Origin of the sequence: Pseudoalteromonas sp. T1lg122 (assembly GCF_002964825.1) — a bacterium.
Classification (GTDB): Bacteria; Pseudomonadota; Gammaproteobacteria; order Enterobacterales; family Alteromonadaceae; genus Pseudoalteromonas; species Pseudoalteromonas gelatinilytica.
This window is the reverse complement of record NZ_PQCG01000032.1, coordinates 674,477-732,147: the sequence shown is the minus strand read 5'-3', so window position 1 is coordinate 732,147 and position 57,671 is coordinate 674,477. Positions and strand designations below refer to the sequence as shown.

At 41.8% G+C, this 57,671-nt stretch carries 51 protein-coding genes, 3 pseudogenes and 1 riboswitch (1 of these 55 cut by a window edge); of the genes and pseudogenes, 39 read left to right on the top strand and 15 right to left on the bottom strand.

Translation table 11 applies throughout. The annotated features are described in order from the left end of the window. Window positions 1–389 carry the 5' portion of a glycerol-3-phosphate 1-O-acyltransferase PlsY gene (gene plsY / locus C2M33_RS15735; RefSeq protein WP_063703103.1) on the bottom strand. The gene continues 214 nt to the left of window position 1, outside the view, so 389 of the gene's 603 nt are visible here — the first part of the coding sequence; the start codon lies at window positions 387–389; its stop codon lies beyond the left edge, outside the window. Window positions 390–617: 228 nt separating this feature from the next. Between plsY and folB the strand changes: the two genes are divergently transcribed. The 8 genes from folB to trmB all read left to right on the top strand — a co-directional run bounded on the left by folB (window position 618) and on the right by trmB (window position 6,773). After that, on the top strand, window positions 618–974 hold the full coding sequence (gene folB / locus C2M33_RS15730; protein ID WP_063703105.1) for a dihydroneopterin aldolase: 357 nt from the start codon (window positions 618–620) through the stop codon (window positions 972–974). A 1-nt stretch (window position 975) separates the two neighbouring features. Beyond that, a complete protein-coding gene (gene folK / locus C2M33_RS15725; protein ID WP_063703107.1) occupies window positions 976–1,464 on the top strand; it encodes a 2-amino-4-hydroxy-6-hydroxymethyldihydropteridine diphosphokinase in 489 nt (162 codons plus the stop codon). Continuing rightward, entirely contained in the window at window positions 1,461–2,264 is an 804-nt protein-coding gene (locus tag C2M33_RS15720) for an undecaprenyl-diphosphate phosphatase (protein WP_063703109.1), read from the top strand. Before folK ends, C2M33_RS15720 begins: the two co-directional genes overlap by 4 nt. A gap of 161 nt (window positions 2,265–2,425) precedes the next feature. Then, window positions 2,426–3,769 carry a UDP-N-acetylmuramate:L-alanyl-gamma-D-glutamyl-meso-diaminopimelate ligase gene (gene mpl, locus C2M33_RS15715; protein ID WP_063703111.1) on the top strand — a complete coding sequence of 448 codons (1,344 nt, stop codon included), beginning with the start codon at window positions 2,426–2,428 and terminating at the stop codon, window positions 3,767–3,769. A gap of 22 nt (window positions 3,770–3,791) precedes the next feature. Next, window positions 3,792–4,415 carry a flavin prenyltransferase UbiX gene (locus C2M33_RS15710; RefSeq protein ID WP_062568736.1) on the top strand — a complete coding sequence of 208 codons (624 nt, stop codon included), beginning with the start codon at window positions 3,792–3,794 and terminating at the stop codon, window positions 4,413–4,415. Between the two features lie 8 nt (window positions 4,416–4,423). Further along, a complete protein-coding gene (locus C2M33_RS15705; protein ID WP_442793150.1) occupies window positions 4,424–5,341 on the top strand; it encodes an ABC transporter ATP-binding protein in 918 nt (305 codons plus the stop codon). Continuing rightward, window positions 5,341–6,108 carry an ABC transporter permease gene (locus C2M33_RS15700; RefSeq protein WP_063703120.1) on the top strand — a complete coding sequence of 256 codons (768 nt, stop codon included), beginning with the start codon at window positions 5,341–5,343 and terminating at the stop codon, window positions 6,106–6,108. The genes C2M33_RS15705 and C2M33_RS15700 overlap by 1 nt, the downstream gene beginning before the upstream one ends. Next, window positions 6,108–6,773, top strand: coding sequence for a tRNA (guanine(46)-N(7))-methyltransferase TrmB (gene trmB / locus C2M33_RS15695; RefSeq protein ID WP_063703125.1), 666 nt, complete (start codon window positions 6,108–6,110; stop codon window positions 6,771–6,773). The genes C2M33_RS15700 and trmB overlap by 1 nt, the downstream gene beginning before the upstream one ends. Here trmB and C2M33_RS15690 read toward each other — a convergent pair. After that, window positions 6,770–8,620 (bottom strand): bifunctional diguanylate cyclase/phosphodiesterase, encoded by a 1,851-nt coding sequence (locus C2M33_RS15690; protein ID WP_105174868.1) that lies wholly within the window; start codon window positions 8,618–8,620, stop codon window positions 6,770–6,772. The two genes, trmB and C2M33_RS15690, sit on opposite strands and share 4 nt — an antisense overlap. A 248-nt stretch (window positions 8,621–8,868) precedes the next feature. Here C2M33_RS15690 and panP point away from each other — a divergent pair, with 248 nt between their 5' ends. Next, window positions 8,869–10,497, top strand: a complete 1,629-nt coding sequence (gene panP, locus C2M33_RS15685) for a pyridoxal-dependent aspartate 1-decarboxylase PanP (protein ID WP_105174867.1) — start codon at window positions 8,869–8,871, stop codon at window positions 10,495–10,497. A gap of 19 nt (window positions 10,498–10,516) precedes the next feature. Here the strand turns inward: panP and argE are convergent. Further along, window positions 10,517–11,667, bottom strand: a pseudogene (argE, locus tag C2M33_RS15680) (acetylornithine deacetylase). 220 nt (window positions 11,668–11,887) lie between these two features. On the opposite strand from argE, the gene argC reads away from it, so the two are divergent. From argC to C2M33_RS15630, 9 genes and pseudogenes are all read left to right on the top strand, one after another. After that, window positions 11,888–12,898, top strand: a complete 1,011-nt coding sequence (gene argC / locus C2M33_RS15675) for an N-acetyl-gamma-glutamyl-phosphate reductase (RefSeq protein ID WP_105174866.1) — start codon at window positions 11,888–11,890, stop codon at window positions 12,896–12,898. Next, window positions 12,898–13,656: an acetylglutamate kinase gene (gene argB, locus C2M33_RS15670; protein ID WP_105174865.1), complete on the top strand. Its 759-nt coding sequence runs from the start codon at window positions 12,898–12,900 to the stop codon at window positions 13,654–13,656. Before argC ends, argB begins: the two co-directional genes overlap by 1 nt. A gap of 7 nt (window positions 13,657–13,663) precedes the next feature. Next, window positions 13,664–14,584, top strand: a complete 921-nt coding sequence (locus C2M33_RS15665; protein WP_063703145.1) for an ornithine carbamoyltransferase — start codon at window positions 13,664–13,666, stop codon at window positions 14,582–14,584. Window positions 14,585–14,593: 9 nt separating this feature from the next. Then, window positions 14,594–15,796 (top strand): argininosuccinate synthase, encoded by a 1,203-nt coding sequence (locus C2M33_RS15660; protein ID WP_063703147.1) that lies wholly within the window; start codon window positions 14,594–14,596, stop codon window positions 15,794–15,796. 53 nt (window positions 15,797–15,849) lie between these two features. Beyond that, a pseudogene (gene argH / locus C2M33_RS15655) lies at window positions 15,850–17,714 on the top strand (argininosuccinate lyase). Window positions 17,715–17,966: 252 nt separating this feature from the next. Further along, a complete protein-coding gene (locus C2M33_RS15645; RefSeq protein ID WP_105174862.1) occupies window positions 17,967–18,173 on the top strand; it encodes a hypothetical protein in 207 nt (68 codons plus the stop codon). A 13-nt stretch (window positions 18,174–18,186) separates the two neighbouring features. Then, a complete protein-coding gene (locus C2M33_RS15640; protein ID WP_105174861.1) occupies window positions 18,187–18,717 on the top strand; it encodes a hypothetical protein in 531 nt (176 codons plus the stop codon). 3 nt (window positions 18,718–18,720) lie between these two features. After that, window positions 18,721–19,227, top strand: coding sequence for a hypothetical protein (locus C2M33_RS15635; protein ID WP_105174860.1), 507 nt, complete (start codon window positions 18,721–18,723; stop codon window positions 19,225–19,227). Further along, a complete protein-coding gene (locus C2M33_RS15630; protein ID WP_105174859.1) occupies window positions 19,220–19,753 on the top strand; it encodes a hypothetical protein in 534 nt (177 codons plus the stop codon). The genes C2M33_RS15635 and C2M33_RS15630 overlap by 8 nt, the downstream gene beginning before the upstream one ends. 10 nt (window positions 19,754–19,763) lie before the next feature. Here the strand turns inward: C2M33_RS15630 and C2M33_RS15625 are convergent, their stop codons facing one another. Together C2M33_RS15625 and coaD are read right to left on the bottom strand one after the other, a co-directional pair. Next, window positions 19,764–21,140, bottom strand: coding sequence for a capsule assembly Wzi family protein (locus C2M33_RS15625; protein WP_105174858.1), 1,377 nt, complete (start codon window positions 21,138–21,140; stop codon window positions 19,764–19,766). Next, window positions 21,137–21,619, bottom strand: coding sequence for a pantetheine-phosphate adenylyltransferase (coaD, locus tag C2M33_RS15620; RefSeq protein WP_063703162.1), 483 nt, complete (start codon window positions 21,617–21,619; stop codon window positions 21,137–21,139). The genes C2M33_RS15625 and coaD overlap by 4 nt, the downstream gene beginning before the upstream one ends. Before the next feature lie 217 nt (window positions 21,620–21,836). Here coaD and C2M33_RS15615 point away from each other — a divergent pair, with 217 nt between their 5' ends. Together C2M33_RS15615 and thiI are read left to right on the top strand one after the other, a co-directional pair. After that, window positions 21,837–22,490 carry a TetR/AcrR family transcriptional regulator gene (locus tag C2M33_RS15615; protein WP_105174857.1) on the top strand — a complete coding sequence of 218 codons (654 nt, stop codon included), beginning with the start codon at window positions 21,837–21,839 and terminating at the stop codon, window positions 22,488–22,490. A gap of 108 nt (window positions 22,491–22,598) precedes the next feature. Beyond that, window positions 22,599–24,056, top strand: a complete 1,458-nt coding sequence (gene thiI / locus C2M33_RS15610; RefSeq protein ID WP_105174856.1) for a tRNA uracil 4-sulfurtransferase ThiI — start codon at window positions 22,599–22,601, stop codon at window positions 24,054–24,056. 158 nt (window positions 24,057–24,214) lie between these two features. Here thiI and C2M33_RS15605 read toward each other — a convergent pair whose 3' ends face one another. Further along, window positions 24,215–25,108 (bottom strand): ketopantoate reductase family protein, encoded by an 894-nt coding sequence (locus C2M33_RS15605; protein ID WP_063703172.1) that lies wholly within the window; start codon window positions 25,106–25,108, stop codon window positions 24,215–24,217. After that, window positions 25,101–25,451: a VanZ family protein gene (locus tag C2M33_RS15600; protein ID WP_063703175.1), complete on the bottom strand. Its 351-nt coding sequence runs from the start codon at window positions 25,449–25,451 to the stop codon at window positions 25,101–25,103. The genes C2M33_RS15605 and C2M33_RS15600 overlap by 8 nt, the downstream gene beginning before the upstream one ends. Window positions 25,452–25,608: 157 nt before the next feature. On the opposite strand from C2M33_RS15600, the gene C2M33_RS15595 reads away from it, so the two are divergent. The 3 genes from C2M33_RS15595 (at window position 25,609) to C2M33_RS15585 (ending at window position 28,677) form a co-directional block, all read left to right on the top strand. Next, complete coding sequence (locus tag C2M33_RS15595; protein ID WP_063703177.1) at window positions 25,609–26,091, top strand: YajQ family cyclic di-GMP-binding protein; 483 nt, start codon at window positions 25,609–25,611, stop codon at window positions 26,089–26,091. Window positions 26,092–26,220: 129 nt separating this feature from the next. Continuing rightward, complete coding sequence (locus C2M33_RS15590; RefSeq protein WP_063703179.1) at window positions 26,221–26,460, top strand: hypothetical protein; 240 nt, start codon at window positions 26,221–26,223, stop codon at window positions 26,458–26,460. Window positions 26,461–26,633: 173 nt separating this feature from the next. After that, window positions 26,634–26,789: riboswitch (cobalamin riboswitch) on the top strand. Between the two features lie 34 nt (window positions 26,790–26,823). Continuing rightward, a complete protein-coding gene (locus C2M33_RS15585) occupies window positions 26,824–28,677 on the top strand; it encodes a TonB-dependent receptor domain-containing protein (RefSeq protein WP_105174855.1) in 1,854 nt (617 codons plus the stop codon). Between the two features lie 149 nt (window positions 28,678–28,826). Here C2M33_RS15585 and msrA read toward each other — a convergent pair whose 3' ends face one another. The 3 genes from msrA to C2M33_RS15570 form a co-directional block, all read right to left on the bottom strand. Continuing rightward, window positions 28,827–29,360, bottom strand: coding sequence for a peptide-methionine (S)-S-oxide reductase MsrA (gene msrA / locus C2M33_RS15580; RefSeq protein ID WP_054560929.1), 534 nt, complete (start codon window positions 29,358–29,360; stop codon window positions 28,827–28,829). An 84-nt stretch (window positions 29,361–29,444) separates the two neighbouring features. Continuing rightward, window positions 29,445–32,543 (bottom strand): efflux RND transporter permease subunit, encoded by a 3,099-nt coding sequence (locus C2M33_RS15575; RefSeq protein ID WP_063703184.1) that lies wholly within the window; start codon window positions 32,541–32,543, stop codon window positions 29,445–29,447. Window positions 32,544–32,546: 3 nt separating this feature from the next. Then, window positions 32,547–33,599 (bottom strand): efflux RND transporter periplasmic adaptor subunit, encoded by a 1,053-nt coding sequence (locus C2M33_RS15570; RefSeq protein WP_063703532.1) that lies wholly within the window; start codon window positions 33,597–33,599, stop codon window positions 32,547–32,549. Window positions 33,600–33,840: 241 nt separating this feature from the next. Between C2M33_RS15570 and C2M33_RS15565 the strand changes: the two genes are divergently transcribed. From C2M33_RS15565 to C2M33_RS15550, 4 genes are all read left to right on the top strand, one after another. After that, window positions 33,841–34,548: a DUF2982 domain-containing protein gene (locus C2M33_RS15565; RefSeq protein ID WP_105174854.1), complete on the top strand. Its 708-nt coding sequence runs from the start codon at window positions 33,841–33,843 to the stop codon at window positions 34,546–34,548. 33 nt (window positions 34,549–34,581) lie between these two features. Then, window positions 34,582–34,914 carry a hypothetical protein gene (locus tag C2M33_RS15560; RefSeq protein WP_063703190.1) on the top strand — a complete coding sequence of 111 codons (333 nt, stop codon included), beginning with the start codon at window positions 34,582–34,584 and terminating at the stop codon, window positions 34,912–34,914. Between the two features lie 83 nt (window positions 34,915–34,997). Then, window positions 34,998–36,677 carry an Lcl C-terminal domain-containing protein gene (locus C2M33_RS15555; protein ID WP_063703192.1) on the top strand — a complete coding sequence of 560 codons (1,680 nt, stop codon included), beginning with the start codon at window positions 34,998–35,000 and terminating at the stop codon, window positions 36,675–36,677. Window position 36,678: 1 nt separating this feature from the next. Further along, window positions 36,679–37,200 (top strand): Lcl C-terminal domain-containing protein, encoded by a 522-nt coding sequence (locus C2M33_RS15550; protein WP_063703194.1) that lies wholly within the window; start codon window positions 36,679–36,681, stop codon window positions 37,198–37,200. Here the strand turns inward: C2M33_RS15550 and C2M33_RS15545 are convergent. Further along, complete coding sequence (locus C2M33_RS15545; RefSeq protein WP_105174853.1) at window positions 37,188–38,297, bottom strand: tRNA nucleotidyltransferase; 1,110 nt, start codon at window positions 38,295–38,297, stop codon at window positions 37,188–37,190. The two genes, C2M33_RS15550 and C2M33_RS15545, sit on opposite strands and share 13 nt — an antisense overlap. Before the next feature lie 125 nt (window positions 38,298–38,422). Here C2M33_RS15545 and C2M33_RS15540 point away from each other — a divergent pair, with 125 nt between their 5' ends. Together C2M33_RS15540 and C2M33_RS15535 are read left to right on the top strand one after the other, a co-directional pair. Continuing rightward, window positions 38,423–39,343: an ExeA family protein gene (locus C2M33_RS15540; RefSeq protein WP_063703198.1), complete on the top strand. Its 921-nt coding sequence runs from the start codon at window positions 38,423–38,425 to the stop codon at window positions 39,341–39,343. Window positions 39,344–39,356: 13 nt separating this feature from the next. Then, on the top strand, window positions 39,357–40,424 hold the full coding sequence (locus tag C2M33_RS15535; protein WP_105174852.1) for a general secretion pathway protein GspB: 1,068 nt from the start codon (window positions 39,357–39,359) through the stop codon (window positions 40,422–40,424). A 20-nt stretch (window positions 40,425–40,444) separates the two neighbouring features. Here C2M33_RS15535 and C2M33_RS15530 read toward each other — a convergent pair whose 3' ends face one another. After that, window positions 40,445–41,653: an HD-GYP domain-containing protein gene (locus C2M33_RS15530; protein ID WP_063703201.1), complete on the bottom strand. Its 1,209-nt coding sequence runs from the start codon at window positions 41,651–41,653 to the stop codon at window positions 40,445–40,447. Window positions 41,654–41,814: 161 nt separating this feature from the next. Beyond that, window positions 41,815–45,617, bottom strand: a pseudogene (gene putA, locus C2M33_RS15525) (bifunctional proline dehydrogenase/L-glutamate gamma-semialdehyde dehydrogenase PutA). A 166-nt stretch (window positions 45,618–45,783) separates the two neighbouring features. Between putA and C2M33_RS15520 the strand changes: the two are divergent. Next, window positions 45,784–46,266, top strand: coding sequence for a winged helix-turn-helix transcriptional regulator (locus tag C2M33_RS15520; RefSeq protein WP_054551119.1), 483 nt, complete (start codon window positions 45,784–45,786; stop codon window positions 46,264–46,266). A 49-nt stretch (window positions 46,267–46,315) separates the two neighbouring features. Here the strand turns inward: C2M33_RS15520 and C2M33_RS15515 are convergent, their stop codons facing one another. Then, the gene (locus tag C2M33_RS15515) at window positions 46,316–46,915 is read right to left on the bottom strand and encodes a TIGR04211 family SH3 domain-containing protein (RefSeq protein WP_063703206.1); all 600 of its coding nucleotides are present in this window, start codon (window positions 46,913–46,915) and stop codon (window positions 46,316–46,318) included. Between the two features lie 213 nt (window positions 46,916–47,128). On the opposite strand from C2M33_RS15515, the gene C2M33_RS15510 reads away from it, so the two are divergent. The 3 genes from C2M33_RS15510 (at window position 47,129) to C2M33_RS15500 (ending at window position 49,781) form a co-directional block, all read left to right on the top strand. Continuing rightward, entirely contained in the window at window positions 47,129–48,649 is a 1,521-nt protein-coding gene (locus C2M33_RS15510; RefSeq protein ID WP_063703208.1) for a CYTH and CHAD domain-containing protein, read from the top strand. Window positions 48,650–48,686: 37 nt separating this feature from the next. Next, window positions 48,687–49,307, top strand: a complete 621-nt coding sequence (locus tag C2M33_RS15505) for an START domain-containing protein (protein WP_158679722.1) — start codon at window positions 48,687–48,689, stop codon at window positions 49,305–49,307. 69 nt (window positions 49,308–49,376) lie between these two features. Then, window positions 49,377–49,781, top strand: a complete 405-nt coding sequence (locus C2M33_RS15500) for a diacylglycerol kinase (protein ID WP_063703212.1) — start codon at window positions 49,377–49,379, stop codon at window positions 49,779–49,781. 52 nt (window positions 49,782–49,833) lie between these two features. Here C2M33_RS15500 and metK read toward each other — a convergent pair whose 3' ends face one another. Beyond that, window positions 49,834–50,985, bottom strand: a complete 1,152-nt coding sequence (metK, locus tag C2M33_RS15495) for a methionine adenosyltransferase (RefSeq protein WP_063703215.1) — start codon at window positions 50,983–50,985, stop codon at window positions 49,834–49,836. Window positions 50,986–51,251: 266 nt separating this feature from the next. Here metK and tkt point away from each other — a divergent pair, with 266 nt between their 5' ends. From tkt to C2M33_RS15465, 6 genes are all read left to right on the top strand, one after another. After that, entirely contained in the window at window positions 51,252–53,243 is a 1,992-nt protein-coding gene (gene tkt, locus C2M33_RS15490) for a transketolase (RefSeq protein WP_105174851.1), read from the top strand. A 292-nt stretch (window positions 53,244–53,535) separates the two neighbouring features. Beyond that, window positions 53,536–53,958: a GCN5 family acetyltransferase gene (locus C2M33_RS15485; RefSeq protein WP_105174850.1), complete on the top strand. Its 423-nt coding sequence runs from the start codon at window positions 53,536–53,538 to the stop codon at window positions 53,956–53,958. Between the two features lie 362 nt (window positions 53,959–54,320). Then, the gene (locus C2M33_RS15480) at window positions 54,321–54,746 is read left to right on the top strand and encodes a hypothetical protein (RefSeq protein ID WP_105174849.1); all 426 of its coding nucleotides are present in this window, start codon (window positions 54,321–54,323) and stop codon (window positions 54,744–54,746) included. Window positions 54,747–55,019: 273 nt separating this feature from the next. After that, window positions 55,020–55,331 (top strand): pyrimidine/purine nucleoside phosphorylase, encoded by a 312-nt coding sequence (gene ppnP / locus C2M33_RS15475; RefSeq protein ID WP_105174848.1) that lies wholly within the window; start codon window positions 55,020–55,022, stop codon window positions 55,329–55,331. Window positions 55,332–55,513: 182 nt separating this feature from the next. Then, the gene (gene hpf / locus C2M33_RS15470; protein ID WP_063703227.1) at window positions 55,514–55,870 is read left to right on the top strand and encodes a ribosome hibernation-promoting factor, HPF/YfiA family; all 357 of its coding nucleotides are present in this window, start codon (window positions 55,514–55,516) and stop codon (window positions 55,868–55,870) included. 450 nt (window positions 55,871–56,320) lie between these two features. Further along, a complete protein-coding gene (locus C2M33_RS15465) occupies window positions 56,321–57,553 on the top strand; it encodes an NRAMP family divalent metal transporter (RefSeq protein ID WP_063703229.1) in 1,233 nt (410 codons plus the stop codon). The last annotated feature ends 118 nt before the right edge of the window (window positions 57,554–57,671 follow it).

Below are 57,671 nucleotides of genomic sequence, written 5' to 3'. Positions count from 1 at the left end.
AAGATCCACGTTGCAATCAACATCCCACCTAGCGATAAACCAATCGGTAATAACGTGCCAAAAGCGGTCGCGACGGCTTTACCACCTTTAAAACTAAAAAACAGTGGATACATATGGCCTAAACAGGCAGCCACACCAATTAAACCTAACATTAGAGGGTCTATTTTTAAAAAGTAGGCACCCCAAACAGGAATGGTTCCTTTTAAAATATCAAAGACAAGAACTAAAACAGCGGGGACTTTACCACCAAGGCGATAAACATTTGTAGCACCCGGGTTATTCGATCCATGACTGCGTGGGTCTGGTAGTTTAAACAGCCGTGATACAAGGATAGCGGAAGAGACCGATCCCAGTATGTAAGCTAAAACTAACATTAAAACTTCTAACACGCGCTTCCTTATTTTTTAATCTGCACTTTTGGGCTATCATTGGCGGCAAAACCATCTGCCGCTCTCATCGAGTAGTATGTAAGCACCATATTGCAATGCATCTATCCGTTATTGTAGGGGTAATTTTTATATATTAAAACACTATGACAGCTTATACAGCGCATTATTGAAATCAATAAGCGTTTAGGATGAGTATTGTTTTTAATATTTATGTCACTTGGAGTATCAATGGACAAGGTATATATATCACAACTGCACGTAGACACCATCATTGGCGTGTATGATTTTGAAAAAGAAAGTAAACAAAGCCTGTATTTTGATATTGAAATGTTATGTGATATTTCAGCCGCAGCGGCAACGGATGATATTAATTTAGCCCTTGATTATGCCAAGGTGAGTGAGCGAGTGATTGAGCACACAACAGCAAAACCTGTTGAGCTGCTTGAGACTTTAGTTGAGCAATTAGCTGCATTGATCCTGGCTGAGTTTACGACCAACCAAGTGACTATTCGTGTTAGTAAACCAGCCGCAGTGCCACAAGCGCAAACTGTGGGAGTTGAGATCACCCGTCGTAAGGCAAACTAACATGGCGCAAATATTTATTAGCCTAGGCTCTAATGTCAACAAAGAGCATTATCTTCGACAAGCGCTTATTGCCTTAAAGCCTTATTTTCCTGACTTTATACACTCGTCTGTTTATGAAAGTGAAGCGGTGGGGTTTGCAGGTAACAATTTTTATAATTCAGTGGTTGCAGCAAAAACCGATATGCCATTAGCTGAACTCTGTAAACTACTGAAAAAAATTGAACTTGAGAATGGCCGTACCCGCGAGGATAAAAAGTTTAGCCCGCGCACATTAGACCTTGATTTATTGTTTTATGATGACATTATCTGTGATTCGCCTGCGCAGTTACCGCGGGATGAAATAACCAAAAATGCGTTTGTATTACAGCCTCTTGCTGAAATAGCTCCCGACTTTTTTCACCCTGTAGCTAAGCTAACTTTGGCTGAGTTATGGAATAATTATAACAACCCACAACAAAAACTATGGAAGGTGGAGTTTTCTAACCCATGAGTATTATAGAGATAATTGTTTTAGCCTTAATTCAAGGATTGACTGAGTTTTTACCTATTTCGAGCTCAGCTCATTTAATTTTACCCTCACAAGTTTTAGGTTGGCATGACCAAGGCTTAGCATTTGATGTTGCGGTACACGTAGGTACGTTAGGTGCGGTGGTACTGTATTTTCGTAAAGAAGTGGTGGATATTCTCGGCGCTTGGTTTAAATCATTTGGCTCACAAGGAGCAACCGATGATAGTCGTTTAGGCTGGTGGATTATTGTAGCGACTATACCTGCATTATTAATTGGTTACCTATTCAAAGATTTTGTTGAAAGCTACTCGCGTAATGCATGGGTTATAGCCACCTCAACCATCGTATTTGGTTTGTTACTTTGGTATGCCGACGTAAAAGCAAAGCAAGTTAAGAATATTTACCAAATAAACTTTTTTAGCGCGTTATTGTTAGGGTTTTCGCAAGTTCTCGCTATGGTTTTCCCTGGAACATCGCGTTCAGGTATTACCATTACTGTGGGTTTAATGCTGGGCTTAAACAAGCAAAGCGCTGCACGTTTTTCATTTTTAATGTCAATCCCTGTGATTGCCGCAGCAGGTTCATATTATGTGTATCAGCTTGCAACAGCGGGCGAGGCAATTGATTGGCATGCTATTTTACTAGGCGCAGGTTTATCATTTGTGTCGGCTTATGCATGTATTTTCTTTTTCTTAAAAGTGATTGAGCGCATGGGCATGATGCCATTTGTTATCTACCGCTTACTATTAGGTGTAGGTTTGTTTGCGTTCTTAATGCTGTAAAATAAGTATTCACCTTAATTCGAAAAACACCTCAGATTGAGGTGTTTTTTTATGTTGGCTATTTGGCAAAAGTCTATTGCCGTGTAGTAATGGTAAGTAAAGCTTATATTTGGCATTATAACGCCTTACTTATCTCTTATTCATTTTGCTCAGGACAGTAGATGCATATTCATATTCTTGGAATTTGTGGCACCTTTATGGGGGGAATTGCCGCAATCGCTAAATCGTTAGGTCACACCGTGACAGGCTCTGATCAAAATGTGTACCCGCCGATGAGCACGCAATTAGAAGAGCTAGGTATTACACTCACCCAAGGTTATGACGTTGCCCAACTAGAACCCGCGCCAGATATGGTCGTCATTGGTAATGCTATGAGTCGAGGCAACCCTTGCGTTGAATACGTACTAGATAAAGGCTTGCCTTATACTTCAGGCCCAGAATGGTTAAAGCATAATTTATTGCAAAACTCGTGGGTTTTAGCTGTTGCAGGTACCCATGGTAAAACGACTACAGCCAGTATGCTGGCATGGTTACTAGAATACGCAGGAATGAAACCGGGCTTTTTGATTGGCGGTATCGTACAAAACTTTGGGGTGTCAGCCCGTGTTGGCGAAACGCCATTTTTTGTTATTGAAGCGGACGAATACGACACGGCGTTTTTCGATAAACGCAGTAAATTTGTTCATTATTTACCGCGCACCTTAATTCTAAATAATCTTGAATTTGATCATGCTGATATTTTTGAAGATTTAAACGCAATAAAGAAACAATTTCACCACTTGATGCGTACATTACCCTGTAGTGGCAAAGTGATCTGGCCAAGCCAAGACGAAGCACTACAAGATGTGATTGAACGTGGCCTTTGGAGCGAGAGCGAAACACTCTCGGGTGATTGGGATTACCGTTTACTTAAAGCTGATGGTAGCGAGTTTGAAGTGCTATTAAATTCACAAGTGCAAGGTGTTGTCAGCTGGCAAGCCATGGGTGAGCACAATGTCAAAAATGCCATTATGGCCATTGCAGCAGCCAGACACGTCGGTATCGCGGTATCTGTCAGTATTGCAGGCTTAGCTGAGTTTATCTCTCCTAAGCGCCGTATGGAGCTTAAGGCCGACATTAACTCGATAAAAGTGTATGACGACTTTGCCCATCATCCAACGGCAATTAAAACAACCTTAGCAGGGCTACGTGCAAAAGTAGGCACTGATAAGATCATTGCTATTTTAGAGCCTCGTTCAAACACTATGAAAATGGGTGTGCATCAACAAACCCTAATTGATTCACTCGATGCAGCAGATGATGTGTATTTATTTGAGCCAGAAAATTTAAACTGGTCGCTTAAAGAATATGCAGACAAAGCCGGTATGCATTGCATGAAAAGCACTGAGGAAATCATTACTCAGGTTGTTGGCAACAGTGCGCCGTCACAACATATTTTAATTATGAGTAATGGTGGTTTTGAAGGTATTCATCAGCGTTTAATCTCTGCTCTTGAACAAAACTAACCAGTATACGGAGCTTAACTGTATGCAATTTAAAGATAAAATAACGTTAGCTTTTAGCGGTGCTTCAGGTGCTCCCTATGGCTTACGGTTACTAGAGGTATTACTTGAACAGCAGTTTCAGGTGTATGTACTGATCTCAAGTGCGGCAAGAGTGGTGCTTGATACTGAATCGAATATTAAACTTTCAGGCAACGAAGACAAAGCGACAGAGCAGCTTAGTACACTTTTTAACGCTGCCCCTGAGCAACTCAAAGTATTTGGTAAAGACAACTGGTTTAGTCCTGTTGCATCAGGCTCAGCTGCGCCGAAAAAAATGGTGGTTTGTCCGTGTAGTGCAGGTTCAGTGTCTGCAATTGCGGTCGGTGCGTCAGATAACTTACTTGAACGCGCTGCTGACGTGGTGATTAAAGAACGTGGGCAATTAATTTTAGTCCCGCGTGAAACGCCATTTAGCGAAATTCACCTTGAGAACATGCTGAAGCTAGCAAAGCTAGGCGTAACCATTATGCCTGCAGCTCCGGGGTTTTATCATCAACCAGAGCAGATTTCAGATCTGGTTGATTTTATGGTGGCGCGAATTTTAGATCATTTAAACATTGAACATACTTTGACGAAACGTTGGGGTTATGGAGAGGGCAAACAGTGAGCGAAAAAATGATCGCATTAAATATTGAAGGCCTAAAAAAGGTTTATAAAAATGGTGTTGAAGCCGTAAAAGGCATTGATTTACAAGTTCAGCAAGGCGATTTTTTTGCTTTACTTGGACCAAACGGTGCAGGTAAATCAACCACCATTGGTGTTATCTCATCGTTAGTGAACAAAAGTGCTGGTCGGGTTCAGGTGTTTGGTCACGACATTGATACAGACCTTGAAGCTGCTAAGTCTGAACTAGGCTTAGTGCCGCAAGAATTTAATTTTAGTCAATTTGAAACACTGAACCAAATTTTGGTTAACCAAGCGGGCTATTATGGTGTACCAAGAAAGCTGGCGCATGAGCGTGCTGAAAAGTATCTAAAGCAACTAGGTTTATTTGAGAAAAAAGATAAGCAAGCGCGTACGCTGTCAGGTGGTATGAAGCGCCGTTTAATGATTGCTCGTGCACTGATGCATGAACCTAAATTACTTATTTTAGATGAGCCAACAGCCGGTGTTGATATTGAGCTACGCCGCTCTATGTGGGATTTTCTTCGCGAGATTAATAAGCAAGGTGTGACCATCATCTTGACTACCCATTATCTAGAAGAAGCTGAGCTGTTATGTAAAAACATCGCTATTATCGACAGTGGTGTGATTGTTGAAAACACTACCATTAAAGCGCTACTTGCCAAGCTTGATAAAGAAACCTTTGTACTGGATTTAAAGCAACCTGTGCAGCCAATTAGCATCGACGGTTACAAATACACACTCACTGATGATCACACTTTAGAAGTTGAAGTGGCGAAGTCTCAGGGCTTAAACCAAGTATTTAGTGCGCTGACTGAACAAGGTAATACTGTGCTGAGTATGCGAAATAAAGCAAACCGATTAGAAGAGCTGTTTGTAGGCTTATTAGAACAAGGGCGAGGCGAATAATGTTTAGATATGGAGTAGCGCTAAAAAGTATTTGGATCAAAGAGTGTATTCGCTTTTTACGTATTTGGGTGCAAACCTTAGTTCCACCTGCAATCACGATGAGCCTGTATTTTGTGATTTTTGGTAATCTGATTGGTTCTCGTATCGGTGATATGGGTGGCTTTACTTATATGGAGTTTATTGTCCCGGGTCTGATTATGATGTCGGTGATCACCAACTCTTACTCGAATGTTGCTTCTAGTTTCTATTCGACTAAATTTCAAAAAAGCATTGAAGAGCTATTAGTTGCGCCAGTGCCCAATTACATCATTGTACTTGGCTACATGGGCGGTGGCATGACACGAGGCATGCTGGTTGGCTTAATTGTTACCTGTGTTTCTTTGTTATTTGTTGATATTCAAATTCATAATATTTTTGTGATTATGGCAACGGTTATTTTAACGTCGGCTGTGTTTGCGTTAGGCGGTCTTATCAATGCAATTTATGCTAATAGCTTTGATGATATTAGTATTATCCCGACCTTTATTTTAACGCCGCTGACTTATCTCGGTGGGGTGTTTTACTCTATCACCTTGTTGCCAGAATTTTGGCAAGGCGTATCGCAAGTAAATCCAATTATTTATATGGTGAATGCATTTAGATATGGTTTCTTAGGTGTGTCTGATGTCGATTTATCGGTAGCATTTGGTGTACTTGGTTTATTTATTGTAGGTTTATTTACGTTAGCATTAACCCTTATTAAACGTGGTGTGGGGCTTAGACATTAATGACGGATGCAAATTCGAGAAGTATTGTATCGAATCAACCTGGCTTACATGAAAAGCTAGACGAAATTGTTTTAAAGCACTTAAGTGCTGAATTTAAAAAGCCGATTGCAGAGCATACGCAAGCGGCTTTTGATCAGGTTAACGAGAAGGTGCAGGCGTTTAAGGGGCCGCTCATTCTTGATTCGTGTTGTGGTGTGGGTGAAAGCACCGCTAACTTAGCAAAACGTCACCCCGATGCACTGGTGATTGGCATTGATAAATCATCACATCGTTTAGACAAGCATGATATCGAGTACAAGCAAACGGATGCAGGGCAGTACATTTTAGTACAAGCTGATTTAAACGACTTTTGGCGTTTAGCCGTGGCTGCAAACTGGCAACCTAGTCATCATTATTTGTTGTATCCAAATCCTTGGCCAAAAGCAAAGCACTTGCAAAGACGCTGGCACGGCGCTGCAATTTTTCCGTATATCGTTAAATTAGGCGGTCGCTTAGAGCTTAGAAGTAACTGGGATATATACGTTAAGGAATTTGCCCGCTCATTAGAGCTTGCAGGGCATAAGTGCGATGTTGAACTATACGAAAGCGATACTGCAATTACCCCATTCGAACGTAAATATTGGGCCAGTGGTCAACAAAGTCACCGCCTGGTGATCAACCTTTAATGAATATAGGGAGTCGGTGGTGCAAAGTGACTCCCTTGCATTAAAGTCACACCCGCGCGAGCTAGTGCGTCTGCGATTTGCTCGTTATCAACTTGCTCAGCAATCACTTCAAGTTTAAGTTGCTGAGCATATTTCACCAAGTTCTCAATAAACAGATAGTTATCGGCATTGATATGAATTTGGCTGACCAATCCTTTATCAAGCTTAAGACCATCAATTTCGAGCTTTCTGATATGGGGCAAGTTTGAAAAACCCGCGCCAAATTCATTAATAATAACCTGAGCGCCTTTATTTTTTAGGGTATTAATAAACGTTTTTACTTCACTAAAGTAAGCGATAGCATCACGCTCATAAAACTGAAAAATAATATTATGGGGCTGCGGGTAGCGCCTTAGTTGTAACTCTAAAAACTCGCTTAAACTAGGATCGAGAATATCTTGCGCAGTAATATTAATGCTCCAGCGCACATTGGTTTTTCTAAATTGCTCGATGCAACGGGTAAACATGGTACGTCTTAAAAGGCCATCCATCCGTGAGCGCTTTAGTACCATCATAAAGTAATCTGGTGCATGGATACGGCCCGTGGCACTGGCCATTCTGGCAAGGCATTGATAATGGTCAATCTGTTTGCTCTGGTTGTCATAGACAGCTTGAAAATAAGGAACAATGCGATTGTTATCGAAAGCTTCTTTTACTTCTTTGGCAAGGGTTACGTTACTTCTAAATCGCTCTTCAACTTGTTTAAAGACATTTTCATAACGCACAATACGCTGGTTATTTAGCTTTGCTTGTTGCAGCGCAACATGGGCATTTTCAATCAGCATTTGCTTATTACCGGTGGCAATACCTGCATACAAGCTCACGTAAATATAAGGCTCTTTTAGTGCTGGAATTGCATGGTTAAAGGCCGTTATTACATCATCGATATTGCGCTCATCACTATGCGTTCTTAATAGCGCAATTTTATTGGTTGCTAAACGATAAACAAACCCTTCGCCTGGCATTCGTGATTGAAAATAGCTAAGTAGGTTTGCCATTACTTTATCGCTCACTTGCGTGCCATAAAAACTGCTAATGTCTTCTAACTCATTAATGGCAATAACGGCCAGTTCCATGCGGTGTTTAGTGGTTTTTTTTATGTAGTATTCCAGCGCAACATGGTTCGCAAAGCCGGTACGGGCATCCGTAGAGAGCGAGCGTTTCAGTTGTAAAAAATACAGCCCTGCAATAAGTGCAGCGATAAAGAAAAAGAAGCAGCCGGTGATCATTGCGCGTGTAACACTATGCTGCAGCTGCTGATTCAAATCACTAATGGTTATGTCGGCACCAGTGATATAAGTGTGGCCATTATTATCGACAAAAGTCACAAAAATACTTTTAAAATAGCCCCATTGATCTTTTGAGATCTCAAAGACTGGTTCAGTCGAAAAAAAGGCTTCTTTATTAAGTTCAGTTGCTTCTGGGTAGGCATCTAGAAACTGGGTAACGCGGCCATTGTTTTGATCTTTTTGCGTGTAACTAGAGGCGCTAAAGTAGACTTTGCCGTCGCGCAGTACCATTGCGTACACATAGGCTAATTGCATTTGTTTTGCATACTCAGATAGAGCACGGCTTTTTTCTTTATAGGTTGCCGCAGAGACTGGTAACCCTGCATTCACTATATTGTGGTAGTCATCACCGAGGATATGTTTGACACTGACCGCAGCATTAAGCAATTTGCTATCGATATTTTCCATGATCTCACTGCGGGTGGTTTCATAGGTGTAATAGATATAGCCAAATAAGCTTATAAAAAATGCGGCGAAGCCATATAGCAGCCAGCTGGTTTTTTGCATTCCTTTGGGCATAGAGGTTCCCTTAGCAGTTATCATTTGATTATACTCAAAAAATGCGGGGCTGATAGTAGAAAATGCCCGCAAATTTCATTAACTGATCACTTTTTTGTCATCGAAATTAGGGCTTTTTTGCTTTATGCGAGACATTTTCGTGATATTCCAGTAAAGTTAGCCAATTTCGTAGAAACAGTGCTGCAAAAGTGCTCACCAAGGTGTCCCATCATCGGGTGCATTTTTAGCTGCTAATTATGGGTATTAGGATGGATCAAAAGCGTTGTGCCGTCGCCTCTAAAGAAAGCTTGATTCGTATTTTTACGGTGCCAGAAGCACCAGACTCGACATTAAGTAAAATCGAATCTGAAATTTCTAGCAATTTAGCTGGGTTCTTAAATGAGAACATTGCAGCGATTGAAAAGCCTTTGCACGAAATTGAAAAAGACTTTCAAACGGCCACTATTCCAGAAGAGCCAACTTTTGTTTCTGATTACGCTCAAGACATTATGGAGCAGTTAGTTGCTCATTCTGTGCATACCGCTGCGCCGAGTTTTATTGGCCATATGACCTCAGCGTTACCGCACTTTGTGTTACCGCTATCTAAGTTAATGGTCGGTCTAAACCAAAACCTAGTAAAAATTGAAACTTCAAAAGCATTCACACCACTTGAAAGACAAGTATTGGGAATGATGCATCATCTTGCTTATGGTGAAAATGACAGTTTTTACAGTAAATGGATGCACAGTGCGAAAACCTCATTAGGCGCATTTTGTTCAGGTGGCACTGTCGCTAACATTACCGCTTTATGGATTGCCCGCAACCGTTTATTAAAAGCCGATGGTGATTATAAAGGCATTGCTGCACAGGGGGTAATCGCTGGAATGCTGCACTATGGTTACAAAGGCTTAGCTGTACTTGTATCTGAGCGAGGCCATTACTCATTAGGTAAAACCGTTGATTTACTGGGCATCGGTCGCGATAACATCATTGCCATTGCTACTGGCGAAAATAATAAAGTTGATGTCGATGCGATGCGCAAAAAGGCTCATGAGCTTGAAGCGTCTGGTATTAAAGTAATGGCGCTTGTGGGTGTTGCTGGGACAACTGAAACGGGTAGTATCGATCCACTAAATGAGATGGCTGATTTGAGCGAAGAGCTTGGCTGTCATTTTCATGTCGACGCTGCATGGGGCGGTGCAACCTTACTTTCTTCAAATTACCGCCACCTTTTAAGCGGTATTGAGCGCGCTGATTCAATTACCATTGATGCACACAAGCAAATGTATGTGCCAATGGGGGCAGGTCTGGTGTTATTTAAAGACCCTGCCGCAACGGATGCTATTGAGCATCATGCGGAATATATTCTTCGTAAAGGCTCGAAGGATTTAGGGAGTCATACACTTGAGGGCAGCCGCCCTGGTATGGCAATGTTAGTACATGCTTGCTTACGTGTTATTGGCCGAAAAGGCTATGAGATGCTGATTGACCGTAGCATCGTGAAAGCACGCACTTTTGCCAATATGATCAAGCAAGATGAAGACTTTGAGTTAATTTCAGAGCCAGAGCTTTGCCTATTAACCTACCGTTATGTTCCAAAAGAGATCCAAGCAAAGCTGAATGAGGCTGACGAAGAAACGAAATTAGATATTTACGCTTCGTTGAATCGCTTTACTGCGAGCATGCAAAAACGTCAGCGTGAAGCGGGACGTTCTTTTGTATCCCGTACTCGTTTAACACCTGCAAAGTATGACCATCAACCTACCGTGGTTTTTCGCGTTGTTTTAGCTAACCCATTAACCTCTAAAGCGATTCTAAAAGATATTTTAGCGGAGCAAAAAGAGCTGGCGAAAACCGATCCGGTATTTAAAAAATATTTAAGTAAGTATATGGATTAGAAAAGGGAGCGTGATGCTCCTATTCACTAAAGCAGCTTGCTTTGATCATGTTACTGATAATCGCTTGCGAAGGTTTTATTTTTTCCATCGCCAAAAACTCATCTGGCTGGTGGGCTTGGTTAATTGAGCCAGGTCCCATAACAATGGTTTCGCAGCCAAGCTGTTGAATGAAAGGGGCTTCTGTACAATAGTTTACAGCGACAGCAGGTTGACCCGAGACTTTTTCGGCCAGCTTTACTAATGCTGTATCCGTGCTGCCGCTAAACGCAGGGATAGGTTCATGCATGTCGATAACACTTACAGCATTTGGGTATTGGGCATTAATTTCTTCTGCAGCAGTTAGCAAAATCGCTTGCAGTTCTTGCACGCTTAAACCAGGTAAAGGTCGCATATCAATGTGCATTTCACAGCAGCCACAAATGCGGTTGGCATTGTCGCCACCATGAATATGACCAAGGTTCAAAGTAGGGTACGGAATTTCAAAGTGGTCAACTGAATATTTATTCTTTAATTCTTCTTTAATGATTAACAATTTTGTAATCATTTTATGCATGACTTCGATGGCGTTTAAACCACGCTCAGGATCAGAGCTATGGCCTGAGCGGCCAATCACACGAATCGCTGTACTCATATGGCCTTTATGAGTAAATACTGGTGTCATATCAGTTGGTTCACCAATGATACAGCGCGCTGGTTTTAAATCTGGGTGGCGGCAAATTTGCTGTGCACCGGCCATCGTGGTTTCTTCGTCGGCTGTGGCTAGGATCAATAGTGGCTCTGTTTGCTTCGTAGCATCAAGCTCGCTAATTGCCTGCAATACAAAGGCAAAAAAGCCTTTCATATCAATACTACCTAAACCATATAGTTTATTGTCATGCTCGCTGAGTTTAAACGGATCGTAATTCCAGCGGCTATCATCAAATGGCACCGTATCGGTATGACCTGCAAGCATAAACCGCCATCCCCTTCACCACGTTTGGCTAATAAGTTGTAACGGCCTTTGCCGTTTTCAAGCTCTGTGATTTCACAAGTAAAACCAAGGCTTTCGCACCAATTTGCGAGCAAGGTGATAACCCCTTTATTGCTCATGCACAAAGAATCTTCAATCGCACTAATTGAAGGGGCTGCAATCAGCTGCTGATACATAGATAAAAAAGAGGGTAGCGACATAAAAAATCCAAAAATAATTATTCAATCTAATTGCATAACAATATAAAAGTATTTATGATGAATATCAATTCACTTTTTAAGCATAAATATTAGTAAAGCTGTACGATGAACACGAAACGACGATAACCTGATTTCATTACTTTAGACAGTGTTTTTATTCGCAATTGTGCGAGTAATTTTAGGCGTATCGATAAACAGATTTAATAGGTAAAAGTAAGCAATGAATGTAGTGATTATTGGCGCAAGTGGTTATAGCGGCGCAGAGCTAGCAAGTTTAGTTGCTAAGCATCCAAAACTGACCCTACAAGCATGTTATGTGTCTGAAGGGAGTTTAGATAAAGATAAATTATTAAGCGATTTATACCCTGAGCACCTTGGATTGTTAGAGTATCCACTACAGCCTCTAACAGCTGAGGCTTTCCAAGATATCGAAAATAATGCTGATTATGTGTGCCTGTGTACAGACCACAAGGTCAGTGTTGATCTTGCTCCCCAATTTTTAGCCATGGGTAAAAAAGTATTCGACCTATCTGGTGGTTTCCGTTTAGCTGGGAATGAGGATTACCTAACTTATTACGGTTTCGCACATGAACATCCAGAGCTTTTAACACAAGCTGCATATGGTTTAGCTGAATGGAATAGTGATGCGATCAGTAAAGCAAACCTTGTTGCTGTAGCGGGTTGTTACCCAACCGCAGCACTTAATTCTTTAAAACCACTTAAAGAAGCAGGGCTATTAGCTGATCAAGCCATTATTGTTAATGCGGTGTCAGGTGTTACAGGCGCTGGCAGAAAAGCCAGTGTTAATACGCATTTCTGCGAAGTGTCACTTGCTCCTTATGGTTTGTTTAATCACAGACACACACCTGAGATTGAGCAGCACCTTGGTCACCCTGTGTTATTCACCCCACATTTAGGTAATTTTCCTCGCGGAATTTTAGAAACTATTTATGTGCAATTAAAACCGGGCGTAACAGCAGAGCAAGTGAGCGCGGCATATCAAGTGTTAGCTAACGAGCCGTTAATTCGCTTACTTGGCAATAAAATTCCAAGCATCAAAGGCGTCGCTAAACAACCATTTGTTGATATTGCATGGCAACAAAAAGGTGAGCAACTCATCGTTATGTCAGCGATTGATAACCTGCTAAAAGGCGCGGCAGGACAAGCATTACAGTGTATTAATTTAGCCATGGGTGAACCTCATCACACTGGTTTAGTAGGAGCGCTGTAATGAAAACTTGGATCATTAAAGTCGGTGGTGCTGTGTTAAATAGCGCAGATGCAGCAAAAGCGCTTTTTGATGTTTTAGCCTCTGAACAAGATAACTTTGTCATTGTTCATGGTGGTGGTGCCTTAGTGGATGCTTGGTTACAAGACGCAGGTTTTGTAACTGCAAAACATCAAGGCTTACGTATCAGCCCAAATGAGCAAATGCCTTATATTGTTGGTGCCCTTGCAGGTTGTGCCAATAAACAATTAATGAGCCAAGCAATCAGCGCAGGTCACAAACCTGTGGGTTTAAGCCTTTATGAAGCGGGTGTACTGGTATCTGAAAAACTTAAAGTATTGGCGCAAGTAGGTCAGTGTTCAGGTAGTTGTGACAGCGTGCTACCTAGCTTACTTGAACAAGGTCGTTTACCCCTTGTGAGCTCTATTGGCTTTGGGGAAGATGGCCAATGGTACAACGTCAATGCAGATGAAGCCGCAGCGGCTATCGCTAAAGAGCTTGATGCAGAACTTATTTTTATGACTGATGTAGAAGCGGTACTAGATGCAAATAAGCAGCCACTACATCAACTTAATACGCAGCAAATCGAAACACTTATCCTTGAAGGAGTTATTCAGGGCGGGATGGAGGTCAAAGTAAAGACCAGCCTTCTTGCTGCCCAACATTTACGACGTGGTGTGTATATCTCAAGCTGGCTTAAGCCAGAGAACTTAGTCGCTTTATTAAAAGGCGAGCATGTAGGAACGAAAATTACACCATAGGTATTTCATGTTAAAGAATTTCTTAAATGGTCTTGAATTAGACCAAAAAGGCGCCCTTAAATTACTTAACTTAGCGCAAAAAATTAAAGCAAATCCAGCTGATTTTAGCCAAGCATTAGCGGGTAAATCAGTGGTTACCTTGTTCGAAAAACCCAGCTTACGTACCCGTTTATCATTCGATATTGGTATTAATAAATTAGGCGGTCATGCGGTTTATTTAGATTCACAAAATGGTGCCATGGGTGCTCGTGAATCAGTTAAAGACTTTGCTCTTAATATCTCCGCTTGGGCTGATGGCATTGTTGCTCGCGTGTATGCACACAAAACACTGACTACACTTGCTGAGTACTCATCGGTGCCTGTCGTTAATAGCCTGTGTGATTTATATCACCCATGCCAAGCGCTTGCTGACTTTTTAACGCTGCAAGAAGTGCATGGCGATGTTAGCAAACTAAAGCTTGCTTACTTAGGTGAAGGTAACAACGTCACACACTCTCTAATGTTATTAGCTGCCACTTTAGGCACTGATTTTGTTGCAGTTTGTCCTAAAGGCAGTTCGCCAGATTCACAAATTCTCAAGCAAGCAGAGCAAATTGCAGCAATGAATGGTGCGTCTGTTATGGTAAGTGACAGAATTGAGGCGGCAGTTGGCGCAAATGCAGTCTATGCTGATACCTGGGTTTCAATGGGTGATAAAACACCGCTTGAGCAGGTAAAAGCTAAATATATGCCTTATCAGCTTAACCAAGCCCTATTAGAGAAAACAGGTGCGCAGACTGTACTACACTGTCAGCCAGCGCATCGTGAGTTTGAAATTACCTCTGAGGTAATGGATGGCCCAGCATCAAAAATTATTCAACAAGCAGAGAATCGTATGCATGCGCAAAACGCTCTACTTGTCACATTATTAAATCCAAATTTTGTTTAAGGAACACCAATGAGTTCAATTAAAAAAGTCGTACTAGCCTATTCTGGTGGTCTTGATACATCGGCAATCGTGCCATGGTTAAAAGAAAACTACGGCTGTGAAGTAATCGCGTTTGTTGCTGATGTAGGCCAAGGCGCAGAAGAGCTCGAAGGCGTTGAAGCAAAAGCGATTGCTTCAGGTGCGTCAGAATGTCATATCGTAGACTTAAAAGACGAAATGGTCAGTGACTATATTTACCCAACTTTAAAAACAGGCGCTATTTACGAAGGTACTTACCTACTAGGTACGTCTATGGCACGTCCGATTATTGCTAAAGCGCAAGTTGAAATTGCCCGTAAAGTAGGTGCTGATGCGCTTTCACATGGTTGTACAGGTAAAGGTAACGACCAAGTACGTTTTGAGTCATGTTTCGCAGCCCTTGCACCGGATCTAAAAGTGATTGCGCCATGGCGTGAGTGGGACTTATCAAGCCGTGAATCATTACTTGATTACTTAGCTGAGCGAAATATTCCATGCTCTGCTTCAGCGACAAAAATTTATAGCCGTGATGCTAACGCTTGGCACATTTCTCATGAAGGTGGTGAGCTTGAAGATCCATGGTGCCAACCAAGTGATCAAGTATGGACGTGGACTAACTCGCCAGAGCAAGCGCCAAATGAAGCTGAATATGTAACATTAAACGTTGTTGAAGGTGAAGTGGTTGCAGTAAACGGTGAATCACTAACACCATATGACTGCTTAGTTAAATTAAATAACATTGCTGCGCCACATGGTGTGGGTCGTGTTGATATCGTAGAAAACCGTTTAGTTGGCATGAAGTCGCGTGGTTGTTATGAAACACCAGGGGGCACAGTGATCATGGCAGCTCTTCAAGCGGTTGATGAGCTCGTGTTAGATAAATCAAGCCGTAAGTGGAAAGAAGTGCTTGGTGGTGAGTTCTCTCACCTAGTGTATGACGGTCGTTGGTTTACGCCATTAAAAGACTCGATTCTTGCTGGTGCTGAATCTCTGTCTAAGTTAGCAACGGGTGAAGTTGTGCTTAAGCTTTATAAAGGCCAAGTCACTGCGGTACAGAAAAAATCACCGAATAGCTTATACAGCGAAGACTTTGCAACCTTCGGTGAAGATGATGTATATGACCAATCACATGCTGAAGGCTTCATTCGTTTATTCTCGCTATCAAGCAGAATCTCAGCACTAACGAAAAAGTAATTTAATTATTGCCCTGCACGAGCAGGGCAATAGCCGAATTTGGAGACAGTTCAATGGCACTATGGGGCGGACGTTTTTCTACGGGTCCAGATGAAGCGTTTAAACAATTCAACGATTCACTTCCTTTTGATTATCAACTTGCAGAGCAAGACATTATTGGTTCAGTTGCTTGGGCAGGGGCGTTAAAACAAGTAAACGTTTTAAACCAGCAAGAATACGATGATCTCGTTGCAGCACTTAATAAGCTGCTAGATGAGGTTAAAGCAAACCCACAAGCAGTCGCTGTAGCAGGGCATGAAGACATTCATTCTTATGTTGAATCAGCACTGATTGATAAAGTGGGTGACCTTGCTAAAAAGTTACACACTGGTCGTAGTCGTAATGACCAAGTTGCAACCGATTTCCGCTTATGGTGTCGTGATACTGCTGAGCATATCCTTGAGGCAATTGCAGAGCTCAAAGGTGAGTTTATTGCCTTAGCTGAGCGTGAGCTTGGTACTATTTTACCGGGTTACACACACTTACAGCGCGCACAACCTGTGTTATTTAGTCATTGGTGTATGGCCTATGTTGAAATGCTTGAGCGTGATGAAAGCCGTTTAACCGACGCCAAGAACCGTATGAATTATTGTCCACTTGGTAGTGGTGCTTTAGCTGGAACAGCGTACCCAATTGATAGGCAAATTCTTGCCGAAGGGTTAGGTTTTACCGGCGCAACACGTAATAGCCTTGACGCCGTATCTGACCGTGACTTTGTGGTTGAGCTATTAAGCTGCGCATCGATTTCGATGATTCACTTATCGCGCATGGCAGAAGACTTAATTTTTTATAACTCGGGTGAAGCGGGCTTTATTGAGCTTTCTGATGGGGTAACATCAGGCTCTTCTCTTATGCCACAAAAGAAAAACCCGGATGCTCTTGAGTTAATTCGTGGTAAAACGGGCCGTGTATTTGGTGCATTCAGTGCCATGATGATGACACTTAAAGCACTACCACTTGCTTACAATAAAGATATGCAAGAGGACAAAGAAGGCTTATTTGATGCGATGCCAACTTGGCTGGCATGTATTCATATGGCGCAGGCATGCATTAAAGGCATTAAAGTTAATGCAGAGAGAACATTAGCGGCAGCAAAAGGCGGCCACTCAAATGCGACTGAGCTTGCTGACTATTTAGTGGCTAAAGGTATTCCATTTAGAGAAGGCCATCACATTGTTGGTACGCTCGTGCAAATGGCTATTGCACAAGGGAATAACTTAGAAGATTTAAGTTTAGAGCAATTTAAGTCTGTGCATAGCATTTTCGAATCAGATGTATATCCTGTATTAGAAATAGACGCGTGTATTAAAGCTAGACAAGCACTCGGTGGCACGTCACTTGAGCAAGTAACAAGCGCCATTAAATACGCAAAAAAAAACAGCAAATAGCAGTACGAGACGCAACTTTGAATGATGTTGAGGCAATCGCTAAGCTTATTCAGCATTGGGCAACGGTAGGTGAAAACCTACCACGCGCTAAGAGCGACATGATTCACTCAATCAATGAGTTTGCTGTTACTGAGGTTGAAAACCAAGTTACTGGCTGTGCATCGCTTTATATTTACGACACTGGTCTTGCTGAAATCCGCTCACTTGGGGCGAACCCTGAATCGCGAATTGCCGGGCAGGGGCGTCAACTTGTTGAACATTTGCTTAAAAAAGCCAAAAGCTTGGCGCTTAGTCGGGTAATTGTTCTGACAAGAGTGCCAGAATTCTTTGCAAGCCAAGGATTTAGTTTTTGTAGCAAAGACAGTTTGCCAGAAAAAGTGATCAAAGATTGTGAGCTTTGCCTTCGTAAAGATAATTGCGATGAAGTGGCAATGGAATATATTTTAAAGCCGAGTAATAGCGCGGTGATCCCGTGTAAACACCTGGCTTAATTTTCCCTGGATAGGAAAAACGCACGGTTACCCCTGTGCGTTTTTTTATGCCTGAAATTTAGATTTTCTGAATTTTATGATCAAAAAGATCAAAAATCATAAAAGTTGGATCGTTAATTGCTTTTATTATCAGCGCGGTGGCAACGTCGCGATGAAGTATAAAAAAGCGTCAAAAAAATGAGAGCGCTTAACTCAGTTTACAAGCTATTGTAAGCTGTACTGAAAAAACAATTAACTTAAAGGAATTAACTTATGCAAATTTCAAACAATAGCCAATTGCAAATGCAAGCTTACAGCCAAATGCAACAAACAAAGCCTGCTTTGGAACAAACTACTAGTAATAAAACCCTGCAATCTGATACAGTAACTTTATCAAGTGAAGCGCTGGCTTTATCAGGCGGTGCAGAGATTCAACGTGGCGGTGGTATCATCATTGATCCAGATAAGAGACCACAATAAAAATGGATAGTCGATGTTTTTGACAGATCATTTCGGTTTATCATTAGGAGCCCTAGTGGTTTGGGGCTTCATGATGGCTTTTTTCTTTAATATCTTTTTATATACAGCTACTCCGAAGAAAAATCTCATTTTATTATTTTCTTCTTTCATAATGTTTGTATCTTACTTTTCAAGTGATTCTTTCTTTTCTTGGTTCTCGACAACTGAAACATACCTCCACTGGGCTGTTTGGGATTTAGTCACCCTCTCTTTGATTCTCTTTTTTGCTAAGTTTGTAAAAGATCATAAACCAACTGCATTTTATTATGTTTCTGCAGGGCTGTTGGTCAATACAGTATTGTTTCTTGCTATCTACTATGACATCTATATCAAATACACAAAAGAGCCTTGGCTTCTTTGGGATATATACTCTTTTGGTGTAAACATCGCAGATTTTGTGATGATAGTAGCACTAATTGTCGATAGAGATTTCTTAGGTTTAGTCAAACTTAAGTCATACCTTTCAAGCTTATTTAAACAGAAAGTTGCCCACCCTCAAGCTTAAATTATGTATATAGATGCTTTTTTGGGGGACTTATTAGGGGCCTTCATAGAGTGGGGCTTTTTGATGGCCTTCTTATTTAACTTAGCTATTAATATCAATAAAACAGATAGTCGAGTTCTTGTTTTATCTTTTATTATGATGGTTTCATACTTCATTAGTGGCTTTGTTAAGCTTTCCATCTATAGCTATTTGAATTGGTTGTATTTTGACTTATTAACGATTTTTGTAATCTTGGCTTGGATGTATTTTGCTAAGGTAGCTAACTTTTATGGAACAACATATATCCTCTTCGGACTCACTCTCAATTCCATTCTAATGTTATCGATATACATCGATATTTTTATATACGAAAATAAGTCAGAGTGGTTTCTTTGGACGTTGTACTCATTTGGCGTAAATACCATTGATGTAATTATGATTCTCGTACTGCTTTTTAATAAGGATTTTCTAAAGCTTCATCGTTTAGTAAGTATGGATTTTTCAAAAGAAAAGGTGAAAAGTTTTGGCTGAGTTTCATAAGTATGTAAGTGCTTATCTAGCAACATTTATTATGTGGGGGTTTCTGATGGCTTTCCTATATAACATGGTTAGTAAGTCAATAGTTCCCAATGGTGATAAAACTTTAATGTGGATTTCGCTAACAATGTTTTTGTCTTATTTAGCCTCAGATCCACTAACCTCCGCTACTTTTCAGATTGAGTCGATGAGCTATGCAACTGCATATGTAGTTTGGACCACCCTAGATCTAACTTGTATAGCTGCAATATTTTTGATTACTAAGGGTAAATCGATCAATAGTTATCCTGCAAAACTCTATGTAATATTAGGTTTATTAATTAACAGTTCTCTTTTTATCAGTATGTATATAGATATTAATATACTTGAGAATACAGAAGAGTGGTGGTTATGGGGATTTTATACGGTTACTGTCAATATTGTGGATGCAATGATGCTCATCGCACTTTTCAGTAATAAAGACTTTTTAGGGCTTGTGAAGCTATACAGGAAAGTTCGAGGCCAAGCTGAAACAGCTTGACCCCAATTGGTTAGAAACGGTATTCCCAGCTAGTTCTCAGGGCTGTGTTTGTTTCTGACTCATTACCTAGTTCATCTTTTGAAATAAGCCCTGTCACTTTCCACAGACCATTAAACACAGATTGCTGATAACCAAGCTCTAACTGCAGCTGACTCGTATCTGATGCGAGCTCAGCGTGTGTGGTTTCGCTTTCAATCCAACGTAACTTCGCATGGCCACCATAACCATTTAGAGTGTGGTAATAGGCGCCAAGGATAGCCGATTTACTTTGTAGCGGTGTTGAGCTACCAATTAAGCGTGAGCGTTGTGTATAGCTGCCAGAGCCATATACGCAATCGCTAATTTGATCACAGCTTTGCTCTGTATTTGAGTATTCAAAGTAGCTTTTTAATAGACTTTCTTTCGAGCCAAAATAGCTTTCTACGCCTAGCGTATAAAATGGCTCACTCGGTGCTAAACCACTTTCATTTCGACCCATTACTTCAGCATAAAATGCCACAGGTTGCGCCGCTAAAGTGGTTGAGTACTTAACATCTAAACTCGTTAAACGATGTGTTGATTCACTGCTTTCGAGTGTAACAGGGTCAATTTCGAGGCTAGTTAAATAATCAGAGCCTGCACTGTTAATTGCTATTTCAAGGCCTGTTAATGGCGTACTTGCAAACCGGAGTGCCCAAAAGTCACCGTCATCTGAATTATTTAGATATGGCTTTTGTTTGGCGTAAATACCCGTTAACTGCCAATTACCGATAAACGACAGCCAACTTGGGCCTACATATTGCGTATTTGCTCTGCTGAAGCGCACACCTTTCATTGGCGCCGCATTATTTGATAGAAGTAGGGCGTTATCGTTACTTGGCCCCCACCAATGACTAACTTGCTCTGCACTGATTGACCAATTACCCAGGAGTACGGCTAAATAGCTATCTTGATAAGTAACATGCTGTTTATCAAGGGCGTCATCGGCGTAATTTACACTCACTTTAGCGCTAACACGCTTCCCTGTGATTGAACCATAACTATTTACACCGCTTTCTTGCTGGTGGCGTTTACCAAAACCTTGCTGAGTGAGAGGTTCGCTGTTGTAGTTTAGGCGAATACCTGAGCTGGTTTTTTGTTTTGCATTATCAAGAGCATGTTTTACATGCTGATAAGCAAATAAGCTTTGCTCGTCAAGTTGGCTGGTATTGGTAACGTCTAGGTCGCGTGCGATACCTTGCCACATTAATGGATAGCTATTAATTGGCTGTTTAATAATGCCTTGGTTAAAGAGCATTTCGATTGAAGCGCGAAGCAATGGGTCGTCGCTTTCTATCCATGGTCCAGCAACACTTGGCGCAGAGATCATTAGTAATGCTGTTAAGCTAATGAACTTTTTTAATTTCATCCGTGAATTTTATCCTGTAAGGCTTTGGCTACGACTGGGTCAACAAACTCGCTTACATCGCCATTGTGGCGTGCGACTTCTTTGACGAGTGTCGATGAAATAAATGAATTTTTTTCTGCCGGTGTTAAAAATACACTTTCTAGATCTGGGTTTAGGCGACGATTCATATTCGCTAACTGAAATTCATAGTCAAAGTCAGACACCGCACGAATTCCACGAATAAGCACTTCGGCTTTGTGGTCGCGAGCTAAATCAGCCAATAAGCCAGAAAAACCAATCACACTCACATTATCAAGGTGCGCCAAAATCTTATTAGCAAGTTCAACGCGCTCATCAAGGGTAAAGCAAGGTTGTTTACTTGGATTATGCGCAATGGCAACAATCACTTTATCGAACATTTTTGCCGCGCGATGAATTAAGTCTGTATGGCCATTTGTAAGTGGGTCGAAAGTGCCCGGATAGATTGCAGTAACGTTCATAACATTCAGCGATTTATAAATTTGCTTGCTATATTAACAGTGTTTTCTCGACGATGCAGCTTCGAAAGTACGCGTATCGGATTAGAATCCTTCACCTATATAAGGTACTAAACCGATTGAGGTTAATATTTTTCAAGGTAGTATTTAATTGCTGCGCATTTGTTTATACTGCTCGGCTGGGGACCGTAATAATCATAAAAAACAGAGTAAATAAGCTATGAGCACAAAGGACAAAATCATACACACCAGCATCGAGTTATTTAATCGCCATGGTGAGCGTGCCATAACAACTAACCATATTGCTTCGCATATGGGGATAAGCCCAGGTAACTTGTATTATCACTTTAAAAATAAAGAAGATATTATTCGTCACATATTTGCTTTGTATAGCGATCATTTACACACTCACTTTAAGCCACTGACTCCCGGTGACGACGCACTAGAAAACCTAGCGGGCTATCTTGATTCGCTATTTGAACTTATGTGGCGTTTTCAGTTTTTCTACGACAACTTAGGCGATATCTTATCTCGTGATGAAGAGCTGAAAAAAGGCTACATTGCGTTTCAAGCTGAGCTTTTAGAGCAAGTCAAAGATGTGCTATTTGCATTGCGTGAAGGCGGTATCATTTGCATTGAAGACGAAGATGTCACAGAACTTGCGCATATGCTAAAAATGACCGTGAGTTTTTGGACGCCTTATATCAAAGCTCGTCGCTTAAGTGGTGAACTTGCCAGAGCAGATATTTATAACGGTATTTTAAAGGTATTGCTGCTATTAAAAGCCCACTGCACCGAGCAACACTTAGAACAAGTAAATCAATTAAGGGCAAAGTATTTAGCCCTTGCTGAATCTGAGCAAAACGACCACTAATCCTACAAAGCAGTTTATTTCCTAGACGCTATAATTTTTGTTATAATCGCGCGCCCTTGAGGTTGCTTAACCTTGGGGCGTGTGAAATCCACAGTCTAAGAGTGAACTATGCTTAAATTTATCGTCAAATTACACCCTGAAATCGCGATCAAGAGTAAATCTGTTCGTAAGCGTTTTACCAAGTTATTAGAAAATAACATTAAGATCGTTTTGCGTCGTGTTGACGAAAAAGTTCAGGTAAGAAACAACTGGGATAATATCTCTGTTGTTAGCTTACTTGACTCTGAGCAAGTTCGTTTAGATATTATCGATGGCTTAAAGCGCATCCCAGGTATCGTACAGTTTATTGAAGTTACAGAAACAGACTTCGATTCAATCGACGATATTTATCAAAAAGCACTTGAGCTAATTGGCCATACGATTGCGGGTAAAACATTCTGTGTACGTTGTAAACGCTCTGGTAAGCATGACTTTACATCGAGCGACGTAGAGCGCTACGTAGGTGGTGGTTTAAACCAGCATGTTGAAGGTGCGCGCGTTAAATTATCTCACCCTGAAGTAACTGTACGTTTAGAAGTGCGTGACGATAAAGCATATATCGTTACTGAAACTCACTTAGGTATGGCGGGCTTCCCGTTACCAACACAAGAAGATGTATTATCGCTTATGTCGGGCGGTTTTGACTCTGGTGTTGCCAGCTATCAAATGATCCGTAAAGGTGCACGTACTCACTTCTTATTCTTTAACTTAGGTGGTGCTGCGCACGAAATCGGTGTTAAGCAGGCGAGTTATTATATCTGGAAACAGTTCAGCTCTACTCACAAAGTGAAGTTCGTTACTGTTGATTTTGAACCTGTTGTTGCTGAGATTTTAGAGAACGTTGAAAACAGCCAAATGGGTGTTGTACTTAAGCGTATGATGATGCGTGCCGGTAGCCAAGTTGCAGAAAAACTAGGTGTACAAGCACTAGTGACTGGCGAAAGTATTGGTCAGGTATCAAGCCAAACACTGGCTAATCTAAGTGTGATTGACCGTGTAACGGAAACTTTAATCATTCGCCCGTTAATCCAACACGATAAGCAAGATATTATTGATATTGCGCGTAAAATTGGTACGGCTGAGATGGCAGAAAGCATGCCTGAATACTGTGGTGTAATTTCTAAAAAGCCAACGGTTAAAGCTAAAATCAAAACCATTCTTGCCGAAGAAGCTAAGTTTGATTTCGACGTGCTAAATACAGTTGTTGAAAATGCACGTGTGATGGATATTCGCGATATCGACACCGAAGCTAAGCAAGAAGTGAAAGAAGCAGAGTCTGTATCTGATTTACCTGAAGGAGCGGTTGTTGTTGATATTCGCTCACCTGAAGAAGAAGACGCAAACCCACTAGAGCTTGAAGGTATTGAAGTTGTACATTTACCTTTCTTCCGTTTAGCGACTAAATTTGGTGACTTACCAAAAGATAAAGAATATTACTTATATTGTGCTAAAGGTGTGATGAGCCAGCTACAAGCACTGATCCTTCACGAAGAAGGCTTTAGCAACGTAAAAGTGTATCGCCCGTAAGGGATAGTGAGAAAAGCGCGACATGTTCGCGCTTTTTTAATGCCTGAAATCATTGATCAGAAACGAGAAACGAGAAGCGAGAAGCGAGAAACTTTACTCTTTCTCCTTTCCCCTTGTAGCTTTATTCTTTACTCTTTCTCTTAGTAGCTAGCAGCCCATCAACTTTTAATTTTTATCATGCTTAGCATTGCTTGATTATAGGGGGTTTTTATCCCTAACTTAGCACCTTGCTCACACACATAGCCACAAATTGCATCAATTTCAGATTCTCGATTATGGCTGATGTCTTGTTGCATAGAAGAAAAGTTTTCAGCGGTGGCTGTCATCACAGAATAGGCTTGGTCCAACGCCTCGCTGAGTTTTACATCAACACCTTGTTTATTGGCTACCAAACACGCCTCACTAAGTAAATTAATAATGCGCGTGCTAAATTGTGGTGCGCGTAACTGGCCATTTTTAACGTTATGAATTGCCGTTAAGGGATTAATGGCAATGTTCACTAGTAGTTTTTGCCAGCGCAGCGAGTGAATATCATCGCTCACAGAAAAATGTGGTAAGTAACTAAACTGCTGCTTAAGCTCGTTGAGCCTTTCGCTTGCAGCCGCATTACATGCGCCTAGCACACTTTCACCATTTCCAGTGTGGTTTACGCTATAAGGTGTTGTTTTAAAACCAGCTAGACGCGTTGTTAAAAACGCTAATCCTTGCGTGTTCAAAAGCTGGGCATTAAGTTCATCAACATTACCCATACCATTATGAGAAATAACGATTTGGCAGTCTTCATTGAGGTAAGGTTTTATTTGCTTAAAGGCCGCTTGAACTTGAAATGCTTTAACGGTGATTAACACTAAATCAAAGGGCGCTGAATGACCAAGCTCTTTATGATTAATGAGACGGGCTTTGATAGGGTGTGATTTACCATTACTTGCTTGATAAAAACGTGTGGTCAGGGTTGGCTTGCGGGTCAGTAATGTAATGTCATGTTGTGCAGATAAAAAATGGCTAAACAATAAGCCAATTGCACCATCGCCAACTATTAAAACATTAGCCATTACGTTGCTTACTACCTAAATGAAAACCAAGTTTTATAGCAAAATAGCTGATGGCACCAATAAAGTCAGCGATAAAGTCACCAACCGAGGCTTGACGGTAAGGCAGCATATCTTGCATAAATTCAATGGCGGCTCCATACCCAGCTAACAGTAAAATTTGCACCATGAGTGGTAATTTAAAGGCTTTATCCATCACCATGGCTAATATGAAGAAAATACCAAAATGCGCCACTTTATCTACGTGTGGGAAGAGGTTGCTCACCCCTTTAATTTCTTTGGCAAACAAAATCGTAAAGCCAATAATGCTGGCTAAAAAGATAACTTGGTAAACACGCCTTGTCACAATAAACCCTAAAAATGCCGAAATTGAATGGCCAGTATATCAAACAATTTTTGCATCGCACCTGAACAAATCGGATAAAAATAGAAAGAATCGACAAATAAGCGTTATAATTGCCAACCATAAATGAATTTAAAAAAGACTATGTTAGGAGAACCCCATGCCTTCATTTGATATTGTTTCTGAAGTAGAAATGAACGAAGCGCAGAATGCAGTAGATAATGCAAAGCGTGAACTAGAGACGCGTTTTGATTTTCGTGGTGTTGATGCATCAATCGAACTAAGTGACAAAGTAATTAAGTTAAAAGCTGAAGCACCACAACAAGTAATGCAACTTTTTGACATTCTTGCTGCGAAAATTTCAAAGCGTGGCTTAGATGTATCTAGCCTAGAATTAAGAGATGAGTCGCGTAGCGGTAAATACGTAATGCGTGATGTTGCTCTTAAGCAAGGTATCGAAAAAGACGTAGCGAAGAAAATCGTTAAGTTAATCAAAGACTCAAAAATTAAAGTACAAGCCGCGATTCAAGGTGAAGAATTACGTGTAACTGGTAAAAAACGTGATGATTTACAAGAAGCAATGCAAGTTGTTCGTACTGCTGATTTAGGTCAACCATTCCAGTTCAAAAACTTCCGCGATTAATACACTGTGTTTATAGCTTTAAGCTATAAGCCTGCAAGTTTCTGAACTTTACAAGGAGCGTATTTTGAGACGAATATTAGGTTACAGAGAAAAAGATATCTTCTAGCTATTTTCAGCTAGAGGATATTTATGTCAGTAAAAAACAAAACAATTGACCGTAATAAACACGGTAAAATAAACAGAAAATACACAGGTCCACACAGTACTTATTTTTACCAACAAACACCAAGTTGGTGGGTGAAAATGACAATGACTAAGCCAAGAAGACGCTTAAATAAAGCTCTTTGCAAGCGTGTGCTGAATGGTGCTGACCCAGAAGGAATTGTTTTTCCGTTAGGAAACTCAAAACCTCATGAGTACTTCTGGTAATTATTGTTTTATAAAAGCCAATCACCATGCTGATTGGCTTTTTTGATCTGTCTCCACTTACAGCTTGAAGTTTTAGACTTAAAACTTGTCTTTAGCGGTATAGCCGTCCATTGACTTTCTTCCCCAAAATCATCACAATAACGGCCTATTTTCGAGGTGCTTGCTGTATCTTCAGATACGTTTTATTTCAAAGGGTGAAATAGTCGCAAGATAATCGGGAAGTCGGTGCGTTTTCAGGGAGAAAACAATGCCAACACTGCCCCCGCAACGGTAATGTAGATGCCATGCATGTACAGAGTCCGGAGACCGGCCTTGAAGTAACTTACTATTCGCGTGTGCGGTGGGCACAGGCTAGGGGATATCATGCTAAATAAATCTGCGTTAGGCGTAGCGGTTGCTGCTACGTTGTCTTTTTCTGTATCTGCTGACGAGCAATCAATCGAGCACATCACAGTTTCTGCCAATAAATTCGAACAATCAATTAATGATGTATTAGCCAGTGTTACTGTCATTGACCGCGCTGATATTGAAGCAAGTTATGTTCGTGACTTACCAAGCTTACTGGCAACGCAAGCAGGCTTTCAAATTAATGCCAATGGTGGCTTTGGGCAAAGCTCAGGTGTTTCATTACGTGGTGCAAGTTCTCGTCATACACTTATTTTAATTGATGGTGTACGTACAGGCTCTGCAACACTTGGCTATAAAAGTATTAGCAATATTCCTTTAAACAGTGTTGAGCGTGTTGAAGTAATCAAAGGCTCACGTGCTGCTGTATATGGGTCAGATGCGCTAGCTGGTGTGATTAATATCATTACGCGCAAAGCACAAAATACGACCTTAGATGTTACTTTTGGCTCAGACTCTTATCAAGAGTATCAAGTAGCGACTGGTGGTCAGTTTGCGGGTGTTGATGTTGCCGTTAATGCCGGTTATGAAAAAACAGATGGTTTTGATGTTTTACAAGGCTTAGCCCCTGATGAAGACGGCTACGAGAACAAAAACCTTGGCTTTAATCTTGGTTATCAAAATGAGCAGTTAGGTGAGTTTTTAGCGCAAGCACAATACTCAGAAGGCGAAGCAAAATACGATAGCGCTTATAGCCCTGCAGACAGCAACGTAGAAAAAGGCGAGTTCGAAAATTACCAAGCTTCACTAGGTTGGAAAAAGGCTTTCGAAAAACACAGCCACGCCATTGATATCGCTATATCAAGTGATAGTTCAGATGACTCACGTATTGATTACACTGGTGCAACGGTGGTTGATAAGTTTGAAACTGAGCGTGAGCAAATCGATTACAATGGCCAATACTTTTTCAATCAAGCACTGACTCTTAGTGGCGGTTTGAATTGGTATAAAGATGAAGTGAACACTAACTCAGGTACTTACTTAAAAGACAGCCGTGAAGTGTTCGCTGCGTTTGTTGGCGCTTATTATGACGACGAACACGTGCTGGCAAACCTAACCGTTCGCCAAGATGATGATCAGCAGTTTGGTGATGAAACAACTTACACTGCAGCTGTTGGCTATCACTTAAATGACATCGCGACATTCCGCGTAAGTCAAAGCACTGGCTTTAAATCTCCAACATTTAATGACCTATATTACCCAGGCTCAGGTAACCCAGAGTTAAACCCTGAAACATCAGATAACCAAGAGCTTGGCTTATCACTCAATGTGAATGATATCAGCCTTGATATTGCGGTTTTCCGCAGCGAAATCGACAACAAAATCGCTTGGGCACCAAATGCATCAGGGCAGTGGATCCCAACTAATATAAACGAAGCTCGCCACGAAGGTGTTGAGTTTAGCTTTAAAAACCAAGTGTTTGGCTTTGATCACAGCTTTAACTTTACTTACCTTTCAGCGGAAGATACTGAGACAGGTCAGTCTCTAACCTATGTGTCAAACCACACTGTGAATTGGTCATTAAACAAAGCATGGGGTGATTTTGATGCTGGTATCGATATGCAATACCGTGGTGATCGTGATGGCAAGTTAACGCACTTACCTTCTTATACGTTATGGAATTTAGTTGGTCACTACCAAGCGACTGATAACTTAACTGTGTCACTACGTGTAGAAAACCTATTCGATAAAGAGTACAACGCCGTTGATGCCTATGGTACAGACCTAGATGGTGATTACATCAACGACGAATTTTATTACTACAACACGGCCGAGCGTCGCCTGTTTGTAGGTGCCCGTTATCAGTTCTAATAGCCATTAAGGTCAACTGAGCTGTTTGCTTAAAGCGAGTAATTGACATTAATTTGCCCGTTGATGTCATTCGTTTTTAAGTTAAAACACGCTCAGCGTTATTATTAGTTCTGCGTCTAAAAGCTCGCTACCTACTTAGCGGGCTTTTTTCATTTTAGTTTATCTGCGTAATACTGTTCGAACTTAGCAAGCTTAGGGGCAATCAGAATACTGCAATAACCTTGATTTGGGTTTTCATTGTAATAGTCTTGATGGTACTGCTCTGCAGGGTAAAAGTTTGTAAGCGGGCTCAGCTCGGTGACTATCGGCTCTCGAATTTGCTTTTGTAAAGCATCAATCATGGCTTGAGATTCTGCTTTTTGCTTTTCATCATGATAATAAATAACACTTCGATACTGGGTGCCGACATCATTACCTTGGCGGTTTAACTGTGTGGCATCGTGTAAAGTGAAGAACATTTCAAGCAGGGTGTTATAGCTTACAATACTGCTGTCAAAATCGAGCTGAACCACTTCAGCGTGACCCGTTAAGCCGGTACAAATTTGTTGATAACTTGGGTTTTCAATCTCACCACCGGCATAGCCAGAGCTGACATTAAGCACGCCTTTTACGCGTCTAAATGCGGCATCAATACACCAAAAGCAGCCGCCGCCAAAAGTGGCTATTTGTATGTTGTTATCCATATTTCACTTCCTTACCGTTTTGCTGACTATAGCCGAAAAAACAAAACGCCGTAAAGACGGCGTTTTGTTAAAGCTCAAGCTCGTTTAAATTTCTTCTAACGGCTTGTCTTTTGCTTGCTGCTCTAACTTGCTCTGTAAGTACTCAGGCGACTGGGTATTTCGGGCAAGTGCGCTGTATGCAGCAGGTACGACGAATAAGGTCAGTAAGGTTGCAACAATAACACCAGTAAATACCACCACACCAATTACCATACGGCTTTCTGCACCTGGGCCACTTGCAAGTACCAGCGGTACTGAGCTCATCACGGTGGTCAATGAGGTCATAATAATTGGGCGTAAACGTTGTGTCGCAGCTTGGGTAATCGCTTCGTTAAACTCCACACCTTTATCGCGCAGTTGGTTCGCGAACTCAACAATCAAGATACCGTTTTTCGCACTCAAACCTATCAGCATTACGATACCAATTTGGCTGTAAATATTCAGAGTAAGTCCGGTGTACCACAAACCAAATAATGCACCCACTAAACCAAGTGGTACTGTAAGCATGATCACAAATGGGTGAATAAAGCTTTCAAACTGGGCTGCAAGTACTAAGAAGGTGACTGTCAGTGCTAGTATGAATACATAGGTCATCGCCGATGCACCTTCATAGAACAGCTGCGATTCACCCTTGTAGTCAATTGCACCGTCGATGTCGTTTTCTTCCGCTGCAACTTGATTTAAGAAGTTAAGTGCTTCTTCTAGGGTATAACCATCTGCTAAGTTCGCACTTAAAGTAATTGCGCGCATACGGTTATAACGGTTTAAACGCGATGCAGTGGCTTCTTCTTTTAAGCTAATTAAGCTATCTAGCGGTACTAATTCGCCACTACGTGATTTTAAATAGATATTTGAGATATCAGTCGGGTTAGCAAAGTCTTCTTTGGTGCCTTTTAAAATCACATCGTATTCTTCACCGCGGTCGATAAAGGTCGTTACGCGGCGTTGGCCTAACATGGTTTCTAGCGTGCGACCCACATCCGATACAGAAACCCCTAAATCAGCGGCTTTGTTTTTATCAATGTTGATTAAAAACTGCGGGAACGTTTCTTTATAATCATGATCGATTCTTACCAAGCCTGGGTTTTTCTCAGCACGCTTAATAATACGGTCTCGCCAATCGGCTAGCTGGTCGTAATCGTTACCTTGCAGTACAAATTCAATCGGACGAGATGAACCGCCGCCACCAATACCACGGCGCATAATGGCAAATGCACGCACATCAGTTACTTCAGTCATTTTACCGCTGATTTCGTCCATTACTTCCCAGGTTGAGCGCTTACGCTTATCCCAGTCAGCCATACCAATGATAGCAACACCGCCTTGACCACCCCAGCCCGGCACACGAACAAGCACTCGGCTCAATTCACCAGACTCAGAGTAAGGCATTAAACGTTCTTCAATTTTAGCCATGTTTGCAGCGTTATTTTCATAGCTTGCGCCTTCAGGGCCACTCATCATGATAAAGAAAGTACCGCGGTCTTCTTTTGGCGTAAGCTCTGATGGCACTTTTTGAAATAGCATAAAGCTGGCAACACCGGCCAAAATCATAGTCAGTAGTAAGCTCCACTTACGGCTCATATTTGAGGTGAGTGAGTTACGGTAGGCATTTTCGATTTTGTTAAAGCTTCTATCCATCCACTGGCTAAACTTGCTTTCTTTTTCTGATGACTTCAAAACTTTTGAGCACAGCGCTGGAGAAAGCGTTAACGCAGTAATACTAGAGAAGAACACCGCGGCGCTTACTGCCATCGCAAATTCGGTAAAGAGGGCACCGATTCGGCCATCCATAAACACCAGTGGTACGAATACCGCAATCAATACGAGGGTCGTTGCTATAATCGCAAAGCCAACTTCACGGGCACCACGAAATGCAGCAAGTAGTGGTGGTTCGCCTAATTCGATACGGCGGTGAATGTTCTCGAGCATAACAATCGCATCATCCACCACTAAACCAATTGCCAGCACGAGGGCTAGAAGAGTCAGTAAGTTGATTGAATAACCCATAGCCAGCAAGAACATAAAGCTACCCACTAACGCCACAGGTACGGTTACAGCAGGTACTAGCGTTGCACGGATATTACCTAAGAATAAGTAAATAACTAAGACAACTAGCGCCATTGAAATAACGAGTGTGCGATAAACTTCATCAATCGATTCTTTTATGAAAATTGAAGAGTCATAGCTGTCTTGAATGGTGGTGCCTTCTGGCAGGTTACGCTTAATTTTTTCAAGCTCTGCGCGGGCATTATCAACCACGGTTAGGGTATTAGCTTTGGCTTGTTTGACGATACCCAAACCAATCATGTTACGGCCATTACCACGGAATAAGCTTTCGTCGTCCGCGGCTTCTAAGTGCACATCAGCCACTTCACCTAAACGCACTAAATAGCCGTCTTCACCCCGTTTGATCACTAGGTTTCGAAAGTCTTGTTGATCTTTATAACTACGCGCAGTACGCACTGTAAAATCGCGGTCGATAGATTCGATTTCACCGGCAGGTAATTCAACGTTTTCAGTACGTAAAGTGGTTTCAATATCACTACTGGTAATACCGCGCGCAGCCATTGCTTTACGGTTTAACCAGATTTTCATTGCGTATTTACGCTCGCCACCCACGCGCACGTTTGAGACACCATCAACAACGGCTAATCGGTCAACAATAAAACGCTGCGCGTAATCAGATAACTGCAATGAATCCATGGTGGTACTGTTTAGTACGAACCAAGCAATTGGGCTTTCATCACTGTTTGATTTAGACACCTCTGGCGGGCGAACCTGCTCAGGTAAGCTATCAAGGGCACGGGCTACACGCTCGCGTACATCGTTTGATGCGGCATCAATATCGCGGCTAATATTAAATTCAATGGTGATATTTGAGCGGCCATTTCGGCTCGACGAGTTAATACTTTTAATGCCTTCGATACCCGAAATACGGTTTTCGAGGACTTGGGTTATTTTCGTTTCAATGATCTCTGCGCTAGCACCTGTGTATTCAGTGCTAACACTAACAATCGGTGTTTCAATATCTGGGTACTCGCGCAGTGGCAGCATAGAAAATGCCACCAAGCCAAAGGTGAGTAATAATAGGTTTATTACGATCGCGAAGACCGGGCGCTTAACGCTAGTATCAGTAATTTTCATGGTTTAGCCCTTGATACTTACTTTGCTGCCAGTACGGATCTTAATGATGCCTTCAGTCACAACTTGTTGGCCATTTTCAAGGCCTTTATCAATGGCTACCCAGCCATTGTGACGACCAGCCACATGCACTTCGACTTTGTTTGCAACGCCATCTTCAATTTGGAACACATAGTGTTTGTCTTGTTGCGGGATCACGGCTTTCTCAGGCACCATAAGTGCTTGGCTTGAGCTTAACTCTAAGGCAGTGTTTAACAGCATACCAGGGCGTAATAAACCGCTCTTATTGATAAAGCTGGCAGTCACTTCAACGCTACGGGTAATTGAGTCTATGCGCGAGCTAATGTGAGTGACTTTACCGGTAAAAGTTTTTTCTGGGTACGCATCATTTTGCGTCATCACTTTCATACCGAGTTGCAGTTGCGCTAAGTATTTTTCTGGCACTTTAAAATCAACTTTGATAATGCTGATATCATCAAGTGTCGTAATGTTGGTTGTGCTATTTACATAGGTACCAATTGAAATTTCACGCTTACCAAGCAAACCTGAAAAAGGCGCTTTAATCGTCATCTCGGCCAATTTTGTTTTTGCACTTTCAAGTTGTGCTTCGGTTGCGTCAACACGTGATAGCTGCTCTTCTAGTAACGACTTAGCAGTGGCTTGTGAGCGAGATAACTCAGTGAGGCGTTCAAGTTGGCGGCGCTCTTCTCGTAAATTGATGCTTAATTCTTTTACTGCTAATTCTTCTTCTTGCGATTGCAGTTGAACAAGCTTTTGACCTTTATTTACTAAATCGCCATCGTTGAAAAAAATATCGGTAACATAATCGTTTTGTGCACTACGCAAGTAAATCGCTTGGTTAGCACGAGCACTACCAATTGCTTCAATCAGCACTGCATTTTCTTCGGCGACAACAGTATGTGCTGTCACTTGAGTTGCGCTATTACCAAAGTTGCTCTGCTCACCTTGGCTTGAAGGTAAATACAAATAAATACATAACCCTAGCAAAAGGGTAATAATAAATGGAAAAAGAGCTTTGCCAGATTGTGTAGAATACATCATTGTGTTACCAGAAAATTAGTTGAGTGTAGTGTACAAAATTAGTACGTGCACCGTATGTCAGGTATCTCATATATTTGTGCATTTAGCGTAAAAGTTAAAAGTTCGGCTAGTTTGTTCCTTTATTGTGACTAAAAAAGAGGTTTTAGTATGAGTAAAGAGCCAAAGTGTAATTATTGTTTAACGCTTAGAAAGATAATTTTGGTCACAATTGTGATGTTTATTTTTTATTTTTCTGTTTATGGATAAGAAATGTCCTGCACTTAGCGTGCGCGCTCAAGCATCTCGCCATGGCTGTGAGTTTTTGGTTGTAGGCGGTATTGGGCTGATCATTATTATGCTGGTTAACATATTGAGACCTGGCGAAATTAGCCTTGTTGAAATCTTTTTAGCAACAAGCTGTATTGCTGCACTGTTTATTGGCTTTTTAAAAACGCAAGAGCCATACTTTAGCCTAACATTTACTCAGAATTTACTTATTTATCATCACAAAGTTGGGAATTGGCAGCTAAATCGTGCTAATTTTCATCATAGTGGTATACCAAAAGTGGAACAGGGCTTAGAATACCTTGAGTTAAACGCAGTTGGTATTAAACTCAATAACATAGATGAATTTTTAACACAGATTCACCCAAGAATTGCCGGACGATTACTAATAGAGCAACGTCATTTATTTATGCAAGTTATTCAAAAACATTGCAAAAATGGTGATTGCCCATCAGAATGGTTAATAGAAGAGACGGACTACACTGCCCCAAGTGGTCAGCTTTACAAAGGATTGATTGCCATGTTTGCCAATCGTACGCAGCATTTAAGGCAATTGACAGGATACGATTTATTACTGCCTGCCAATGTACTTGATGTTGATATTTGGCAATTTAGTGCTGATTTGAATCGTTGGAAACTGAATCCTAATGAGTTTATAGAGACTCGCTTGCAGAAAATGTAAGCTTTAGGTGGCAGAAAGTAGTAGGAAAAGGCTATGAGTCAAGAACGTTCTTTTATTAAAAGCGGTCGAAACACAATTATACACAAAGATAAAAAACTTGATTTAGTGATAGTGAATGGTGAAAACCATCCACGTATTAAAGTGACCCAAAATGGCCTTGAGCCTTTCAAAGAAGATCTGCCAAAAAACCGTCGTGAAGCGAAAGAGCGCTATCTAGAGATGGTTTATGTAACCAGTCCAGATGTGTTCGCAGAAGAAAAACGTTTACTGTTTATCCAAGCCCTAGATGGTCGAGAGTATAAAGTCGACTACAGTAAAATCGGCACAAAGCTTTTCGTTCGTATCCACCAAGAAAGTTATTTATAACTCCTAGTCTGGCACTTTAATTGCTTGTTATTAGCTTATTTGGCAGTCGGCCTTAACCGACTTTTCATTTTAAGGTGGTAAACATGAGATTAGTGCCTCTTGCCCTAGTTGCATTAACGACATTAACAGCCTGTGGTGGCGGTGGCGGTTCTAGTGACTCGAGCATAACCGCTGCAACCGTTAATGCGGGCACAGATCAGCAAATCATTGAAAAAAGTGAGTTTACTGTATCTGCAAAAGGCTCTCCAAGCGATGGAACCTTCACTTGGGAGCGAGTCAGTGGCCCAGCATTAGAAGGTTTTCCTGCTGAGGGTGCTGAACAAACTGTTACTGCTCCTGATATTAAGCTCGATTCAGAGCTTGTGTTGAAAGTGAATTATCAAACCGATGATGGGCAACTTGTTTCCGATCAAGTCAGTATTTTTATTACTTCCAATAACCAACTTCCTGTTGCTGTTATTACCCAAACTGCGCCAGAAGAGTTGCCATCACAATACAATGATGTGATCACATTAAGCGGCGAAGAATCTGCTGATATCGATGAAAATGGCTCGGTTGACAGTTATTTGTGGACGCAACTTGATGGCCCAGATTTAACCGCTGATAGTTATACAAATCAAACAATTAGTTTTACTCACCCATTACTTGAATCAAATACAGCAATGACATGGCGCTTGACTGTAACCGATGATGAAGGTGGCTCGGCGAGTACTGAGGCGTCGTTTACCTTAAACAAAACGGTTGAGGTTATTATTGCTGATGCAGGGGAAGACCAGCAGGTTATCGAGTTTGATACCGTAACCCTTGATGCCAGCAACAGTGAAATTGTGACAGCAACAAAATCATGTTTTTGGGAGCAGTTAACAGGCGAAACAGTGACGTTGGCAAACCAGAACCAATGTATCACGACGTTTGTAGCCCCTGATGTCGATACTGATTCAGAGCTTAGTTTTGAAGTTACCGTGACAGACAGTAAATCGCGTAGCGACACAGATACGGTAATTATCGATATAAGTCCAAAACCGTTGGGATTAATTAACGATACCGGTATGAGCGATTGCTATAACAACTCGCAAAAAATTAATTGCGGCAGCGAAGACTTCCCAAGCCAAGACGCAGACATAGGCCGTGACAGTGTCGCTAATCAACTAGATAAAGTCGGTCAGGGTGACCTGGCGTTTGATTTTACCAAAATGAATGAATATGCCGACGAACTTCCTGATGATGCGACCAGCTTTAGTTGTGTACGCGATAACGTGACGGGCCTTATTTGGGAAGTAAAAGAAGCAAGTTCAACATTACCGCCGTCAACAACCGATCGTGCAGCAACAAACCATTATACCTGGTATTTAAATGGTTCAAGTGGTGTGCAAACGGGCAGTGTACAAGGGGCTGCGAGCTCTACTTGCCCAAGCACCAGCAACTGTGGCCTGCAAACTTACATTAATGATGTAAACAGCAGCGATTTTTGCGGTGGTACAAATTGGCGTGTGCCCACTTACACCGAATTATTAGGGTTATTAGATTATGCCAAGCAAGGTGAGTCTTCGATACTTAATAGTGACTTTTTCCCAAATCAACCGAGCGACACGCAACTAAGTACAGATGGCAGTTCGTTTATGCCTTATTGGACTTCGCAAACCGCGGCAGATGGAACAAGTTTGTCGCAAGCTTATATTATCGATATGAGTAGTGCGAATGATTTAGCGTATCCAAAAAGTAACACTGCCTTTGTGCGCTTAGTTAGAACGCCGGGAGAGTAATATGCGAAACTTATCTTTAATCACAGCACTTACCGTAATCGCTCTGCAATCGAGTTATGCCGCTGCGCAAGTATGTTATAGCGCCGTCACTGAGACGACGCCTGATAGCCGCTTTACTATCAATGAGGATGGTACAGTAAGTGACAGCGAAACGGGTCTTATGTGGCAACGTTGTACCTTTGGCCAAAGTTATGATAGTGACACGGATACTTGCGAGGGCACGAGCCAGCAGCTTACATGGGGCGAAGCTTTACGCGGGGCCGAAAACGCAACGTTTGCTGATTACACTGATTGGCATGTGCCAAATGTAAAAGAGTTAGCAAGTATCTTAGAGCATAGTTGTGTACAGCCTAGTATCAACGAAACGGCATTTTTATCGACTAAGCTGCAAAACTATTGGAGCAGTACTTCAGGGATCAGTCGTACCGATCTTGCTTGGGTGTACCAATTTGATAAAGGCATAAACAGCCTGCACGCAAAAACGTCCGATGTTTATTTGCGTTTGGTGCGCTACGAAAAGTAACTGTTAATAACTTCTAACCGCGCTTGCTCAAGCGCGGTTTTTATTTCTGCGCCTTTAATACCTTGAGCAATAAATTGCTGCGGACTAACTGCTCGTGCTTGCTTAGCTGTCTTTGTGAGCGACTCAAAACAGCTAACAGGTTGTTGCTGACTTATTTCTAACACCTTCAATACTTGCTCAAAACGCTCAGGGCGACGCCATAAATCAAGTTGATTAAAGCAAGCAAAAACAGCTTCGCTAGTCGGTTTTTCTGCACTTAATGTTGTTTGATGAGTTTGGCTAAATAGCGCTAAATCACGCACTTCATTAGGTAAGCGTATGTTGCTAGCTATCGTTTTTATCTCATCGCTTGAAAGTGATAAAGTAATTTGGCTAAATAATAACGCAGTGTCGTTAATTTGTAGTTTGTTAGCATAGTCAAAACGTGCTTGAAACGTATTGTAAAGCTCATCACACCATTTACTTTCAAGCTCAGGGCTAATTGCATGCAGGCCGCCAATGCTGGCAAGCACATTTAAAAACTCGCTAAATGCGCCATCACTGAGGGATTTTTCGCATTCCAACCAAACGCGCTCAGCGGTGAGGGTACTCAGTTCACCGGCTTTAACCATCTCGGTTAATAGTGATAGGGTTTCAGGGGCGATAGTAAAGCCTAGGTAATGATAACGAGCAGCAAAACGCGCTACTCGCAATATGCGTAGAGGGTCTTCACTAAAGGCATCGGAGACATGACGTAATACACGATTTTCAAGATCTTGCTGGCCAGAAAATGGATCAACTAAGCTGCCATCTTGGGCTTGCGCAATGGCGTTTACGGTGAGATCTCGACGAATTAAGTCTTGCTCTAAAGTGACATCAGGCGCGAAATCACAAATGAACCCCGTGTAACCTTGGCCTTGTTTTCGCTCGGTACGGGCTAGCGCATATTCTTCTTTACTTTTAGGGTGTAAAAATACTGGAAAATCTTTTCCAACTTGTTGATAGCCTTGGCTGATCAGTTGCTCGGGCGTTGCACCAACCACCACATAATCGCGCTCTTTAACGTCACGACCAAGTAGGGCATCTCTCACTGCGCCACCGACTAAATAAACCTGCATAAAACACCTAAAATTTTGCCTTTTCGCTATTTTACGTTATTTAACCAATAAAATGTAAACAAGGTTTTAAGTAGCGATGTTTTTTGCCATTATAGACCGTGATTTTAAACGCAAGGAATAACACGGTGTATTTAAGCTATTTTGGCTTGTCAGAAAAACCCTTTTCGATTGCCCCTAATCCTGAGTATTTATTTCTTAGTGAGCGCCATAAAGAGGCATTAGCACATCTTACCTACGGATTAGGTGAAGCGGGTGGCTTTGTTCTGTTAACAGGCGAAGTGGGTACAGGTAAAACAACACTAACAAGAAGCCTGCAAGAGCAGTTACCTGAAAACACCCAAGTGGCACAAATTCATAACCCAGCTTTGTCACAGCTCGAACTGCTTGCCAGTATTTGTGATGAGTTGAAAATTGAGTATGACAGCGCGAATGCGACATTAAAAACGCTTACTGATGTTATTAAAAAACATCTAGAGGCAAATAATCAAGCAGGCGGTCATACCATCTTAATTATTGATGAAGCACAATTACTCGCGCCAGATGTGCTAGAGCAATTGCGCTTATTGACGAATATCGAAACGGATCACAAAAAGCTACTGCAAATTGTGTTAGTTGGGCAACCAGAGTTACAAGAGTTATTAAAACGTACTGAATTAAGACAACTAGCTCAGCGTATAACGGCACGTTATCACTTATTACCATTAACGGAAGGGCAAGTATTTGCCTATGTTAAGCATCGCTTGTTTAAAGCGGGTACAGAGCAAGCCTTGTTCTCAGGTGATGCGTTAAAAGCAATTTATCAAGTCACTCAAGGTGTACCAAGATTAATCAATTTATTGTGTGAGCGTTGTTTAGTAGGGGCTTTTTCGCAGCAAAAATTGAGTGTTGATAGTGAGCTTGTGATGCGCTCAGCTGCTGAAGCATTGCCACCCACGAGTACACCAATGGCCACAGTAGCAAATAAAGAGCCGAGTTATGTGTGGCTTTATCCCGTTTCATTTTTAGCCGTATTAGGAATGGGTATTGGTTTATCCTACCTAATATAACGAGTGTTCATTTATGTCATTATTATTAGATGCAATTAAACAGTCTGGTCAGCACGAACAAACCGCGGTTGACCACGACCAAGCAGCGCTTGCGCTCAAACAACAACAAGAACTTACACGCTATCGCCGCTTAGCTTTTTCATTTGGCTTATTATTGGCGGCCATTTTAACCTTGATGGCAGGCTTTTCAATTGGTAAATGGTTACAACAAAATAAACCATTTGCTGAGCAGCCAAAAGTTGTGAATAACAGCCATGAAGCCACTGAAAGCGCTGCGACTGAGGCTCAAGTAAGCCCTGAATCGCAACAACCCGCTAAGCAAGATCAAGTTGCCCAACCACACACTCAACAAGCTGCTAATAACCCAGCTCAAGTAACCACAATGTCGCAACAAGGGCAGTTGATGCAACCAGCCATGGGGCAGCAACAAATGATGCAGCAGGTGCCAGTGCAAGGACAGCAATACCAGTGGGTGCAAGTTCCGGTAAATTCAGCACCTGTGTACGCGAATCAAGGTTATCAAGTACAGCCGCAATATCAGCAGCAAGCTGTGTATCAAAATCAGCCTGTATATCAATCGCAGCCACAATTTTCTCAACCAATGCAAATGCAGCAGATTAACCCGCAACAAATGAGCAGCAATGGCATTGATCTAAGTAAGTATAAGGTGCTGGGTAAGCCACTTGATGGTCAACCAACTCAACCCGCATCGCAATCATCAACCAATGATGAGTTAAGAGATGTGCCAGATACCTTAAAGGATGCCTTTGCTAAAGCGGTTGAAGATGTTGATAACGCACACAGTGTTGATATTACTCGAAGCACTAAAAATACCTCGTATGCTGAGCCGATTGAGCTATTACCCGATGCGCTGCAAAGCCTAATTCCTACCATTAAATATCAAGCGCATATCTATGCGTCTGAATCATCAAAGCGTTGGATTAAGTTAAACGGTAGAGAATTATACGAAGGCGATAACATTGGTGTGCTATCTGTGGTTGAAATTACCCCTGAGCAAAGCTTATTAAGCTACGATGGCTATGAGTTTACCCTAAAAGCATTACAAGACTGGCCTGAATAGCCAGTCTTTACTTTAAGGGATTAAGGTAAAATCGCGTTCTTAAAAAAGCGGATCAGATCGATATTAAATTCAGCAGGCCTGACTGCTGATTCTAAACTGTCATGACAGCGGCTGTTTGCCAAATCAATATCCTGCACTTCGGTATAACGCGCATGTTTAGCGTGATAAAACACTTTAACTTGAGGTTTTAAAGGGCTGGTTGGGTTACTGTGAGTGACCACACCTAACTTTTGACTTTCAAGTTTCACTAAGGTGCCAACCGGGTGAATACCAATACATTGAATAAACTTAGTGACTAGGTCTCCATCAAAGCTATCTGGGCAGCCTTCTTTGAGAATTTTAAATGCCTTAATTGGCTCCATGCCTGCTTTGTAGACCCGCTCAGCGGTTAGTGCATCATACACATCGACAATCGAAGCCATGCGCACATACAAGCTGATCTCTTCACCACTTTTACCAAACGGATAGCCACTACCGTCTAAGCGCTCGTGATGGAATCCTGCAATATCCACCGCAATTCCACTTAAACCTGACTGCTCTAAAATTTCTTTGCTAAAGCGAGCGTGGTCTTGAATGGTTTTATATTCGTCATCGGTTAACTTGCCTGGTTTATTAAGTATTTCATCAGGAATGTTTATTTTGCCGATATCGTGTAGTAATGCGCCGGTGGCAATTTCTTGGATTATCGATTTTTCTATTCCTAAATGTTTGGCAAAAATACTGATTAAAATCGAAACATTGATTGAATGTTCAAGCAGATAGGCATCTTTTTCGCGCATACGTGTGATACAAGCAAGCGCATCTTGGTTACGAAAAACCGAATCAATAAAACCACTTGCGAGGTCTTTAAAAGGGGCGATATCAATTTTGTTGCCATCGCGGATATCATCAAATGCTTTGCTTTGCAGTGTTCTTGCTTCGTTGTATAAGCTGTTTGCTTTGCTCATTTCTGCTGACACGCTATGGCTGGTGTGCCAAGGATTAAAGGTCTCTGAATTGGTCGCAGGTTTCGCAATATCTTGTTGCTCGACCACTTTATTATCACTGTCTAAAGTCAGTGTTTTATCCGGATCGATTGAAATTTCTAATATACCTGCCTTGATCAGTTTATCTATACTTCCCTGCGTTTTTACCCAACCTTGGTTTTTTATACGGATCTTGCCTGTTTGTTTTGTCACGCTTTGTACAAACATGCCCGGCTTAAGTTGATTGATAGGGAGTGTTTTCAAGGCCTTTACTTCTAGTCAAATACAATACTATAAAACTAGCAGAAAATTTGTACCTCGGTAAATAAGAATAATGAAAAGGTATCTTTAATACTAAAAAGCCCCCGCAAAATGCGAGGGCTTTTAATTTACTCAGGGAATGGTAACTCCCTTACTGAATACGATTATTCGTCGTCTTCAACTAAGGTCATTAGAGATGTATTACCACCTGATGCCGTTGTATCAATACTGATTGTTTTCTCAGTTAATAAACGTTTAATTAGCGTGTCGTAGTACTCAGAGCTGATCACTGGCAGAATCGCACCTTTACGTTGTGCTAGCTGCTGGCTGAAGTAGCCTAAGCGTGATGAACGTGCAGCAACAACTGCACCAGCAAGGTGAGGGTGCGCTAAAATTGCTTGTAACTGATTAGGTTTAGCAACTTGGAATACACCTTCAGCAATACCTGTAGAGATAAACTTGTCTCTGAACGCAACCGCTTCTTCGTAGAATAACTCTGATGCAACAGTAATTACGGTGTTACCTGCCGCAAGTGCTGTGATAATCGAAATTGCCCAGAAGTTAAATGACGTACTCTTATCAGCATAACAAACCACACAGCCACGAGGCTCTAAGTGAAGCGTGTTTGATTCACCCGTTGGTCCCGGTAATACAGTGTGCTTACGCATGTGTTTTTCAAGGCGGTTAAGCTGCGCACGTGCATCAGCTAGTGTTAATGCTAAGTCATCAGCTAGCTCGTCGATGATCTCTACCGTTGCTACTTTCGCAAGTAATTGACGTACAGCAGAAACACGGTCGTTTAGCGGTGTCGCACGCCAGATTTTCTCGTCGCGTAATGAATTTTCCATCAGCTTAGCAACTTGCTCAGCTGCACCAGAGAAGTTATGTGTATCTAACTCATCAGGTGTTAGGTTTGTCATTTGTACGTTATCTGGTGATGCTTTTTCTTTCACTAGACGTTGTAAGTAGTTTGGACCACCGGCTTTAGGACCAGTACCAGAAAGACCACGGCCACCGAAAGGTTGTACGCCTACAATCGCACCGATCATATTACGGTTGATGTAAACGTTACCTGCACGTGACATCTTCGCTAAGTATTCACAACGTTCTTCGATACGTGAATGAACACCCATCGTTAGACCGAAGCCAGTGCCATTTACTTGGTCAATTACGTTATCAAGCTCTGAGCCTTTGAAACGGATGATGTGTACACATGGGCCAAATACTTCGCGCTTAAGTACAGATAAATCTTTGATTTCGTATAAACGAGGCGCAAAGAAGTAAGCACCATTTTCGTTGTTATCAGGGATCGCACATTCGTAATGAAGTGTTGCGTTACCTTTTAAGTACTCAACGTGCTCGTTTAGGTTCTTCAGTGCTTTCTCGTCGATAACTGGACCGATATCCGTTGAAAGTAGTGAAGGATCGCCAACGTGAAGCTCTTTTAAAGCGCCTTTGATCATATCAATGATGCCGTCTGCAACGTCTTCTTGTAAGAACAACACACGTAGTGCAGAACAACGTTGACCAGCACTTTGGAAACCTGAGCTGATCACATCGTCAACAACTTGCTCTGGTAGAGCGGTTGAGTCAACGATCATACAGTTTTGACCACCAGTTTCAGCGATAAGCGGTACTTGGATATCATTACGCGCAGCAAGCGTTTGCGAAATAACAGTACCGGTTTCAGTTGAACCTGTGAACATAACTGCTTGAATACGCTCATCAGGAACGATTGTTTTACCTACTTCGCTACCACGAGCAATAACAGGCTGTACAACGTGCTCTGGTAAACCTACAGATAGCATAAGCTCAATCGTACGAAGGGCGATTAAACTTGTTTGCTCAGCAGGTTTTGCAATAACAGTGTTACCTGTCACGATAGCTGCAGCAACTTGGCCTAAGAAGATAGCAAGAGGGAAGTTCCATGGGCTGATACATAAGATCACACCACGCGCTTCAAAACGCTCGTCTTGTGATAATTCTTCAGCGCGTGCAGCGTAGTAGCGGCAGAAATCCACAGCTTCACGTACTTCATCGATACCGTCTTGAGTTACTTTACCCGCTTCTTTGATACACAGAGCCACTAGCTCATCGTGGTGACGCTCTAGGATATCAGCAACGCGGCGTAGTAAGTTTGCGCGCTCTTTAACAGGTGTTTGTGACCATGATTCAAATGCTTTTTCTGCATTTTCTAAAAGTGCAGTCATCTCTTCTGATGATTGTAACTTCACATGACCAATGATTTCTTTATGGTTTGCAGGGTTCTTAACTGGGATAGAACCTTCTGGCACTGCGCTTAATTCAATGCGGTGCTCAGCAAACCAAGTATCAAGGTTTTCTTTAAATGGTGTAATAACATTGATGTCAGTTAAGTCCATGCCTTTCGAGTTTGGACGCTCATCACCATATAAATCAATTGGCATCTTAATTTGCGTGTTGTACTTGTTACGTAAACCTTGCAGCGTTTCTACAGGGTCTGGTAATAGTGATTCAACTGGTTTAGTGGTATCAACAATCGCATTTACGAATGAAGAGTTAGCACCGTTTTCTAATAACGACGTACTAAGTATGCAAGTAAGTCTTCGTGTTGACCTACTGGTGCGTAAACACGACATTGAATTTTTTCTTGCTCAACGATTTGGTCGAATAATGACTCACCCATACCGTGTAGGCGTTGGAATTCGAAACCTTCATGGTCACCTTTAGCAACTTCTAAAATAGTTGCCGCAGTGTAGGCGTTGTGTGTAGCAAATTGCGGGTAAAGTACATCGCGCGCTTCAAGTAGTTTGATAGCACATGCTTTGTACGAAACGTCAGTCGTCGCTTTACGTGTAAATACCGGGTAGTGATCTAAACCATCTTGTTGAGTGGTTTTGATTTCTGTATCCCAGTATGCGCCTTTAACAAGACGAACCATTAATTTACGACCAACGCGGCGGGCAAGTTCTGCAACCCATTCAACCACAAAAATAGCGCGTTTTTGGTATGCTTGAACGGCTAAACCAAAGCCATTCCAGTTACCTAAATCGTCATCGCTGAATACCGCTTCAATGATATCTAATGAGATGTCTAAACGGTCAGCTTCTTCAGCATCAACAGTGAAGCCGATGTCGTAGCTTTTAGCTGCAAGTGCAAGCTCTTTTAGCTTAGGTACGATTTCAGCCATCACACGCTCACGATGAGTAAACTCATAACGTGGGTGAATCGCAGAAATTTTAACTGAGATACCAGGGCTCTTGATTGGGCCACGGCCATTTGCTGCTTTACCAATCGCGTGGATTGCCGTCATGTAGCTTTGGAAGTAACGCTCAGCATCTTTCATGGTGCGCGCGCCTTCACCTAGCATATCGTATGAGTATACGTAGCCTTTTTGCTCTTTATCAGCAGCACGTTCAATCGCTTCGTTAATAGTACGACCCATAACGAATTGCTTACCCATGATCTTCATTGCGAAGTTCACAGATTTACGAATAACAGGCTCACCTAGACGACCAATTGTTTTCTTCAGAACACCGAATTGCTGTTCTTTAGATTTGTCGCTGTAGTTAACCATTTTACCGGTTACTAACAGGCCCCAAGACGATGCATTTACAAATAGAGAGTCACTGCTACCTAAGTGCGAGCTCCAGTCACCTTTAGCAAGTTTGTCACGAATTAGTGAGTCTTGCGTTGCTTTGTCTGGTACACGTAGTAGTGCTTCTGCTAAACACATTAATACCACACCTTCTTCACTTGAAAGTGAGAACTCGTTTAGTAGTGCATCTACACCGCTTTGACCATCCTGATCGCGACGGATATTTAAAACCATTTGACGAGCACGTTCCCACGCTCGGCTACGCGCTTTCACGCCTACTTCAGCCAAAGGCAAAATGTGATCAATCACCGCATTTTCATCAATACGGTAGAAATCACGGATCTTTTGTCTGATTGGACATTCAGTTGTCAAATCGCCATTAAATAGCATAAGTAACCCTCTGGTATGTGGAGTCTAGAAATGAACTTATTGCATTTCTTACCATTGATATAATTCGTGCATTCTAATTAAAATTCAGCAGAATATGCTGGTTAAATTTTTCGATTTACGATAATTTACAGGGCATACCGTTAACTTAGCCGCATAAAATTCTGTTATGACCAGTCCGAATAGATTACGCATGTTAGATCGCATCGATTTAGCAATTTTAGACGCTCTGCAAAAAAATGGCAGAATATCGAACGTAAACCTCGCAAAACAGGTAAACCTGAGCCCAAGCCCGTGTCTCGATCGCGTAAAACGTTTAGAACAAGAAGGCTACATCGAAGGCTATTACGCAAAGCTTAGCGAAGCAAAACTTAATCAGAGCTTGTTAGCACATGTGCAGGTATCGTTAGTGACTTCGAATACATCAGTATTTAAAGTGTTTCGCGAATATATTTTAAATATTCCTCAAGTTGTTGAATGCGACATGGTGGCTGGTGGCTATGACTACTTATTAAAAGTACGAGTCTCAGATATGGATGAATATCGCCAAGTATTGGGTGATTTAGTGGATATTCCGGGGGTGGGGACACACCACACCTATATGGTGATCGAAAAAATTAAACAAGATACCGGATTAAGATTCGATATATAGATACAAAAAAAGCACCAACAGGTGCTTTTTTTAATGACTATTTAGTAGCTTATGCCCAGCCGTCGTAACGTTTACGACGAGATAACACCACCGTTAAGATAATACCTATCAGTAAGCCTATAAATGCAATTGCACCGCCATAAGTAAGTAGCTGGCGTTTCTCTTTTGCACTTGCTGTTTGCTTAGCGTTACGCTCAGATTCAATGGTATTTTTTAGCGTTTCGATTTGCTCACTCAGGGCTGCGTTTTGCTCTGTTAGTAATTTGTTCTGTTCTTGAAGTTGTGGCAGTTCAATTTCAGCCTGACGAAGTTGCTCTTGCATTACCGTCATGTCGTTATTCAATGCCTGAAATTGTTGTTGGATACCGGCGTTTTCAGTGATGAATTTTGATTCAACCCAGCCTTCGCGATCTTTATCGTCACGAATTTTAAAGTAGCCGTTATCTTCACCTGATAACAACACAATTTGAGTACCCGCATCAACTGAACCCAAAATGCGGTAGTTTTTGCTCGGACCTGAATGCATAAAGGTGTACAGGTTATCGACTATGTAGGCGGTGTTTTGGCTGTCGCTGCTTGGCGCTTCTTCTGCGTAGCTAATAAAAGAGGTGGCCGCAAGGAGCAACCCAAAAATACACTGTTTTAACATCAATCTGCCTTGTTAATGTGATCTTGCCTAGAAGTGGCTAAATTTATAATTTCTTTATGTATAGAGATAGTAGGGATTTCAACTATTAATAGCAAGGCTGATATTGTAATCCATGGATGAGCTTGGTCGCAAAAATCAGGAAAAAATTTGCATTAAGTAGCTGCTTTGTTTATTTTGATCACTTATTTATTTTAAATGTACTCCGCAAAACGAATGGATACTGAGATAGAACTGAAGTTTTTGGTGTCAGATGCCGTTGTTCCACTGATCCCCGCATTAATTACCCAATTTGCAAAAACCGTTACCAACAAACCGTCGCGCAGCTTACAAAATGCTTATTACGATACGCCAAGCCGAGAATTACGTGCTTTAGATATTGGCTTACGTACTCGCTGTTGTGACAACCAGTGTGAGCAAACGATTAAGCTTGCTGGCGAAGTCGTTGGTGGCTTACATCAACGCCCAGAATACAACTTACCACTAACAGGTAACCGCCCAGATTTACTCGCATTTGATGCTGCTATTTGGCCTCATGGTATGCAAGTGGGTGCTATTGCAGAGAATTTATACCCAATTTTTAGCACTAACTTTATTCGCCGTACTTGGTTAATTGAAACTAATAACGGTGCAAAAATTGAAGTGGTGTTAGATAAAGGTGAAGTTGCGGCATCGGGTCAGGTTGAGCCAATTTCTGAACTTGAAATCGAACTAATCGAAGGTAGTCGTAGTGAGTTGTTTGCACTGGCTGATAAATTGGTTAGTGAAAGCCATGTTCGCTTAGGGCTTTATTCTAAAGCAGCACGGGGCTATCGCCTTGCGGATGACAAACCATTAAAAGCAAGTAAATCAATTGGTTTTGTGCCGCTAAAAAGCGATGCCACACAAGAGCAAGCGCTGGTAGAAAGTATCAACTACGCGATTCGATTTGTGCAAAAACATGAGGCCTGTTACTTCATTAAACCTAGTCTAAAAACTCTTAAGCGTGTCACAGACGGTATTCGTTTAATTCGCCATACGTTTTGGCTGTTTGATGACATTGTCAGTAAAGACGACACCGACTCATTGCGCACAGAGTTAAAGTGGTTATTGAGCGAATTAGCGTGGGTTGAAAACGCAATTCAACTAAAAACCTATACATCAAAGCGTCACGCATACTACAAAAAAATCAACAGTGCGCCTGAGCTCACGCAAGTTATTAATGACTTAAAAGAGTTACAGCCAAGCATTGAAGATATCGAAACTCTGTTCCATAGCACCCGATATAACCGCTTACTATTGCAATTAACAACGTGGTTAATTGAAAAGCAATGGCGTAAATCATGGGGGCAAGCTGAGTTTCAGGCAGCAGAAAAACCGGTTGCCGATATTGCTAAGCGTTTATTTGCCAAAGATTGGCACGACATGCATGAGCTTATCCCTGAGCAGCAAGTATTTACCGATAAAGACTATTTATCACTGCGCACTCGCTTAGAAAACTCATTGCTTAGTGGCAACTGTTTAGGTGCTTTGTTCGATAAAGAAGACAGAAACGAGTTTCGTATGCCATGGGTCGATATCTCTCATGGTATTTACGAGTTAAGTACGCTTGAGTATCTAAAGCAGTTATGCGCAGGACAAGACGATTTAGAGCTGGCAAAAATTCAAGCATGGCTTGATCAAAAGTCAGAGTTTTTAGTCAGTGCAATGGAGCAAAGCCGTCACGCTTCATTTAATACTGATCCCTATTGGCTGTAAGTAAATGCGCTTTTGCCTATGGATGGGGTTAGCTTGGTTGAGTATATCAGCCTGGGCTAACCCTATTGAATGGCAAACCTACAAACAGCAAGACGACATCACCGTAAGCTATAAAAAGCATGAAACCGGTATTATTGAAATTAAAGCTTCTGTGCTGGTGAAAAATGCCAAAGCCAGTGACTTTATGGCATTGCTCAGTGATACCGACAATGCTGCTAACTGGCTTGAGAATGTCAAAAGCGTGACGCTAATGGAGCGCTTAAGTCCCTCAGAAACCCTTGTTTATACTCATTTTAATTCACCTTGGCCGGTGTCAGACCGTGACTTGGTGAGTTATTCTTGTTATCACGCTTTAGATGAGCACAAAACCGAGTTACAAATCAAAAGTCAGCCTTATGCAAAAGCCGAAGTTGCAGGGCTTGTACGCATCAAAGATCTCACCGCTTATTGGCGCTTAGAACAGCAACAAAGTAACTTGTTAGTGAGCCATCAAGCCTATGCTGATCCAAGCGGTTCCATTCCGCATTGGTTAAGTAACAAAGTGTCGTTAAAAAGTGTTTATAAAACGCTACAAGCACTGAGAGAACAATTAACCAACAATCAGTTTTCTAGAGCGAATACACGCAGCATTCCCGGCACGTGTCAGCCGTTAAATTAGCTCATCATCGGGTGACATCGCTTAGATTTACACATATCATCGCTGTAATTGCGATTTTGAAGGGTTACCATGAAAGAGCCAAAAATTCCCCTAGTTAATAAGCCAAATGGCATGGGCTTTGGGCGTATTTTAAAAGCAACAAAATGTTCTATTAAAGGTTTTAAAGCGGCATTTAAAGAAGAGTCTGCATTTCGTTCTGAAATTTATCTAGGCGTGTGTTTATTACCCTTATCTGTCGTACTTGCGCAGTCATTAAATCATTGGCTAGTACTATTTATTCCTTATTTATTATTGTTAATTGTCGAGTTACTTAACTCGTCGATAGAAGCGCTGACTGACCGAGTAGGGATTGAGTACCATGTGTTATCGGGTCGTGCTAAAGATATGGCCTCTGCGGCAGTAACATTGTCACTGCTTATTCTTGCTTTGGTATGGGGTGTGGCTGTTTACGAAAAAATAGTAACCTACCTTTAAATCAGACATAAAAAAAGCGCCGAAAGGCGCTTTTTTCATTTTATCTAACCTATTACAGGCCAGCAGCTGCGCGAAGTGCGTCTGCTTTGTCTGTACGCTCCCAAGGGAACTCATCACGACCGAAGTGACCGTAAGCCGCAGTCGGTTGATAGATAGGACGCTCAAGATCAAGCATTTGGATTAAGCCGTAAGGGCGTAGGTCGAAGTGCTCACGTACTAATTCGATTAGACGTGCTTCTTCTAATTTACCAGTACCAAATGTCTCGATGCTGATAGATGTTGGCTCTGCAACACCGATAGCGTAAGAAACTTGTAGCTCACACTTGTCAGCAAGGCCAGCAGCAACCACGTTTTTAGCAACGTAACGTGCAGCGTATGCAGCTGAGCGGTCAACTTTTGATGGATCTTTACCAGAGAAAGCACCACCACCGTGACGAGCCATACCGCCGTATGTATCAACGATGATTTTACGACCTGTAAGACCACAGTCACCCATAGGACCACCGATTACGAAACGGCCAGTTGGGTTGATGAAGAACTTAGTTGCGCTAGAGATAAGCTCAGCTGGAAGCACTGGCTTAATGATCGTTTCCATTACCGCTTCAACTAAGTCGTTTTGTGAGATTGAATCACAGTGTTGAGTTGAAAGAACAACTGCATCAATACCAACAGGCTTACCATTTTCGTAAGCAAATGTTACTTGAGATTTAGCATCTGGGCGTAACCAGTTAAGCTCACCGCTCTTACGAACTTCAGCTTGACGCTGAACTAGACGGTGTGAATAAGTGATTGGTGCAGGCATTAAAACATCAGTTTCGTTACATGCATAACCGAACATTAAACCTTGGTCACCAGCGCCTTGGTCTTCTGGACGAGCACGGTCAACACCTTGGTTGATGTCTGGAGATTGTTTACCGATAGTGTTTAGGATTGCACAAGAGTCAGCATCGAAACCCATATCTGAGTGTGTGTAACCGATTTCACGTACTGTTTTACGTGTGATTTCTTCGATATCAACCCAAGCGCTAGTAGTGATTTCACCACCAACCATAACCATACCAGTCTTAACGTAAGTCTCACATGCAACACGGGCATGAGAATCTTGCTCTAAGATAGCATCTAGAACCGCGTCAGAGATTTGGTCCGCGATTTTATCCGGATGACCTTCAGAAACAGATTCAGAAGTAAATAAATGTTTTGCCATTGTATTTCTGCTCACAAATATTGCGCTTCACAAACGTCGGTAATAGCGCTAAAAAATTAAGGGGCGTATTTTATCTAAAACAAATATGTTTGCATAGTAATTTTACGCCTAGACGTCCATTTAAAATTACTAATAACGTATTGTTCTTAATAAACGCCCATAATTGGTGCATTTAATGCGGATTTTTAATTGCACTGTACCCTTACAATAAGTAAGAATGGGGCTTCATAAACAACCAGCGCAAATACATAAAGGTAGGAGAATTCATGCCATCACGCAAAGAACTTGCAAATGCTATTCGCGTCTTATCAATGGACGCAGTACAACAGGCCAAATCTGGTCACCCTGGGGCCCCTATGGGCATGGCAGATATCGCAGAAGTACTATGGCGCGATTATCTAAAGCATAATCCAACAAATCCAGAGTGGGCAGACCGAGATCGATTTATTCTTTCTAACGGCCACGGTTCAATGCTGATCTATTCTCTACTGCACTTAAGTGGCTATGACTTACCACTAGAGGAAATTAAAAACTTCCGTCAAATGCACTCAAAAACACCGGGTCACCCAGAATATGGTTATGCACCGGGTATTGAGACTACTACAGGCCCATTAGGTCAAGGGATCACAAATGCTGTGGGCATGGCAATTGCCGAAAAAGCGCTTGCTGCACAGTTTAACCGTGAAGGTCACGATATTGTTGACCACTTCACGTATGCATTCATGGGCGATGGCTGTTTAATGGAAGGTATTTCACACGAAGCCTGTTCATTAGCGGGTACATTAGGCCTAGGTAAACTAGTTGCGTTTTGGGATGACAACGGCATCTCAATTGATGGTGAAGTAGAAGGTTGGTTCAGCGATGACACGCCAGCGCGCTTTAAAGCATACGGCTGGCACGTAGTAAGCGATGTAGATGGTCATAACCCAGATGCAATTCGCGCCGCTATCGAAGAAGCGCGTAGCATCACTGATAAGCCATCGTTAATTTGCTGTAAAACAATCATTGGTTACGGTTCACCTAATAAATCAGGTAGCCATGACTGTCACGGTGCACCACTAGGTGAAGACGAAATTAAAGCATCTCGTGAGTTCCTAGGTTGGACTGGCGAAGCATTTGAAATTCCAGCTGAAATCTACAGCGAGTGGGATGGCAAAGAAAAAGGTAAGCAACTAGAAGCTAGCTGGGACGAAAAGTTTGCCGCTTACGCAAGTGCATACCCTGAACTTGCTGCTGAGTTTACTCGCCGTACCAATGGTGAATTACCAGCTGATTGGACTGAAAAGTCACAAGCTTACATCGAAGAGCTACAAGCAAACCCAGCAAACCCAGCAACACGTAAAGCATCACAAAATGCATTAAATGCGTTTGGTCCGTTACTACCAGAATTCATGGGTGGCTCTGCTGACCTTGCTGGTTCAAACTTAACGCTTTGGGATGGTTCAAAAGGCTTAGAAGCAAACGATGCAAGCGGTAACTACATTTTCTACGGCGTACGTGAATTTGGTATGTCAGCGATTATGAATGGTATTGCACTGCATAAAGGCTTTATTCCTTACGGTGCTACATTCTTAATGTTCATGGAATACGCACGTAACGCAGTACGTATGGCTGCACTAATGAAGCAACCAAGTATCTTCGTATACACGCACGATTCAATTGGTCTAGGTGAAGATGGTCCAACGCACCAACCGGTAGAGCAAATCGCAAGCATGCGTTTAACGCCTAACCTAGTGAACTGGCGTCCATGTGACCAAGTTGAGTCTGCTATTGCATGGCAACAAGCTATTGAGCGTAAAGATGGCCCAACGTCACTGATTTTCACTCGCCAAGGCCTTGAGCAACAAGCGCGTACTGCACAGCAGTTAGCCGATGTGAAAAAAGGTGGTTACGTACTTAGCTGTGACGGTGAGCCAGAGCTTATCCTTATTGCAACTGGTTCTGAAGTACAGCTTACACAAGATGCCGCTGCAGAACTTCGTTCACAAGGTAAAAAAGTACGCGTGGTATCTATGCCTTCAACTGATTTATTTGATGAGCAAGACGCTGCATATAAAGAAAGCGTACTACCAGCAAGCGTAACACGCCGCGTAGCAATCGAAGCGGGTATCGCAGACTACTGGTACAAATATGTAGGTTTAAATGGCGCAGTAGTTGGTATGACGACCTTCGGTGAGTCCGCTCCTGCTGATGAGCTATTCAAGCACTTTGGTTTCACTGTTGAAAACATCGTAAACAAAGCAAACGCCTTGTTTTAAGCTTTAGCCGCTAAAATTTAAAAGCCCGCCCTGTAAAACCACAGCGCGGGCTTTTTTGTGTTTGACTGGTAGGTTGGGTAGAACGGAGTGAAACCCAACACCTTTGCAGCTTTCAGCCGTCAGCCATCAGTTTTAAAAAAAACTCACCGTAAGCGTGAAATTTATTTCGCGCGAAAATTGTGTCTAGCTATTAACCAATAGCTTTGATATTAATAGGCTATAAAACAAGCAAAAATAGCCGCGATAAAACGCCTATTTGTTTTTTACTTATATTTTCTGCTCAAGGATGGTTATGAAAAGTTATCCAAAAGTGTTGGACCCTAATAAAGTCGGCGAATATGCTGGTTTGGCAAAATCTGGTGGTGGTTACGTGTGGGATGAGGTACTAGAATATCGAGTTTGGTGCCACCCTCATAACGGTGCTCCTGATTTAGAAGAGGGGAGCGATTATTACTATGCTTTCGACACTTACGAAGAAGCACTGGAATGTAGTAATGACATACCTGGAGCTGAAGAGCCATTAGCATTAATTCTCCAGCGTGAATATATAGATGAGCCATCAACAGGGCAGTATAAGCATGTGAAAGAAGAAAGGGTCACTGAATGGCCAGTACAATTTCTTGAACGGCCAAGAAGAACCGAATCGACTATTCCTAATTTTATGTCTGTTGATGCACCAGAAAATAAACTGGATATCATTCGTGGTATTGCTTAAATGTAATATCCGCCAAACCTTGTATGGCTTAGGCGTACAAACAACGAATCAAGGTTAACCCCCAATAGTTAGGTTGGTGTGTTTCATCATGAAAAATCACATAAAAGAATAATCTCTTCAATCTCTTCGCTAATAGGTTTGCTTGTCGGGTTCAAGCTATTGGACTTTCTAAGAAGTGATAGATGCCTAGAGTTAAGTGGCAGCTTAACAGATCGGGGGGCGTGTGATTTTGGTGATGCAAGAGCTGAAGCAATACCCCTTGGCCTGCCCTCATTGGCTTTAGTAATTACTGTAAGTATTGTTATCTACTTCGTAGTAAATTATTTTATAAAACAAGTTTTTAAATCTCTTTAGAGATCTCAATGGAAGAACCTACAATCTCAGCAATGATGGAAGCATATTCTTTAGATGCTGTTGATTACGCTAAGTGTCATTTTGATATAACACTAGATTTTACGGAGTCGAGTGTTGAAAAAGTTGAACTCATAGTGTCAAAACTATATGACAGTATACCTAGGAGTTTTTTATCTAAATTGTTCTATGACAGCCCAAGTGACGATGAAATAGAAACTATCAGTAAGGTGTTAGGTGCATACATTGGTGGAGTTTTCATCCAAGAGCACGGTGGTGTCTGGGGTTATAACGATCAATTGTTAACGTTAGGAATTCAAAGTGGTGATAACTGGCTTTTTCCATGTACAAAAGTATTTAAACGATTAACAAAGGGTGAAGAAGATAGCCTAATTTGTTTCTATGAAATAGCTAAAAAACAATCTTGGGGGTCTTAATTTACTTCATACGAAGATAACAAAGTCTATACCTCTTAAAACAATGAGAATTGCAATTTATTACAGCTCAGAATTCATGACTCTGCATAGATATTCTTTCTCGTAGTGTTTAACTTGACGCGCTAAAGCACGACCTACCACAATTGCACGAGCTGCTCAAAACTGACAGCTTACAGCTAACCCGACTTGATTATTTCTCACTCAGTCCCCCTTGAATGCTAAACAGACAACTGGCAATGTCTGTAGCTTAATAACAAAACAACAGGAGTGAGGATGTCTCAGTTTGATAATGTAAGTGTGCTGAAAAAAGCCAATGTGTATTTTGACGGTAAAGTGTCTAGCCGTACTGTGGTATTTGCTGATGGCAGCACGAAAACGTTAGGTTTTATGCAACCGGGTGAGTTTGAGTTTGCAACAAGCCAAAAAGAGTTGATGGAGCTTAACGGTGGCAGTTGGCAAGTGCTATTACCCGGTGAGAGCGAATGGCAAACGATGCAAGCAGGGGAGTCATTTACAGTTGATGCGAATGTAAGCTTTCAAGTAAAAGTGAGCGAGTTTGCAGATTACTGTTGTTCGTACAGTTAATGAGCAGTTGTTAACCTCTCTGAAAAGCCCGTGTACTGCGGGCTTTTGCATATTTTATCCGCAACGCATGATCTAAATCATCTATGGTTACAATCAATTACTAAATATCTGCAATTTTTGCTTGTGTTAATTCAATTCGCCCCCAATACTGATTATGAGGTAACAAGAAAAAAGGATACCCTATGAAGATTAATATTTCTGGTCATCATGTTGACGTTACTGAGGCTGTTAGAGCTCATATCAACGAGAAATTCTCGAAAATTGCTAGCCATTTTCCATCATTAATATCACTTGATATTATTCTTTCAAAAGAACATCACAAACACCAAGCTGAGATCAGCACAACCTATGAAGGTGCGCGTTTATCAGTAAAAGGTGAGGACGAGGTGATGTACCCAGCAATTGCAAATGCTGCAAAAAAACTTGATGCATCACTGAAACATCGTAAAGGGCAAATGAAAGCCAAACTACACGAAAAGCCGGTCAGTACTACACCGGAAATTGCCCACGAAATCATTCAGGAAATGAACCTGACCTAATCACAGAGCGCTAGCCTAAGCGGCTAGACTTAAAACTAAATCTGAAAAAGCCAACCGTTGCGAAACGCTTGGCTTTTTTGGTTTTAATATTTAGCCGTCAGATTGAAGTTCCAAAAGTTAGCGAGTTGCTAGGGGAAAGAGTAAAGTTAATGAGTTAGAAAGAGTAAAGGGGAAAGTTTGCGAGATACGAGACGTAGGAGGCGTTTTAACGCCGAACAAACATGGAGATATCAGTCGTTAGAAGTCAGATTTTAAAAACAACGGCTTGACACAAGTGGTAGACAGTCTAGTGTTGCTAACTTGCTAACTTGCTAACTTGCTAACTTGCTAACTTGCTAACTTGCTAACTTGCTAACTTGCTAACTTGCTAACTTGCTAACTTGCTCTGCTTCCAATCTCACCTAAAACGCTGTAAGTTGCTTGTTACTAAGAATAAAACACACAAAGCATATGCAATCAGCAGTATCAAATTGGCAATCTAAATTAAATGCATTAGGGCCGGGAATTTTAATGGCCACAGCCGCCATAGGTGGCTCACATTTAGTGGCGTCAACACAAGCCGGGTCGTTATTCGGCTGGCAGCTATTTTGGCTAATCATAGTAGTTAATGTATTGAAATATCCATTCTTTCGATTCGGTATGGAGTACACCCTTGCGACCAAACAAAGTTTAGTTGAGGGCTACAAGCAAAAAGGGCCGGGGTATTTCTATAGTTTTATTGCGCTCAATATTGTCGCCGCGGTAGTAAATACTGCGGGGGTTTTATTATTAACGGCCAGCCTGCTGCACTACGCATTGCCTATCACTGTTTCTGTAACCTTATTATGTTGGCTGATTTTGGCTGTGTGTTTGCTCATTTTATTATTAGGGCACTTTAAGGCGCTCGATAATGTTTCAAAGCTCATTATGGGGCTGCTAACAGTTACCACTTTAGCTGCACTTGTTGTTGCTATTAATAATGGCCCGATGGCGCCTGTTGACTATGTGGGCCCGTCGCCGTATGAACTTGCTATGCTTGGCTTTATGGTCGCGCTCATGGGCTGGATGCCTGCGCCTATCGAAATATCAGCAATTAGCTCACTGTGGCTAAAAGAAAAGCAGCATCAACAAGTCGTGACAAAGCAACAAGGCTTGTTTGACTTTAATTTGGGCTACTGGCTTACCGCAGCACTTGCGTTAGTGTTTTTCTCATTAGGTGTGTTAGTGCAATATGGCCAAGCACAGGCAGTGCAATTAGGTGGAGTCGCCTTTGCAAAGCAATTAATTGATATGTATGCCCTTACCATGGGCGAGTGGGCAAGGCCTTTGGTTTCAGGAATCGCTTTTTTATGTATGTTTGGCACCACGCTAACAGTGCTTGATGGCTACGCCAGAACATTAAATGAGTCACATAAACTGCTACCGATTAAACAATCTAAACACAGTTTAAACATGTGGTTATTACTGCAAGCATTTGCTGGCATGGCAGTGATTTTATTCTTTAAATCAGCCCTTGGCCCAATGCTTACTTTTGCTATGACCCTCGCTTTTGTAACCACTCCTGTATTTGCGTGGCTGAACTTTAGTTTAGTGCGCTCAGAACCCAGCATTCATCACTCACCTTTATTACGCACCCTAAGCTGGCTAGGCTTGGTTTATTTAGTGGGCTTTGCGCTAGTGTTTTTGGTTTGGAAACTCGCTTAGTTAGCGAGTTACAAGGGGAAAGAGTAAAGTTAGAGCTGTCAGATTGACAGTTAGCGAGTTACTAGGGGAAAGAGTAAAGTTGTCGAGCTGCTTGACTTAGATACTAGGTATTTTAGAG

Coding starts and splice junctions, on each gene's coding strand:
- folB (WP_063703105.1), top strand. CDS start 618: ATGGACAAGGTATATATATCACAACTGCACGTAGACACCATCATTGGC.
- folK (WP_063703107.1), top strand. CDS start 976: ATGGCGCAAATATTTATTAGCCTAGGCTCTAATGTCAACAAAGAGCAT.
- C2M33_RS15720 (WP_063703109.1), top strand. CDS start 1,461: ATGAGTATTATAGAGATAATTGTTTTAGCCTTAATTCAAGGATTGACT.
- mpl (WP_063703111.1), top strand. CDS start 2,426: ATGCATATTCATATTCTTGGAATTTGTGGCACCTTTATGGGGGGAATT.
- C2M33_RS15710 (WP_062568736.1), top strand. CDS start 3,792: ATGCAATTTAAAGATAAAATAACGTTAGCTTTTAGCGGTGCTTCAGGT.
- C2M33_RS15705 (WP_442793150.1), top strand. CDS start 4,424: ATGATCGCATTAAATATTGAAGGCCTAAAAAAGGTTTATAAAAATGGT.
- C2M33_RS15700 (WP_063703120.1), top strand. CDS start 5,341: ATGTTTAGATATGGAGTAGCGCTAAAAAGTATTTGGATCAAAGAGTGT.
- trmB (WP_063703125.1), top strand. CDS start 6,108: ATGACGGATGCAAATTCGAGAAGTATTGTATCGAATCAACCTGGCTTA.
- C2M33_RS15690 (WP_105174868.1), bottom strand. CDS start 8,620: ATGCCCAAAGGAATGCAAAAAACCAGCTGGCTGCTATATGGCTTCGCC.
- panP (WP_105174867.1), top strand. CDS start 8,869: ATGGATCAAAAGCGTTGTGCCGTCGCCTCTAAAGAAAGCTTGATTCGT.
- argC (WP_105174866.1), top strand. CDS start 11,888: ATGAATGTAGTGATTATTGGCGCAAGTGGTTATAGCGGCGCAGAGCTA.
- argB (WP_105174865.1), top strand. CDS start 12,898: ATGAAAACTTGGATCATTAAAGTCGGTGGTGCTGTGTTAAATAGCGCA.
- C2M33_RS15665 (WP_063703145.1), top strand. CDS start 13,664: ATGTTAAAGAATTTCTTAAATGGTCTTGAATTAGACCAAAAAGGCGCC.
- C2M33_RS15660 (WP_063703147.1), top strand. CDS start 14,594: ATGAGTTCAATTAAAAAAGTCGTACTAGCCTATTCTGGTGGTCTTGAT.
- C2M33_RS15645 (WP_105174862.1), top strand. CDS start 17,967: ATGCAAATTTCAAACAATAGCCAATTGCAAATGCAAGCTTACAGCCAA.
- C2M33_RS15640 (WP_105174861.1), top strand. CDS start 18,187: ATGTTTTTGACAGATCATTTCGGTTTATCATTAGGAGCCCTAGTGGTT.
- C2M33_RS15635 (WP_105174860.1), top strand. CDS start 18,721: ATGTATATAGATGCTTTTTTGGGGGACTTATTAGGGGCCTTCATAGAG.
- C2M33_RS15625 (WP_105174858.1), bottom strand. CDS start 21,140: ATGAAATTAAAAAAGTTCATTAGCTTAACAGCATTACTAATGATCTCT.
- coaD (WP_063703162.1), bottom strand. CDS start 21,619: ATGAACGTTACTGCAATCTATCCGGGCACTTTCGACCCACTTACAAAT.
- C2M33_RS15615 (WP_105174857.1), top strand. CDS start 21,837: ATGAGCACAAAGGACAAAATCATACACACCAGCATCGAGTTATTTAAT.
- thiI (WP_105174856.1), top strand. CDS start 22,599: ATGCTTAAATTTATCGTCAAATTACACCCTGAAATCGCGATCAAGAGT.
- C2M33_RS15605 (WP_063703172.1), bottom strand. CDS start 25,108: ATGGCTAATGTTTTAATAGTTGGCGATGGTGCAATTGGCTTATTGTTT.
- C2M33_RS15595 (WP_063703177.1), top strand. CDS start 25,609: ATGCCTTCATTTGATATTGTTTCTGAAGTAGAAATGAACGAAGCGCAG.
- C2M33_RS15590 (WP_063703179.1), top strand. CDS start 26,221: ATGTCAGTAAAAAACAAAACAATTGACCGTAATAAACACGGTAAAATA.
- C2M33_RS15585 (WP_105174855.1), top strand. CDS start 26,824: ATGCTAAATAAATCTGCGTTAGGCGTAGCGGTTGCTGCTACGTTGTCT.
- msrA (WP_054560929.1), bottom strand. CDS start 29,360: ATGGATAACAACATACAAATAGCCACTTTTGGCGGCGGCTGCTTTTGG.
- C2M33_RS15575 (WP_063703184.1), bottom strand. CDS start 32,543: ATGAAAATTACTGATACTAGCGTTAAGCGCCCGGTCTTCGCGATCGTA.
- C2M33_RS15570 (WP_063703532.1), bottom strand. CDS start 33,599: ATGTATTCTACACAATCTGGCAAAGCTCTTTTTCCATTTATTATTACC.
- C2M33_RS15565 (WP_105174854.1), top strand. CDS start 33,841: ATGGATAAGAAATGTCCTGCACTTAGCGTGCGCGCTCAAGCATCTCGC.
- C2M33_RS15560 (WP_063703190.1), top strand. CDS start 34,582: ATGAGTCAAGAACGTTCTTTTATTAAAAGCGGTCGAAACACAATTATA.
- C2M33_RS15555 (WP_063703192.1), top strand. CDS start 34,998: ATGAGATTAGTGCCTCTTGCCCTAGTTGCATTAACGACATTAACAGCC.
- C2M33_RS15550 (WP_063703194.1), top strand. CDS start 36,679: ATGCGAAACTTATCTTTAATCACAGCACTTACCGTAATCGCTCTGCAA.
- C2M33_RS15545 (WP_105174853.1), bottom strand. CDS start 38,297: ATGCAGGTTTATTTAGTCGGTGGCGCAGTGAGAGATGCCCTACTTGGT.
- C2M33_RS15535 (WP_105174852.1), top strand. CDS start 39,357: ATGTCATTATTATTAGATGCAATTAAACAGTCTGGTCAGCACGAACAA.
- C2M33_RS15520 (WP_054551119.1), top strand. CDS start 45,784: ATGACCAGTCCGAATAGATTACGCATGTTAGATCGCATCGATTTAGCA.
- C2M33_RS15515 (WP_063703206.1), bottom strand. CDS start 46,915: ATGTTAAAACAGTGTATTTTTGGGTTGCTCCTTGCGGCCACCTCTTTT.
- C2M33_RS15510 (WP_063703208.1), top strand. CDS start 47,129: ATGGATACTGAGATAGAACTGAAGTTTTTGGTGTCAGATGCCGTTGTT.
- C2M33_RS15500 (WP_063703212.1), top strand. CDS start 49,377: ATGAAAGAGCCAAAAATTCCCCTAGTTAATAAGCCAAATGGCATGGGC.
- metK (WP_063703215.1), bottom strand. CDS start 50,985: ATGGCAAAACATTTATTTACTTCTGAATCTGTTTCTGAAGGTCATCCG.
- tkt (WP_105174851.1), top strand. CDS start 51,252: ATGCCATCACGCAAAGAACTTGCAAATGCTATTCGCGTCTTATCAATG.
- C2M33_RS15485 (WP_105174850.1), top strand. CDS start 53,536: ATGAAAAGTTATCCAAAAGTGTTGGACCCTAATAAAGTCGGCGAATAT.
- C2M33_RS15480 (WP_105174849.1), top strand. CDS start 54,321: ATGGAAGAACCTACAATCTCAGCAATGATGGAAGCATATTCTTTAGAT.
- ppnP (WP_105174848.1), top strand. CDS start 55,020: ATGTCTCAGTTTGATAATGTAAGTGTGCTGAAAAAAGCCAATGTGTAT.
- hpf (WP_063703227.1), top strand. CDS start 55,514: ATGAAGATTAATATTTCTGGTCATCATGTTGACGTTACTGAGGCTGTT.
- C2M33_RS15465 (WP_063703229.1), top strand. CDS start 56,321: ATGCAATCAGCAGTATCAAATTGGCAATCTAAATTAAATGCATTAGGG.